Origin of the sequence: Endozoicomonas gorgoniicola, assembly GCF_025562715.2 — a bacterium.
GTDB lineage: Bacteria > Pseudomonadota > Gammaproteobacteria > Pseudomonadales > Endozoicomonadaceae > Endozoicomonas_A > Endozoicomonas_A gorgoniicola.
In genome coordinates, this window is record NZ_JAPFCC010000001.1 from 3,415,389 (window position 1) to 3,473,059 (window position 57,671).

Annotated in this window: 49 protein-coding genes and 3 pseudogenes (2 of these 52 cut by a window edge); 22 read left to right on the forward strand and 30 right to left on the reverse strand. The window is 46.3% G+C overall.

Annotation, left to right across the window (positions count from 1 at the left end; genetic code table 11):
• From NX722_RS15740 to NX722_RS15750, 3 genes are all read right to left on the reverse strand, one after another.
• Positions 1–548: the start of an ISL3 family transposase gene (locus NX722_RS15740; RefSeq protein WP_262563783.1), read on the reverse strand. 655 nt of this gene lie to the left of the window's left edge; only the first 548 of its 1,203 coding nucleotides appear in the window; its start codon is at positions 546–548; the stop codon falls past the left edge of the window.
• Between the two features lie 407 nt (positions 549–955).
• On the reverse strand, positions 956–1,384 hold the full coding sequence (locus NX722_RS15745) for a helix-turn-helix transcriptional regulator (RefSeq protein WP_262563784.1): 429 nt from the start codon (positions 1,382–1,384) through the stop codon (positions 956–958).
• Complete coding sequence (locus tag NX722_RS15750; protein WP_262563785.1) at positions 1,381–2,643, reverse strand: type II toxin-antitoxin system HipA family toxin; 1,263 nt, start codon at positions 2,641–2,643, stop codon at positions 1,381–1,383. Before NX722_RS15750 ends, NX722_RS15745 begins: the two co-directional genes overlap by 4 nt.
• 204 nt (positions 2,644–2,847) lie before the next feature.
• Between NX722_RS15750 and NX722_RS15755 the strand changes: the two are divergent.
• Positions 2,848–3,573 (forward strand): annotated as a pseudogene (locus tag NX722_RS15755) (IS256 family transposase); the annotation flags it as partial.
• Positions 3,574–3,750: 177 nt separating this feature from the next.
• Here NX722_RS15755 and NX722_RS15760 read toward each other — a convergent pair.
• From NX722_RS15760 to NX722_RS15780, 5 genes and pseudogenes are all read right to left on the reverse strand, one after another.
• The gene (locus NX722_RS15760) at positions 3,751–4,812 is read right to left on the reverse strand and encodes a forkhead box protein (RefSeq protein ID WP_262563786.1); all 1,062 of its coding nucleotides are present in this window, start codon (positions 4,810–4,812) and stop codon (positions 3,751–3,753) included.
• 266 nt (positions 4,813–5,078) lie between these two features.
• Complete coding sequence (locus NX722_RS15765; RefSeq protein WP_262563787.1) at positions 5,079–7,199, reverse strand: SET domain-containing protein-lysine N-methyltransferase; 2,121 nt, start codon at positions 7,197–7,199, stop codon at positions 5,079–5,081.
• Positions 7,200–7,216: 17 nt separating this feature from the next.
• Positions 7,217–8,212, reverse strand: a complete 996-nt coding sequence (locus NX722_RS15770) for a hypothetical protein (RefSeq protein ID WP_262563788.1) — start codon at positions 8,210–8,212, stop codon at positions 7,217–7,219.
• Positions 8,213–8,441: 229 nt separating this feature from the next.
• Positions 8,442–8,519: pseudogene (locus NX722_RS15775) on the reverse strand (SEC-C metal-binding domain-containing protein); the annotation flags it as partial.
• A gap of 132 nt (positions 8,520–8,651) precedes the next feature.
• Positions 8,652–9,461: pseudogene (locus NX722_RS15780) on the reverse strand (DUF1186 domain-containing protein); the annotation flags it as partial.
• 470 nt (positions 9,462–9,931) lie between these two features.
• Here NX722_RS15780 and NX722_RS15785 point away from each other — a divergent pair.
• A complete protein-coding gene (locus tag NX722_RS15785; RefSeq protein ID WP_262563789.1) occupies positions 9,932–10,960 on the forward strand; it encodes an IS630 family transposase in 1,029 nt (342 codons plus the stop codon).
• A gap of 61 nt (positions 10,961–11,021) precedes the next feature.
• Here NX722_RS15785 and NX722_RS15790 read toward each other — a convergent pair whose 3' ends face one another.
• The 4 genes from NX722_RS15790 to NX722_RS15805 all read right to left on the reverse strand — a co-directional run bounded on the left by NX722_RS15790 (position 11,022) and on the right by NX722_RS15805 (position 14,711).
• Positions 11,022–11,735 carry an ankyrin repeat domain-containing protein gene (locus tag NX722_RS15790; RefSeq protein ID WP_262563790.1) on the reverse strand — a complete coding sequence of 238 codons (714 nt, stop codon included), beginning with the start codon at positions 11,733–11,735 and terminating at the stop codon, positions 11,022–11,024.
• A 136-nt stretch (positions 11,736–11,871) separates the two neighbouring features.
• A protein-coding gene (locus tag NX722_RS15795; RefSeq protein WP_262563791.1) for an ISNCY family transposase occupies positions 11,872–13,292 on the reverse strand; the annotation gives its coding sequence in 2 pieces (ribosomal slippage) (positions 11,872–12,848 and positions 12,848–13,292; 1,422 coding nt in all).
• Positions 13,293–13,385: 93 nt separating this feature from the next.
• Positions 13,386–13,634 carry an ankyrin repeat domain-containing protein gene (locus tag NX722_RS15800; RefSeq protein WP_262563792.1) on the reverse strand — a complete coding sequence of 83 codons (249 nt, stop codon included), beginning with the start codon at positions 13,632–13,634 and terminating at the stop codon, positions 13,386–13,388.
• Between the two features lie 402 nt (positions 13,635–14,036).
• Positions 14,037–14,711, reverse strand: a complete 675-nt coding sequence (locus NX722_RS15805; RefSeq protein ID WP_262563793.1) for a hypothetical protein — start codon at positions 14,709–14,711, stop codon at positions 14,037–14,039.
• A 170-nt stretch (positions 14,712–14,881) separates the two neighbouring features.
• On the opposite strand from NX722_RS15805, the gene NX722_RS15810 reads away from it, so the two are divergent.
• On the forward strand, positions 14,882–15,130 hold the full coding sequence (locus tag NX722_RS15810; RefSeq protein ID WP_262563794.1) for a hypothetical protein: 249 nt from the start codon (positions 14,882–14,884) through the stop codon (positions 15,128–15,130).
• Positions 15,131–15,300: 170 nt separating this feature from the next.
• Here NX722_RS15810 and NX722_RS15815 read toward each other — a convergent pair whose 3' ends face one another.
• From NX722_RS15815 to NX722_RS28910, 5 genes are all read right to left on the reverse strand, one after another.
• Complete coding sequence (locus tag NX722_RS15815) at positions 15,301–15,870, reverse strand: FMN-dependent NADH-azoreductase (RefSeq protein ID WP_262563795.1); 570 nt, start codon at positions 15,868–15,870, stop codon at positions 15,301–15,303.
• 147 nt (positions 15,871–16,017) lie between these two features.
• Positions 16,018–17,253 (reverse strand): ISL3 family transposase, encoded by a 1,236-nt coding sequence (locus tag NX722_RS15820; RefSeq protein ID WP_262563604.1) that lies wholly within the window; start codon positions 17,251–17,253, stop codon positions 16,018–16,020.
• Positions 17,254–17,496: 243 nt separating this feature from the next.
• Positions 17,497–18,168 (reverse strand): LysE family translocator, encoded by a 672-nt coding sequence (locus tag NX722_RS15825; RefSeq protein WP_262563796.1) that lies wholly within the window; start codon positions 18,166–18,168, stop codon positions 17,497–17,499.
• Positions 18,169–18,209: 41 nt separating this feature from the next.
• Positions 18,210–19,544 (reverse strand): glycerate kinase, encoded by a 1,335-nt coding sequence (locus tag NX722_RS15830; protein WP_456077464.1) that lies wholly within the window; start codon positions 19,542–19,544, stop codon positions 18,210–18,212.
• Positions 19,545–19,567: 23 nt separating this feature from the next.
• Entirely contained in the window at positions 19,568–19,813 is a 246-nt protein-coding gene (locus NX722_RS28910; protein ID WP_407648001.1) for an HIBADH family dehydrogenase, read from the reverse strand.
• A 101-nt stretch (positions 19,814–19,914) separates the two neighbouring features.
• Here NX722_RS28910 and NX722_RS15840 point away from each other — a divergent pair, with 101 nt between their 5' ends.
• Together NX722_RS15840 and icd are read left to right on the forward strand one after the other, a co-directional pair.
• Complete coding sequence (locus tag NX722_RS15840; protein WP_262563797.1) at positions 19,915–21,477, forward strand: hypothetical protein; 1,563 nt, start codon at positions 19,915–19,917, stop codon at positions 21,475–21,477.
• 211 nt (positions 21,478–21,688) lie between these two features.
• On the forward strand, positions 21,689–22,966 hold the full coding sequence (gene icd / locus NX722_RS15845; protein WP_262563798.1) for an NADP-dependent isocitrate dehydrogenase: 1,278 nt from the start codon (positions 21,689–21,691) through the stop codon (positions 22,964–22,966).
• On the opposite strand, the gene NX722_RS15850 is transcribed toward icd, so the two are convergent.
• A complete protein-coding gene (locus NX722_RS15850; protein ID WP_262563799.1) occupies positions 22,941–25,190 on the reverse strand; it encodes a malate synthase G in 2,250 nt (749 codons plus the stop codon). The genes icd and NX722_RS15850 overlap by 26 nt on opposite strands.
• Positions 25,191–25,455: 265 nt before the next feature.
• On the opposite strand from NX722_RS15850, the gene NX722_RS15855 reads away from it, so the two are divergent.
• Entirely contained in the window at positions 25,456–26,079 is a 624-nt protein-coding gene (locus NX722_RS15855; RefSeq protein WP_262563800.1) for a hypothetical protein, read from the forward strand.
• 25 nt (positions 26,080–26,104) lie between these two features.
• On the opposite strand, the gene NX722_RS15860 is transcribed toward NX722_RS15855, so the two are convergent.
• Positions 26,105–27,052, reverse strand: coding sequence for a LysR family transcriptional regulator (locus NX722_RS15860; protein ID WP_262563801.1), 948 nt, complete (start codon positions 27,050–27,052; stop codon positions 26,105–26,107).
• Positions 27,053–27,213: 161 nt separating this feature from the next.
• Here NX722_RS15860 and NX722_RS15865 point away from each other — a divergent pair, with 161 nt between their 5' ends.
• Entirely contained in the window at positions 27,214–28,797 is a 1,584-nt protein-coding gene (locus tag NX722_RS15865) for an isocitrate lyase (protein ID WP_262563802.1), read from the forward strand.
• A gap of 63 nt (positions 28,798–28,860) precedes the next feature.
• Here NX722_RS15865 and NX722_RS15870 read toward each other — a convergent pair whose 3' ends face one another.
• Positions 28,861–29,451 (reverse strand): hypothetical protein, encoded by a 591-nt coding sequence (locus NX722_RS15870; RefSeq protein WP_262563803.1) that lies wholly within the window; start codon positions 29,449–29,451, stop codon positions 28,861–28,863.
• A 140-nt stretch (positions 29,452–29,591) separates the two neighbouring features.
• Between NX722_RS15870 and NX722_RS15875 the strand changes: the two genes are divergently transcribed.
• The 3 genes from NX722_RS15875 (at position 29,592) to NX722_RS15885 (ending at position 32,992) form a co-directional block, all read left to right on the forward strand.
• Positions 29,592–30,080, forward strand: a complete 489-nt coding sequence (locus NX722_RS15875; protein ID WP_262563804.1) for a hypothetical protein — start codon at positions 29,592–29,594, stop codon at positions 30,078–30,080.
• 46 nt (positions 30,081–30,126) lie between these two features.
• Positions 30,127–31,890 (forward strand): bifunctional isocitrate dehydrogenase kinase/phosphatase, encoded by a 1,764-nt coding sequence (gene aceK, locus NX722_RS15880; protein ID WP_265442359.1) that lies wholly within the window; start codon positions 30,127–30,129, stop codon positions 31,888–31,890.
• Between the two features lie 121 nt (positions 31,891–32,011).
• Positions 32,012–32,992: a hypothetical protein gene (locus NX722_RS15885; RefSeq protein ID WP_262563806.1), complete on the forward strand. Its 981-nt coding sequence runs from the start codon at positions 32,012–32,014 to the stop codon at positions 32,990–32,992.
• Positions 32,993–32,999: 7 nt separating this feature from the next.
• On the opposite strand, the gene NX722_RS15890 is transcribed toward NX722_RS15885, so the two are convergent.
• The gene (locus tag NX722_RS15890) at positions 33,000–34,451 is read right to left on the reverse strand and encodes an APC family permease (RefSeq protein WP_262563807.1); all 1,452 of its coding nucleotides are present in this window, start codon (positions 34,449–34,451) and stop codon (positions 33,000–33,002) included.
• Positions 34,452–34,647: 196 nt separating this feature from the next.
• Here NX722_RS15890 and NX722_RS15895 point away from each other — a divergent pair, with 196 nt between their 5' ends.
• Positions 34,648–35,313: a YopT-type cysteine protease domain-containing protein gene (locus tag NX722_RS15895; protein ID WP_262563808.1), complete on the forward strand. Its 666-nt coding sequence runs from the start codon at positions 34,648–34,650 to the stop codon at positions 35,311–35,313.
• A 104-nt stretch (positions 35,314–35,417) separates the two neighbouring features.
• Here the strand turns inward: NX722_RS15895 and NX722_RS15900 are convergent, their stop codons facing one another.
• Positions 35,418–35,984, reverse strand: a complete 567-nt coding sequence (locus NX722_RS15900; RefSeq protein WP_262563809.1) for a hypothetical protein — start codon at positions 35,982–35,984, stop codon at positions 35,418–35,420.
• Between the two features lie 164 nt (positions 35,985–36,148).
• Here NX722_RS15900 and NX722_RS15905 point away from each other — a divergent pair, with 164 nt between their 5' ends.
• Positions 36,149–36,397, forward strand: a complete 249-nt coding sequence (locus tag NX722_RS15905) for a hypothetical protein (RefSeq protein WP_262563810.1) — start codon at positions 36,149–36,151, stop codon at positions 36,395–36,397.
• A 228-nt stretch (positions 36,398–36,625) separates the two neighbouring features.
• Here NX722_RS15905 and NX722_RS15910 read toward each other — a convergent pair whose 3' ends face one another.
• Positions 36,626–37,522: a hypothetical protein gene (locus NX722_RS15910; protein WP_262563811.1), complete on the reverse strand. Its 897-nt coding sequence runs from the start codon at positions 37,520–37,522 to the stop codon at positions 36,626–36,628.
• A 240-nt stretch (positions 37,523–37,762) separates the two neighbouring features.
• Positions 37,763–38,338, reverse strand: coding sequence for a hypothetical protein (locus NX722_RS15915; protein ID WP_262563812.1), 576 nt, complete (start codon positions 38,336–38,338; stop codon positions 37,763–37,765).
• Positions 38,339–38,392: 54 nt separating this feature from the next.
• On the opposite strand from NX722_RS15915, the gene NX722_RS15920 reads away from it, so the two are divergent.
• The 3 genes from NX722_RS15920 to NX722_RS15930 all read left to right on the forward strand — a co-directional run bounded on the left by NX722_RS15920 (position 38,393) and on the right by NX722_RS15930 (position 42,881).
• Positions 38,393–40,096: an IS66 family transposase gene (locus NX722_RS15920; RefSeq protein WP_262563696.1), complete on the forward strand. Its 1,704-nt coding sequence runs from the start codon at positions 38,393–38,395 to the stop codon at positions 40,094–40,096.
• Between the two features lie 481 nt (positions 40,097–40,577).
• The gene (locus NX722_RS15925) at positions 40,578–41,597 is read left to right on the forward strand and encodes a hypothetical protein (RefSeq protein WP_262563813.1); all 1,020 of its coding nucleotides are present in this window, start codon (positions 40,578–40,580) and stop codon (positions 41,595–41,597) included.
• Between the two features lie 258 nt (positions 41,598–41,855).
• Entirely contained in the window at positions 41,856–42,881 is a 1,026-nt protein-coding gene (locus NX722_RS15930) for a threonine aldolase family protein (RefSeq protein ID WP_262563814.1), read from the forward strand.
• On the opposite strand, the gene NX722_RS15935 is transcribed toward NX722_RS15930, so the two are convergent.
• Entirely contained in the window at positions 42,874–44,142 is a 1,269-nt protein-coding gene (locus NX722_RS15935; protein WP_262563815.1) for an MFS transporter, read from the reverse strand. The two genes, NX722_RS15930 and NX722_RS15935, sit on opposite strands and share 8 nt — an antisense overlap.
• Positions 44,143–44,467: 325 nt before the next feature.
• Between NX722_RS15935 and NX722_RS15940 the strand changes: the two genes are divergently transcribed.
• A complete protein-coding gene (locus NX722_RS15940; RefSeq protein ID WP_262563816.1) occupies positions 44,468–45,460 on the forward strand; it encodes a protein kinase family protein in 993 nt (330 codons plus the stop codon).
• A gap of 109 nt (positions 45,461–45,569) precedes the next feature.
• Here NX722_RS15940 and NX722_RS15945 read toward each other — a convergent pair whose 3' ends face one another.
• Together NX722_RS15945 and NX722_RS15950 are read right to left on the reverse strand one after the other, a co-directional pair.
• Entirely contained in the window at positions 45,570–46,868 is a 1,299-nt protein-coding gene (locus NX722_RS15945) for an MFS transporter (protein ID WP_262563817.1), read from the reverse strand.
• A 136-nt stretch (positions 46,869–47,004) separates the two neighbouring features.
• Positions 47,005–47,397, reverse strand: a complete 393-nt coding sequence (locus NX722_RS15950) for a YybH family protein (protein ID WP_262563818.1) — start codon at positions 47,395–47,397, stop codon at positions 47,005–47,007.
• Positions 47,398–47,607: 210 nt separating this feature from the next.
• Between NX722_RS15950 and NX722_RS15955 the strand changes: the two genes are divergently transcribed.
• The 3 genes from NX722_RS15955 (at position 47,608) to NX722_RS15965 (ending at position 50,269) form a co-directional block, all read left to right on the forward strand.
• Positions 47,608–48,993 (forward strand): DUF6829 domain-containing protein, encoded by a 1,386-nt coding sequence (locus NX722_RS15955; RefSeq protein WP_262563819.1) that lies wholly within the window; start codon positions 47,608–47,610, stop codon positions 48,991–48,993.
• A gap of 61 nt (positions 48,994–49,054) precedes the next feature.
• On the forward strand, positions 49,055–49,729 hold the full coding sequence (locus tag NX722_RS15960; protein WP_262563820.1) for a metallophosphoesterase: 675 nt from the start codon (positions 49,055–49,057) through the stop codon (positions 49,727–49,729).
• Positions 49,730–49,765: 36 nt separating this feature from the next.
• The gene (locus NX722_RS15965; RefSeq protein ID WP_262563821.1) at positions 49,766–50,269 is read left to right on the forward strand and encodes an 8-oxo-dGTP diphosphatase; all 504 of its coding nucleotides are present in this window, start codon (positions 49,766–49,768) and stop codon (positions 50,267–50,269) included.
• Between the two features lie 42 nt (positions 50,270–50,311).
• On the opposite strand, the gene NX722_RS15970 is transcribed toward NX722_RS15965, so the two are convergent.
• The gene (locus tag NX722_RS15970) at positions 50,312–51,244 is read right to left on the reverse strand and encodes a hypothetical protein (RefSeq protein ID WP_265442360.1); all 933 of its coding nucleotides are present in this window, start codon (positions 51,242–51,244) and stop codon (positions 50,312–50,314) included.
• A gap of 410 nt (positions 51,245–51,654) precedes the next feature.
• On the opposite strand from NX722_RS15970, the gene NX722_RS15975 reads away from it, so the two are divergent.
• Positions 51,655–52,116 carry an Hsp20 family protein gene (locus NX722_RS15975; protein ID WP_262563824.1) on the forward strand — a complete coding sequence of 154 codons (462 nt, stop codon included), beginning with the start codon at positions 51,655–51,657 and terminating at the stop codon, positions 52,114–52,116.
• A 105-nt stretch (positions 52,117–52,221) separates the two neighbouring features.
• Here the strand turns inward: NX722_RS15975 and ltrA are convergent, their stop codons facing one another.
• Positions 52,222–53,487, reverse strand: a complete 1,266-nt coding sequence (gene ltrA, locus NX722_RS15980; RefSeq protein WP_262563619.1) for a group II intron reverse transcriptase/maturase — start codon at positions 53,485–53,487, stop codon at positions 52,222–52,224.
• A gap of 791 nt (positions 53,488–54,278) precedes the next feature.
• Positions 54,279–55,244: a hypothetical protein gene (locus tag NX722_RS15985; protein ID WP_262563825.1), complete on the reverse strand. Its 966-nt coding sequence runs from the start codon at positions 55,242–55,244 to the stop codon at positions 54,279–54,281.
• A gap of 116 nt (positions 55,245–55,360) precedes the next feature.
• Between NX722_RS15985 and NX722_RS15990 the strand changes: the two genes are divergently transcribed.
• Positions 55,361–56,869, forward strand: a complete 1,509-nt coding sequence (locus tag NX722_RS15990) for a carboxypeptidase M32 (RefSeq protein ID WP_262563826.1) — start codon at positions 55,361–55,363, stop codon at positions 56,867–56,869.
• Positions 56,870–57,110: 241 nt separating this feature from the next.
• Positions 57,111–57,671: the 5' portion of a hypothetical protein gene (locus NX722_RS15995; protein ID WP_262563827.1), read on the forward strand. Its footprint extends 525 nt past the window's final position; 561 of the gene's 1,086 nt are visible here — the first part of the coding sequence; its start codon is at positions 57,111–57,113; its stop codon lies off the right edge, out of view.

Genomic DNA, 57,671 nt, shown 5'->3' on the forward strand with positions numbered 1-57,671 from the left:
AGGGTTTCTCCTGAGTCGGCGTTAAGAACAACGGTAAGATACTGATGGCCTTTGCCAATGGATTTTTCGTCAATGAGCAGAGCGCGAATACCGTCACGCTTTGGAGCTGAAAGCATTCTCAGCAGCATCTCTTTATCCCAACGACGGGCAGTACCACCGGATATAGCAATGAATTCAGGCACCTTGTCGCAGGGCATATAGCGACATAAATGGCTGACGTGTCGTTTAAGGCGATCGGTTGCCTGAGCCTTGGGAGTTAAACCAGGAATAGTAACGGTTTCAATATTGTTGCAGTGTGAGCAGCGGCCCTGAAAAGCTGTGAAGAGAAGATTTACCTGTAGAACTCCCAGTGGTAAATCCTGGACACACCGATCTTTTGTCTTCATTTGTCCCATAGGGGTTTCACATTGACTGCATTTCTCGTGCTGAATTCGGCCATCCCTGCGGAGATAGACAAAAGCTTGTTTGACTTCCCAATCAATATCAATCTGCTCGATTACCCAGCCGGGAAATGCGAACATAGGACGTAGTGAGGGTGTTGTACACATGTCTGATCCTTCAGAAATTTTGATCTGTTCAAATCAATCTTTCCTGAAAGGCTATTTCTGTTGCAACCCCTCATTTTCCATCAGCCAACCTGTAAAAGCCCCATAAAGATGCACGGCGCTCAAGATGATTGGCAGCACCCACGTACTGTAGCGATGACGTTCATGGACGTAGTTCCAACACTGCTAAAAGCAGTAGAAGAAATGAAGTAATAAATTAATCAGTGCCGTCCACTAGCGGCGGCACGCCTAAGTTGAAGTGGTTATAATTCTCCGGGCACAAATACTCAGATTGATGCAACGACCCTGCCTGCCATGCAGGTGGTTCTGTGCAGATATTGTGACAAATTGCCATCATCAGAAATTTTTCAACATTACATAACAAGGGCTGGCCGATAACAGAGACAGTTTCAGACATTCAGGATTTCATCGTGAGCCTTGTTGATCAGTTTTTCTATCTGGTTCTGTGACACAGGGATAATACCTGCCCTAAGCCCAAAAGGTTTGAATACGTCATTCAGGATCTGTTGTGATGGACTACCCTTGCCACGTTCTATGTCGGAGATGGTTTTACGACTTACACCTACCAGTTCTGCAAAACGATCCTGGTTTAAGCCCAGAAGCTGTTTCCTTAATTGCTGCAATAACTGACCATCGGAAATGTCTCCCTTTAACATCTGTACCATGAGATTGAGTATCACTTCTTCTCTACTGTTGGGTGTAGAATCCGGTGTGGGCTGTGGTACAGAAGTATTGCTGTCAGTTTGTTGCTGCTGTGACTTTTGAGCTCGCAGTCTGGCAAGACGGTCTCTGGCATTACTGGTCATTCCTGTACTCATATCAGATCCCACTTCTTTAATTTTTCATTGAGAAATCCAAATCCGATAGCCGGCAGGTTAACAATGGACTCTGGCACTCCCTGATCCGACAATCTGGATTTCAAATCAACCATCTGTGCTGCCAGTATGGACAGTTCTTCGATCACAGAATCGGCTGAAACCCTGAAACCAAACTGTCTTAATGTGTCTTCAGCTTCCAGTGCGATTTTAATCCAGTCGAAATTCGCACCGACTTCAAGCCCGCTAGCTGCCCCCCAGGTCGTTGTGCGTATCACTCCTTCCGGGTCGGCTTTCATCGGGGCAAAATCATAAATGGGTGATAACTCCGCTGGTTGTCCCGGACGCTTCAGAAAAGCGGTATTTCGACCATGATTATCAGAGTTGCCAAAAACTACATTGAGAAAATCCCGCTTGATCCACTCGTTTACAAAAGCCTGCGGATCAAATTTGCTGCTGCGCTGATTAAGTAACATGACCAGTTCTGTGATAACTCGTAAATGATTCAGATTTGAACCGGGCGGCATGCCTAATGCGGAAAACACTGACTCCACACCGTAGTGAACAAGTTTTCCTTGCTGGATGCCTACATCAAAACGTGGCAACCACAAAGACACCTTCTCACCGTCGTCAAATAACTTCATTTTGGTCGTGTCGATGGTGCTAACGCCTAGCGCATTCAGTATGTGGTAATAGTGATATTCAGCCCTGAGAATATCCTTATCAGTAGCGCTGCCACGGTTTCGGGCAAATTTAACCAGGTAGTGATCGTCGGTATTGCTTGCATCATCCTGATAGGCATCAATCCACACCCTATCGTCTGATGTATAACGAACAAGAAATTTCGGTGCTTCACCACCAGCCCCCGTTGCCCCACCGCCGACAGCGCCCATTTGATTAGCATATTGCAAAAAATCTGAGCTTCTTGAAACGGCATCATCTAGCGGAAACAGAATAGTGTCGATTTTCTCTCCATTATCGATGAAAGGTAAAGCTTCTTTGATGCGCATGTTGCCAATCGGGGCTATTGTCCCAGTAGCAAGTAATGGATAGTCCTGTTCAATGGAAGGAAGGTTTTCAATGCCCAGGCTCTTGATCCAGAATCGTCTTCCCGCTCCCGCTGGCATAAGGTCATCAATGACAGCGAACCAGGGTTGTTGTGTGTGTGATTCATACAACTGAACCGGATACCTCAGTGAAAAAGCAGCCTCATGCCTATTTTTATCAAAGTATTCAAAGGCGTAATCAAACAGATAATCCATCTCGCAAACACCTGGGCGACCTTTGTTGGGTTCAGGGAAGTTGAGGGTTACTGAATCTTTCCACGTATGATCAACAAATGTTTGAACGGTAAGTTGTTTGGTTGCCATACCTTCTCTTCACTCAGATTAAAATTTTTATATGAGTAATATAGTACTCAAAATGAAGATTATCCAGTAGATATGAGTAATATATGTGACATAAGTGGGAATAAATTCAACTCAATGCTGGTTCCTCCCTACTTAAAGCGAACCAGCAGCCTTGATGAGCTGTTACCCTGGCTCTATTTGAAAGGGATCTCCACAGGGGATTTTCAGGAAGCCTTATAGAGTCTTCTGGGTAGTCAGGCTGAGAACCTGTCACCAGGCGTCATCAGTCGTTTAAAGACCCGCTGGATTGAAGAGCACAAACAGTGGAACCAGCGAAAGCTGGAAAACAAGCACTACGTGTATGTCTGGGCTGACGGTGTGCACTTCAACATACGTGGCGACGAGGGTCGCCACTGCATTCTGATGTTGATTGGCGTCACCGACCATGGCAAGAAAGAGCTGATAGCCATTGAAGATGGTTACCGGGAGTCCACCCAAAGCTGGGAAGAACTTCTTTCCAGAGTTGAACAGCAAGGGCTGGCTAAGGCTCCAGCGCTGGCCGTAGGTGACGGTGCGTTGGGATTCTGGAAAGCTGTAAGCAAAGTCTGGCCAGCCCCCCGGCACCAGCGTTGTTGGGTTCACAAGACAGCGAACGTGCTGAACAAGCTGCCAAAATCCGTGCAGTCCAAGGTAAAGAGTGACTTGCATGATATTTGGCAGGCAGAAACCCGTGAGCAGGCTTATACGGCCTTCGACAACACGGTCAAGCGCTTTGGTGCCAAGTACCCGAAAGCCATGGAGTGCCTGAGTAAAGATAAAGAGCAGATGCTGGCCTTTTATGACTCCTGAATTTAAGGAATCTGCGGTGAAACTGGCTGTAGAGTCTGATAAACCAGCAACAACAAGGTCATGTTGGAAAAAATGTCTAATAGGTTGGGAAACAAAGCTGCAGAATGCGAAGTTCAGAGCTGTAAATGCCTGTCTCAATAAAATCTGTTTCCTAACTTATTTAGACTTATTTTAAACAAGATCCGGTTGATATAAATCTTCATCATCCAGGGTTACAAGGGTGAATTCAGGGACAGGCAATCCATTTTCTCTAAGAATCTCATTAACTTCTTCGAGTTTAAATACTCTTAACTCTGACTCGTCTGCCTTATAACCTGGTTCAGCTACACCCGAAGTCGCTGGTGATTGCTTATCTTCTTCTGGCAGTGCTTTTATAGCAATGCTTTTTTGAGCCGATGTAATCGTTGACGATGAAGGGTTTTCCCTCTTATCAGGCCTTCCCTTATTTTGGGCTTCTGAAAGGTCAGAAGTGGCTGATTTTAACCATTTTGTTTTATCCTGCTTAACTGTCAAGCGTCTATCACCTATTGACATGTAGCGTGCAACTTCACGCTCTTTTACAAACCATAGTGGTCGCTTGACTTCATAATTTGGTGGTGAAGGTTTTTCAACCCTTTTCCCAAATAGATAATTACGAGTACGCAAGCTCATTCGTATATTGGCGTTCCATATTTTATTACCACCAACTTGCTTTGAGCGTGAATTGTAATAAGGAATATTCTCCTCAAACCATTTATAAATATCCCTTACAGGAAGCTCTTTTTCCTGACTATCACTAATAGCCATTATTATTAGTTGAGAAGTACGTATGTTTGGTTTTTCTTCGGTGCTCTTTATATCTATAGAAGTCTTTTCATTCGATCTTCGTACTTCAATATAATGCCTGGATTCTTCACCTTCTTCACCTTCTTCAGTTTTAAAGAAAGACACGTTCATTGAATCTTCTGTTTGCCTGCTGGATGAAGGTCTATTTGACTGCTCCTCGCTTTCTGGAATATTGATAGTAAATGTTTTTATACATTTTTGTTTTTGTGATGAGGTGGCATCAGAAGCAAGGTGCAGAGTGTCAGGTTGCGGCATAACAGTCGTTGTGCGTCCATAGGTGCTTGCCTGCGAAGGTGCAGGTGCAGGTGCAGGTGCAGGTGCAGGTGCAGGTGCAGGATGCTCAGGATTAATGTTGCCATACCCTGCATGTGTAAAGCTCCGTCCTGGAGAAACATCATTAGGGTTCATTATGTAATACTCCTGATAGTTAAACTCATTTTTTTATTTTCCGAAAATCACTGTTTTCCCTGAGCACGAAAGTGATATTTTTAACTTAGTTATTTAAATGGATATAGAAAGTTATCAAAAAGTTCAAGCACTGTCAGGAATACTGAGAATTAGGTTAGCAATAGTAACTAAATCACCACACCGGGCACTGAGTGTAACCTGACTGAGGCAGAAGATAGCACCATTAAAACGATGATGAAAATGGACATCCTTCGTTGCAAGTACGCTTAAGTGACCCTTTTGATATCAGGAAACATTTTCTCAAAACACTCCCAGAATGCAGACCCGTAATTGAGCCGAAACTCCTCTCCGGGCTCAATGTCACGGGTAGCAACCAGTAAAGCCATAACGGAATGTTTCCTGATGAATTCAGTATTGTAGGGCGCTACATCATTGACAAAGCTACCGCCACCAATACCCTCTCTTGGGGTTTGCTCCCCCACTAAAGTAAAGTTCTCTGTCACCCCGAGGCTGTATGTGAAAATTGATGGGTCTTCATTTAGCAATGCTTCGTATTCATTTAAATCCACTTTCCTCCCCTCAAACCAGGTAATGACCTCTCCCTTTTGAAACTTACGATCGGCAATCAGTCCTTTGCCCTGTGGGAGAAGAAGACTGTCATCCACTTTTATTCCGTGGCCTATGCTTACGCCCTTGTAAGTTTCAAGCGGAGGGGGAGAAGCACTCCTTAAAATGTGTTTGCAGATTCCGCTTGATGAACTGTCATCTTCAGGAGCCAGTTCGGATTGAGCAGGGTTTACGGTGTCAGAATGTTTCTGATCAGAAAAAGGCAGTAGAGTACGATAAGTTTTGTGGAGCCTCTCTGCCCTTTGACGTAGATGCGATTTCAATTGTTTTTCATCAAACTGTTTGAGTGCTTCAGATAAGTAAGCCCTGTTACTCCTGATGGCTGCCTGAAGCGTATGATTCTCATTAACTCCAGAAGCTAAAGCAAACAAATCATCAGGATGAATCTGTGTGCCTTTGTATTCTTTGTGCTTAATCTTTCTGTACATTTTATATAAGCATTGAGCATCTAGCTGCGTATAAACTTCCTGACAGTTGATGCCAAATCTGTGAATATAAGCCAACGTAAGCATGTTAGCGTCGTAGCAATTTTTATCGTATTCAACACCGTCTATTGGTCTGTATTTAATCCCTTTAATTTTTTCTCCATTTACCTTAAGACCTCCCTTTACCGACGTTATTATTCTGGAGAAATTAAAATCGTACTTTCGGCACAAATCAAAAAGCTCTTCATTATATTTTTCATCTTCAGCCTCAGATAAAGCATTTATAGAATAAAAATCACTTTTTAAACTTAATGTTTTATCAATTTTCTCAATAACCGAGATACCTTTTTGCTTTTTGAAATACTCAATTATTTCAACCTGCCCCCATACAGTATCTTTCTTTCTCATATTGCCATGAGTCCCTGTCACTCTCCGCAAGCAGGGTGGTAAAGATATATTATGTTCATTTAGCTTTTTGGCAAGAACATTTCTTTTAGTAATAGTGCTTTTCTCTCTAAAATCTAACTCTTGTCCATAACTTACATTCATTTCGAGGCACATGAATTTATAAAAAACCAATTCATAAAACTCGGTATCAGGATTCAGAATTTTGAGTATGGGTATATAACTGAACTTTACATCTTCAAGCTTTAATGGGGAAAATAGCAAATGAAAAATATTCTTATGGGCAAGAGTCCACTCGCTTTGACTATGTCGAAAGATACCATTTGCAGGTATCTCAACACTTTTTCTACTAGGCAAATTATTCCAGTTAGTTATTTTAACTTTTAACTCTGAACCGTATCTTCCAACTGTTTGAAAGTACTCTTCTGACTCAGAATCCAGCAACCTTATTGATTCCAGGCTTAACTCTTTAATTTCGATAATGCCCCAAACATACAAAGCATAACGAGCAAGGTGTTCATTCCAGGTATCATGTGAACATTTCATTTCTGGCCAATCTGATTGCTGCCATTTGAAATTATTATTCAGATATTTTACCAGACTATCCAGAGGACGTATGGTGTAACCATTATGATCTATATATGTTTTTAAATTCTTATATTCCTTTTTAATTTCTTCAATCTCTGTTGCTTTATAGGTGAACTCTCTACAAACATTCAAACTGGCAGAAGCGTTTTGAGAACCACCTGATGGCGTCGGGAGTGTAAGCTTTCTTTTTTTTAAGGAAGGAGCTTCGGATTCTTTGTGGTTTGCCTTGAAATTTGGTAGTGATTTTTTTCCCCTTTGGGAAGAACGCCTCTTTCCACTTGAACGCGGCTGTGGCTCCGGTTGAATTGTCTGATGGCATGCGACGGCTCTCCCTATATTCATTACTCACTTCCTTTTGTTCACGGCTCTATTTCGCTTGACTCACCACCTGAATCATCCGAAAGATAAAGGTCTCCATCTAGTAGTTCCATCGATGCTTCAATTTCCCTGCTTAGACTACGTCCAAATAATCTATTGCCATATTGCGTACTCGTACCTTCATTCTCAATATCAGGATCTACGTCAACGCTATCAGTCTTTGCTTTTTTATCAGCAGGCTCACTGCCAGAAGGCATATTACTTTTTCTTTTATTTGTCTTTCCCTCAGAATCAGGTTCTTCAATGAGTAACATACCCGGTGAGTGCTTATCTATTTCTTTATCAAACGCTTCCCAATCAAAATAAATATTACCACCAGCTGTATCATAATGCTTTGTTTCTAATGCGGTCATGATTGATATTTCAACCCATAAACCTAACAAAAATGCAAACTCATTATCTTTCTTCATTTCTGAACGAATACTGTCTAACCACTCATAACCTAAGCGTGGTGTTTTCTTATTCTCACACAGGTAAGAATAAAAACCTTCTTTTTTTAAAAACTCTTCTTGCCATTTTTTTCGATTAATCAAATCATCAAACTTTACAACTGCCGCCCATAGTTTATCAATATTATTATTTGTGAATTTTTTTATTTTTATGGTATAAGTTTCGCTAATTTCTTTTAGCTGTGCTTTTGCTTCGTCTGCTTCCATCCACTCAAGATAAGTCCCAAGATTAAATTTATGATCATCAAGATTTATAATAATTCTTTCTGGAAGCCTTAAGCCTGCATGGATATGTTCTCTGGGAAAAGCAAAATCGTCTTCCGTCCCTTTTTTCAAAATGTTGTACACGGAAGTTCCCTTTATACTGGCGAATTTTTTAAACCTGCTGTTTTCCACACCACTTGAAGAAGGCTCGGCACTATTACCTTCTTCAATAGTGCCTTCTTCAATAGTGCCTTCTTCGATAGTGCCTACGCAAACAGGTATCTCTACTCCCGGAGTACCCTTTGCTGGAAAACCTGTGTTCATATTTATACTCCATTAATAGAACCCGTGATGATCCATACCCTGTGTTTTTGATTTTAGAATCATTGCCGGCTATGTTATAAGCCGTCAATGGAACAGTCATCCTAACCCCACTGAATGGCTTATTGTTTAATTCATCTTTCACGTAGACTGCTTTTGTTTTAATAAGTTCCCTATCTCCTAACTGAAAGAGGACTCCCTGCGAACCAGCAGGGAGAGGATGTCAAGACGTTTACCCGCAACACTTCTTAAATTTTTTACCACTGCCGCATGGGCAAGGGTCATTACGCCCGACCTTCGGAGCTTCCCGAACAAAGGTTCCCTCTGTCAGAAATTCCTGCCCGGCTGGCGCCTGCAGACCCTGAGGCTCAGGAAAGAGTGTGGCCAGATCAAAATCGTCGTCATCGTCATCGTCGTACTTTGCCTCTGGTTGAAAACTGTGCCAGTTCTCAAGGCTACCGATGGTGTCGGTGATCAGGTCTTTATGAAAAGACCTTTCGTGCCTATCCGGTTCACCAGCCTGCAGGTCATCTTCAACATCCTTTAGTTTCTTGAATTGCTTCATTTCCGGCCAGCGCTGATAGGCCGTTCTGATCTCGGGCAGCAGATCGGCGAAACCGTGCATTTCGCAAATATTTTCGAGAACAATGGGAAGGTAGCCATCATCATCACCGTACTGAAGCTCACCAGCGAGCATTGCACGACAGTAATCTTTTAATGAATCCGTCGGAAACTGATTCTGGAATGCCAGTGTACCCAGGGAATAGAAAGCCGCAGCCCGAACAAATTCATCGACACCGGGGTTTTCTGCCAGCGCCTGAACAGGTGCCATATCACCGTCGCAGACCGAGGCAATAATACGGGGTAAAGCCTCTGTGACCAGATCCCCCAGAAAACCGTCGTTAGTTTCATCCAGCTGTGTCAGCAGATGGATTAACGGGCGATAAGCGCGGGTCTCCCGGAACTGGCCGAGCAGGTACATGGCAAACAGCAGCAGGTCGGTCTGGTCGTTATCCACAGCTTTCTGCACATCCGCTGCTACGGTTTCAAGGTACTCCAGCAGCAGCGGTGCAGCGGTCTCCTGCTGGTCGATCAGCGTTTGCAGTGCTTCACGGGGGAAAACGCCAGGCTGATAGACAGACAGTGTTTCAATAGCTTGTTGTACGTTACTCATAAAAAACAACTTTCCTGTAGATAAAACGGTTGGGTTAGCCACGAGGCGGTGCTTGCACCCTCGGGGGTAACCCAACATAGGATGGTTAACTCAGAGTTCGCCTGCGAAGGCTTTTTGGCTGAGGGAGTTGAACATAGCTTGCAGTTCTGCCTCTGACTTCTGGAAGCATTATGCTGGGAATTGTGCTTTTTACAAATTTTAGAAAAGCGTAATTAACAGCATTTTGTAGTCTGGTCTGGATATATCACCAGTTATCACCTATCGCCTATCGCCTGAGTGTGAATGACTTTGAGAAAGGTTTTGAAATCATGGGCTCCGGCCAGTCTGGCAAAGTGATTCTTGACTGGAGCTGACACGGTTCTCTGGCCTGGTTTCTATTATCAGGCTGTGTTGGCATAGAACGGCTGTAAGTAGTTATAAATTAGCTATCGAATATTTTTGACCGTCCGGTTACTAAAAATAGTTATTCCAATTCTACCGGCAGCGCTCAGTGTAGTGATTATACTCCAGCTATCACCAACAACACCTGCGTTACTGCTTCAACGAAAATGAAAACCGTTTTACCTATCACAGATGGGGCCATTAGAGAAACCCTGCAGATCGCCAGGAGTCATGGCCCAACACCCTATGTCAGAGAAAGAGCACACGCTGTACTGCTCAGCTCTCGTGGCTTTCCTATGGCTCAAATTGCCGATATCTTTGAGGTTCAGTACCAGACGGTATCACGCTGGCTTGATGACTGGGAGGATTATGGTATTCGAGGGCTATACAAAACACACGACGGAGGGAAGAAACCTATTTACAATTCTGAAGAAGAACTGCGCATTAAAGAACTGGTGGCTAAGGAACCCCGCCGTATATCATATGTCCAATCCAAAATCGAAGAGGAAACAGGCAAATCCGCATCAAAGACGACAATAGGTAGAATAATAAAAAAGCTGGGGATGGTTTACAAAAGACTCCGTAAATCATGCAAGCATAAAAGAGATGAGGAGCAGTTTCAGCGTAGTAAGGCAGCATTGAAAGATGCTCAAGAAGCTGAAGATAAAGGTTTAATTAATTTGTTCTATTTTGACGAGTCAGGGTTTAGTCAGGAGCCTTGCGTACCTTATGGCTGGCAGGAGAAAGGCAAACAGCTCCGTATACCTTCAGTAAAAAGTAAAAGAATCAATGTTCTGGGGTTTATGAACCGTTCCTGTGAACTGTTTTATTACCCTGTAATTGGATCAGTTGATAGCAAGACAGTCATTGATATTTTCGACTATTTTGCCTATCAGATGACAGCTCCAGAGTACGGAGGAGATGATCGTTACACTGTGGTCATTATTGATAATGCCAGCATTCACACCAGTAAAGCGTTCCGAGCAAGAATTGATGACTGGATTCTTGAGAAAAAAATGATTGTTTTATTTCTCCCCACATACTCTCCCGAGCTCAACCTGATTGAGATTCTATGGGATAAGGCTAAATATGAATGGATCGATATATTATCAATTGTGAATTTCAGAGGCTTTGAGAAAGAGGTAAAGCGAGTTTTTGATGGGGTCGGTCAGGAATATATGATTTCGTATGCATGACTACTTAAAAAAGGTGAAAAGTTGTGGGGCGCGACTTTTCACCGATAATGATTCGGGAGGGTCAGTTATTTGCACTGGCCAATCTGTAAAAGGGAAAAGCTGTCCGATCTTTGAGAACTTCCTTTACAGGGAGCGGCAGGGGATAATCATCAATCGGTATTTTACGGGATTCCGTCAAAGCGAAAACTTGACGATAAGCAAATGCCTGGAGGCTAAAAGGAGTAGTAGCAAGGGCTTCAGGGGTTGTATCGTATTTTTCCATAAGCTTCGTAAGCTTGCATTTATTCTCTACGTTTATGTTTGCGCCTTTTCTGATAAGTACGAAAGCCATCTCAATATCACCCTTGTCTACTGCTGTCATTAATGGACTATGATCGTATCCGTTATTATCATAATTAACATTGGCTCCGTGTTTCATCAGGAGTTTTGCCAAAGGAAGATCACCCTTGTTTACTGCTGCCCATAATGGACTATGATCGTATCCATTATTATCATAATTAACATTGGCTCCGTGTTCTATCAGGAGCTCTGCCATAAGAAGATCACCCTTGTCTACTGCTGTCCTTAATGGACTATAATCGTATCCGTTATTATCATAATTAACATTGGCTCCGTGTTTTATCAGGAGTTTTGCCATAAGAAGATCACCCTTGTCTACTGCTGTCCTTAATGGACTATGATCGTGTCCGTTATTATCATAATTAGTGCCTGTCAGAAAACCTATGAAAATTGAGTCACTGACATTCATCAAACAGTAGAACTGCTCCGCAAGCATTATCAGAGTCTCGCTTATAGGGCACTTCTTGATCAAAGTGCTTGCAAAATAGCCAAAACTGCCATTTTACGAACGTGCAGAACCCTCATGCACCCATGATCAAATTTCGGACGGCAAAAGACTGCTGTCAGTAGGGCTAAAAATCCCGTTCTTGTAAAATCCTGCCCAAGCGCTTCAGGTTGCCACCCACAACCGCAAGGGCAACATAGCGCTTGAAGGCATCAATGCCCTTGTCCGGACATTTATCGAGGCCATTGGCTTCCAGAGCATTAATGTCAGACTCTACGGCGGAATGCTTTCTTTTTGCCCGGGTAAACTCAAGGTGGTGCTCTCGTTTTTTGTCTTCTGCGGAAAGCCTGCCTTTCTTCGGCAGAATGGTTCGTTCCAGAAAGCCATCAAGTTCCTCAAGGTTGGCGGGGCTCCAGAACCCTTTGTCATAACTGACCTGGCTCAGCATGGGAAAGCGTTGTTTTGCTCCTTTTGCGATAGGCACTGCAACCTGATCGTCTGTCTGCTTTTGCATCACATGGTGATTCAGCGTGAAGCCAAACTGGTCTTGCAGTACGCATACCCGCAACCCCAACTCTACAGGAACTCCGGCTTTACCCTTGCTGATCCATTCTGTGTGGGGTTCAAAAATCGAGAACACCTTGTCGCTGTGAGGAATCTGCTGATGCTCGATCACCCGACGATAAATCAGATTAATCTGGTGACGACTGTGGGCAATGTAGTATTTGAGATTCTCCAGCGCAGACTCATCGGGGGCGCTTTTTTCTACCAGGGCAGCTGTGCTTTCTGCCTTGCGGATAATGTCGAGACTGTACTTAATGTATTCAAGGTGTGCCGTTTCAATATCGTGCTGACGTGACCGCTGTTTAAACTCGCAGGCAGCAACGGAATGTTTCAGATTCCGCACCTTGTGATAGCGCTTTCGATGCTGTTTTTTCAGGTATTCCCGCTGACGCCACGCTGGTAACTGGTACTGGCCAGCCAGGGTGGACGCAAACTCAATAGCCTTACGACAGGCATCGTTTAACAGGCTGATGTCTGTGGGAAAATGAACATCGGTCTTGACTACAAACGAATCGGCACGGCCATATAGCGGCTCATCTTTTTTTTAACCAGTTGATGGCCTGCTGCCACGACAATCTGGTTTACCTGGTCCAGTATTTCGGGCGTGAACAGGCTGATATTATCCTGCAATGTCTGGATATGATAAGAGTGCGTGCAGTAAGGACCGTGCCCAAGCATTTTCCGTAGCGTGCCGTGTTCATTGGCCAGCTCCTGAAGACGGTCATAATCACAGTTAGTGACCAGCCGCAGGGTGCCAAACACCAGTATGTTCCAGAGATCCATACCGGGACGACCATTATTACTGCTGGCAGGAATCATACTTTCAAGAACTTGAAAGACCTGCTCTCTCAGATCAGGTGTAACCCATATGTGCTGCAAGCCCCGCAAAAGCCGGGGAATATCATCTCTGGACTTGGGGTTGAATGTGATGGCGGAGATATCAACCTCGCCCAACTGCATTTGTGGATTAATGGTTTGACGCATAAACTCGAAAACAGCCTGTCTGGGAAAATCTTCGAGTATTATATTTGGCCTCAGGCTGTGTTTTTCAAGGGCTTGAGGGTTTTCGGACAGGCACTAATTAACATTGGCTCCGTGTTCTATCAGGAGCTCTGCCATAAGAAGATCACCCTTGTCTACTGCTGTCCTTAATGGACTATGATCGTATCCGTTATTATCATAATTAACATTGGCTCCGTGTTTTATCAGGCGTTCTGCCTTCTTAGTATTGCCCTCCTTTATTGCTGTCATTAATTCGGAATCAATAGAGTCATTCTTTAACCCCGGGAAGATTGTCGCAAAATTCGATCCGTTGACTGGTAACATGTAAATCACCTCTGTTAGTTGATGAGCAATGAATTTAGTTATACCTTTTTCGACAACTATGTGCCTAAAAAGTTTCAAACTTAGGAATAGTTCCGAAATAACTTCCTGATTTCACTTGGAGTTTCAGATCAGAGATAATAGTCTCAGCAGTACGAAGTGCAGGAAATTCCCTTGAGCCATTATTCTCCAGCAGTCGCCATTCAGATGAATAGAGCATCGCTTATTTCCCCATGTGACGCGCGTCTACAACCACAGGTCTTGCAGTGACAGTCAGGATTATCGACAAAGCGGCCAGTGCAGCTAACGTTAACAAATTGGCTATTTGACAAAAGTGCTTAATTATCCCGGCAGTGACGTTGCGCTGGCTGGTGGCATAGGTCTTCACAGAACCGGTTGAGGAGGTCAATGATCGGGTGTCGTACACTTGCTCAATATGAATGCACTCCATTCTTCTATGCTTTTTATGCCTGCTTCTTCGGGGTGCCTGATACTGCGATCCTCTTTGATGAGTGTGATATGTCGCTTCATATCCTGAACTTCTTTGTATCCTAAGGGTCTGAGGTGAGCGGCTTTTTCTTGCAGGGTATTGCGTTGCTGAAGGTTGCTGTAAAGATTAAGCAGTTCATTAAGGGATTTATAGCTTATGTCCTGAAACTCAATGATCGATTTTGCCAGAATTTCTCTCTCGGGAGTGGGCTCTGGCATCCCGCCTCCAAAGCATGATGGCAACCTGCTTCTGAAGGAAGTGTCTAAAGGGGGAATAGGAGTAAAGGGGTTTCTGCTTACGTGGCAACATCTTCCAAACTGAATCTCAAACATATTCCCTCTTTCTCTTGTATTGCTCGGAAGCTGGGGAGCCAGAAGGTCATGGTTTTCCAAATCCGGGGAGTAGTTCAGAAGTTGATGCCCTTCATTCGTGTATAAATAGAAACGGCCAACCAGGTATTCCCGGCGGTGAAACTGAGTAATGCGACCATGATATTGGGCATTCTTGAAATAGACGGTCGGTTGGTGGTCGATCAAACCGGTATAGCCGATTATGTTTCGTGCAAGATAAAAGTCATCGCAGTAGCCCATTCGTTCTCCTCCTTTCAAAGTACGTTAGTATCACCTTATTCCGGGCAGGCGTTGAGCTGTACTGTTTATTGCAAGCTTGATGAAGCCGTATGCAGGGTGGCAGGACTTGAATTTTATACCAGACTGATAGGCTGGGTTTTAATAATTCCTGCATTTATCGGTATTTGGAAATGGCTAATTACAAATTCACTCTTCGCTTCAATATTGAAAATTGTCAGAGAAGTACTGATGACTTTCTGGAAGAGCTTGCAGAGGCAGGCTGTACCGACGCTTTTATTGGCATCGGGCAGACAGGCCGACTGGCTATGGCATTCAGCAGAGAGTCGAAAAGTGCAGTCCATGCAATGTGCAGCACCATGGCTGATGTTAAGAGCGTTATTCCTGAAGCAATCTTGATTGAAGCGGGTTCGAGCTTATAAGACAAACAGGTAGTGCTGAGCAGCTTATATAGCCAATTACAAGAGATCATGCGGACAGAGAGTAAGAAGCCCAGTGTTTTCCTATGCCTTGCCCCCGCAGAAAGCTATGCCAGCTTTACCTGCGGGGTCTGGGAGACCTCTGTGTATCAACGCCTTATACTTGCCATAAGTTAATGACAAATTGCATCAATCTGCGCATGAACATCTGCTAACCCTTCTGCCCCCTCCGGGGTATCAAGGTTTGCCGCGTGGATAAAGGTAATGTCTTTCATGCCAAGCATCCCAAGCGTCTGACTGAGCTGCATTTCAATATGCTCAACGCTGCCACCACCACGAGCCAGAACAATGTAGACTTTCTTATTGTCCAGATATCCGACCGGCCCCTGTTCAGTATAATTAAACGTCACACCCACGCGGGCGATGTAATCAATCCATGCTTTCAGCGTGGTTGGGATCGAAAAATTATACACCGGCGCACCAATGATAATAATTTCACTGTCTTTCACTTCGCCAATCAGCTCATCCGACAGTTCACAGGCTTTTTTGCCGGCCTGAGAGTCATCCCCGCCAAAACCGGAAAACGCTGAGTGATCAAAGTGGGGAACAGGTTGCTTCACCAGGTCCCGATGCTTTACGCCGTGCCGTTCTGTGCTTAATTTCTCAAGCAATACCTGTGTCAGCTGTCGTGAATTAGAATGTTCGAAGCGTACACTGCTGTTAATTACAAGAATATTACTCATTCTTTCCGGTCATCTTCTGGGTACAAACCAAAGGCCAGGTATTACCTGATCCCGAATTTCAGATGTATCTTATTACTTCAACCCAACTTTAAGTCAACACGTAGTCCTGTTATTTTTTGGTTCTTCCCTGTTTTAAGTGGGTAGTTTTCAACGATGTACGCCAGTGGGGTACAAGTCCAAGCCTCCAAGATGAAAGTAGATCGCTGTCTTATATCTTTCACGGTTTCGAAAGCCACAAGCCCGATTCTTCAAACTCTGAATCTTGCTGTTCACTCCCTCTGCTCGACCGTTATTAGCCTCAAGGACAATAGCGTTGATGATACCCCACAAGTGCTCTTTGACCGTTCTGGCAACTTCTTTTATGGGCTCAAGCCGACATCTCTGCGCCCAGCATAGCCACCTCTTCCAGGCCTTGATTGCCCAAGCTCTGGACTTGTAATTCCATAAGCTCATTGCCATTTGCCGGATGGCCCAGGCGCGAGCTGTTTTAAGTGTCGAGTTTCTCAGTGGTTCGAAGTTATCCCACTGCTCTTCAGACATGTTTTCAGGGTTAGTCAGCCAGTCGTAGCGAGTCCCCTTAAGCAGCTCTACACCTTGGTTTACAAGGGCTTTGTTCTCTTCTATCCGAACCTTGTTGACAGCTTTACCCAGAGACTGAGCAACGTGAAACTTATCAAATGCAATCTTCTGATCTGCGTCTGGAACATTCTCACTGACTGACTTGATGTAAGCCTTGGACATGTCCATCGTCACGCATTCGATCCCCTCTTTATGGTCATAGGGCAGTGTGTCAAAGTACTCGTTGAGACTGTCACTTTTACGGTCATCAGAAACGTGAATAACAACGCCTTGGTCGTGGTCAGTGACCACTGTGACGTATTCATGATGCTTTTGAAATGAGGTTTCATCAACAGCGATTCGTTTTGGTGGCTTAGCATCACGACGAGCCAGTCCTCTCTTCACTGCACGCTGCTGAATACCGTCTATGGCATTCCAACCAAGCTTCATTTGTCGTGCAACTGCCTTCGTAGTTGCCTCCTTTAGCCAGTCAATAACAAGGGCTTCAAACAGAGCTGTATATCGAGAGTCAGATTCAGCCCAGGGCACATTGATGGCTAACACCTTATGCTCAGGGCACTGGGTCCGTGGAACCCTGGCAACTAGAATAGTCTGAAACTGACAGGTATCCAGATGACGCCACTTCTGAGTGATGTGGTCGTAGCCAGAGCAGGGCTTATCGCAAACACTGCATTTGCAGGCCTTTTTACCATTGTGTTCAATGAATACCCGAACCTGTTGATCCTGTAATGACAATTCAACTTCAGAAACGAACCAAGGAGACTCAATACCCAGTATTTGAGAATAGAGTTGCTTATCACGCATCGGTGCATCCTTGCATTGAGTGCTTCAGAATATAATAAATCACCCACTCAAATTGAGGAAGAGCCTATTTTTTCGCGCAGGTCTGCACGATTTTTACACTACGGTGAATAAAAAATACAGCCATCTTGCGCTCAGTACTACCCACACAAGCATATCTATCTAATAACAGCCGTTTTCGTTTTTTCGAAAACTACCTGACCGTTGCCCTGGTTTACTGGCTTGTGGTCGTTATCTGCACCTGTATCACTTTTGCATCATTGCCATTAAAGCGCCCGCCCCCATCAGCAGACCGCCACCGGTGCGGTTGAACCATTTCCGGACTGAAGGCGACTGGAGTTTGTTGTGTATATAACCGGAGGACAAACCATAAATCAGGACGGTTGAGCTTGATACCGCAATAAAGCTGACCGACAGAATCATCATCTGCATCAGAATCGGATGACTGTCATCAATAAACAACGGTAACAACATCACAAAAAACACAATACTTTTCGGGTTCAGGGCTGTCACGATAAATGAATCCCTGAAGACCTGACGGGCATCCATCAGGCCGGACTGGAGCCTGAGTGACTCTAATGGCGCACGCCAGTAGTTTATACCCAGATAGACCAGGTAAACCGCCCCAAGCCACTTCAATGCTCCAAAGACAACAGCCGAGGCTGACATCAGTGCGCCCAGTCCAATAAATGACAGCAACATAGTCAGAAGACTGCCTGCTCCTGTCCCCATAATCAGTGGCAGTAACGATTTAGTGCCATGATTCAGCGCCTGCGCCATCACCATAAGAATCGTTGGGCCAGGAATCAAACAGACCATAAAAGTGGTCCCGACATAAGAAAGCCAGGTCTCAAAGTTCACCGGATACTCTCCCCACACCAATGCCAGCTTCTGAATAGCGTGGATGGTGTCATCCAATACGGCTAATCAACACAAGCCTTCACTTTAGCTCACAAACCTCAGCGGGACACGGGTGTGAGCTGTAACAGTCGGGCGATATTCTCAGCTGTACGTTCAAGGTTCTCCCGCCCCGTCTCAAGGGCATCAGGCAAAGAAACAGCCCCATGAACCACTGGAAATACGGCATCAATGCCATGTTCATAAACCGCTTCAAAGCCCTTGGCGACACTGCCAGCCAGTGCAATCACAGGTATACCTTCCGCTTTAGCGACCCGGGCGACCCCGACCGGGGTTTTACCATGCACTGTCTGACCATCCATGCGTCCTTCTCCGGTAATCAACAGGTCAGCGCCCCCGACCTGAGCTTTCAGCCTGACGGTTTCGAGAACTATATTAATGCCCGGTTTCAGGTCTGCTTCCATAAAGGTCAGCAGGGCGGCTCCCATGCCACCGGCAGCGCCGGCTCCGGCAACGTGTTCAATATCTACATCCAGACATTGTTGAATCACTGCCGCATAATTTGTCAGAGCCTTGTCCAGTTGCACCACCATAGCCGGCGTCGCCCCCTTCTGGGGGCCAAATACCGCCGTGGCACCATTCGCTCCCGTTAACGGGTTATTCACATCACAGGCTGCCGTGACACGCACGTTTGCCAGTCGTGAATCCATAGCGCTGCAATCAATACTGGCAAGGTCAGTCAGCGCCGCACCACCAGCAGGCAACTCTTCCCCTTTGTCATTCAGGAAGCGAACCCCCAGCGCTGCCATCATACCGGCACCACCATCGTTGGTTGCACTGCCGCCAATGGCAACAATAATCCGGCTGACCCCAAGGTTCAAAGCTTCACGAACCAGCTCACCAGTGCCGTAAGTTGTCGTCAGCAAAGGATTGCGAAGATGAGGTAAAATCCGTTCAAGCCCGGAAGCTTCAGCCATTTCAATCACTGCGGTTTTGCCATCACCCAGAACACCAAAACGGGCTTCTACCGGCTCCCCCAACGGCCCGGTTACCGTTCGTGAATAAAACCGCCCGGCCGTTCCGTCCACCAGCGACTGCAGTGTTCCTTCACCACCATCCGCAACGGGTACCTTAATGAACTCAGCCGAAGGTAATACACGACGCATTCCTGTTTCTATAGCAGTGGCGACATCTATCGCACTCAGGCACTCTTTAAAGGAATCGGGGGCAATGACTATTTTCATAATTATCCTTTTCCCTGTGACCGGTTTATGACGTTTTACCAAAGGCTTGAAAACCCTTGGTAAACGGCCATAGCTGAATGCCCCCCGGGCTTCACCACCCGGTGCTGAACAGGTGTTAAATAACTCCTGTGCTGTACCAGTATTGGGTAAATTCAACTGCAATGCTCTGCCACCGGTCAATGCCAGGTTCAAATTTATCTGATGCAGTGCAATTATTAAGCCGGGGCCAAAAGTCTTAAGCCGGGGTCAAAAGTGCCTTTCACTATGCGTTCACCGTGGACCTCAAGAATCCTGGAAGGCACAAAGCCACCCATTAAGGCTTCACCAATTTTTACAGGGTCGGCACCCGCCTTTGAGGCAAACTTATAATATTTGGTGATAATTTGCCCCACTATCCCGGACTGACTTTTTTGTGTTTGTCCAGACCTCTGGTCGTCGAAACAAAAACTTGCTTTAGTCATTAACTAACCTGCTCCGGAAAGCAATAAAACCAATATTTATAGCAATCAGAAAATAATAAGCTACTGTCTACTGTACCAATATGATTAATGAATAACGTGCCGTGAACACAAGAAAACACGATCTAACCTTAAAAAGAATATTTCGGTTTGTCTGCTGTCTGTTTTTTGCGACAACAACCGAGCTAAATGCTGACACACTTTTAATGGGGCGCTCAGCTTATTTTCCAAATAACCCATCGTCTCTTTCTTTTGAACCGCAAACCTATGACAAAATGCATTCCATGGCGGTTCTTCCAAATAAATTTGATCGCACCCTTTTTGAGGAAACAACTTTAAAGGAAATAGTTACAGCCTCAAAAACAACACTACCGTACAAAGATGAGATTGTTGAACTAGCCAAAAAAATTATTGTCATTGCGATCTTTGGTAGAAAGGAGTTAATTGAAACAGGGGAGTCGTTAAGTGAACCTATAGAAAACGAAGCTTATGCAATTATACAAGACGCTGATCCGGAATTTTCAAGTTATTCCTACTCGGGCTCTACTGATTTTATGCTCGTTGCATTACCTATAGAAGATGGTAAAAGTCAGACTGGTGAGACTGCTCAAACTAGTCAGACTGGTGAGACTGCTCAAACTAGTCAGACTGGTGAGACTGCTCAGACTAGTCAGAGTGGTGAGACTGCTCAGAATAAAAAGAAACCCAAGCTACGAATAGCTATACCAAACACCAGTGACGCAAGGCATCGCCGCCTGACCAGTCAACTGAGCCGGGAGTCAAAGTTTGTCCGGTTGTGGCTGCGTAGAGAATTGCCCTTTGAAAATAACCTGCCTAAGAAACTTCTGCTTCGTGAGCAGTTTAAATTTAATAGAATTGATAATAGTGGACATCGTTTAACCGTCATTGCAGAGACACCTGAACACGTTAAATATGTTATTAAAGTGACTGACACAAGCAATGAAGATTATAAAATTTTTTATGGCATTGATCCGGCATTGATTACATTTAAACAGGCTATTCTTGATGCTTTGGCTTCCAAACAATTTGAGGAGGCCTTTAAGAAAAATTTTCCTCAATATGAGGATCAGGTTATTTTCCCTTCAACACGCACAGCAATAGTATCTGTAAGAGATTTTCTCGAAAACCTGCCAGATGCGTTAAAAACAAATGTCAACCCTATGATTTCTCTATTTGAAAAAAGCCTCTACAACAACTATGATTCTGAAATTTTTATGTTTGTAATTATACAAGAATTCATTCCATCTTTAAGAGAGCTTAACGAGGATGATTTTAAAAGGCATGAAAATCTAATTAAAGAACTAGCTAAACTGATAAAAGATATTAAAGAAGAAACAGGTCAAAATTTACTTATCAACTCTGATGGTAAGATAGTTTTAATTGATGTTGAACTGGATCAGATTGACTGGTATGCCCGGGAGCAAATGGGCGAACTTAAGCAAGATAGAGACGCTATGATCGAAGCGCTGAGAACTTTTGACGATTTGCGCTATACAGAACTGGATAAAAAAAGCTATACAGAACTACAGAAATCGCTGAGTCAGGGTCAGCTTGACTCTTCAGACAGCGGTATTTTTTCATATAAAAGCCCTGACGAGGTACTTGAAGAAATCTACAGCAGTGATGATGATGTTTTTGAACCATAAAAGGTTCGGCATCCATGCATCCAGCAGCAACAGCACCTATGGGAATGGCTGACAAAAACACTCTCAGGAAACCCGTTAAGTCAGAGTCAGGATAAAACCTTCGGTTTCAAGTGAATTTTTGTTTGCCAATAATTTAAAGTCGTTTACCAATGAGTTAAACCCATGCACAATCAGGGCAATGATAATAACTATACTGCCCTGATTACACGACATGCATTACCAGCACATCACCACACCGGCAAACGCTGAACGAATCACCATTCATCCCGACCAGTCCCTTTATGTTCCGGACAATCCCATTATCACTTTTATCCAGGGCGACGGCGTTGGTGCAGATATAACACCGGTCACCCTGAACGTCGTGGATGCTGCGGTTAAATATGCCTATGGCGAAAGCCGGAAGATTGGCTGGATGGAAGTCTTCAACGGTGAGAAAGCAGCTGAACTCTACGACGGAGACTGGTTTCCGCAGGAAACCCTGCACGCCATCCGGGAACATGTCGTTGCCTTAAAAGGCCCTTTGACCACACCGCTCGGGGGTGGTTTCCGCTCCCTGAATATCGCCTTGCGACAGGAGATGGATCTGTTTGTCAATATGCGTCCGGTGCAATGGGTACCCGGCGTACCTTCCCCCATTACTCATCCTGAAAAAACGAACATGGTCGTATTCAGGGAAAATTCTGAAGATATTTACACCGGCATCGAATGGAAAGCCGGTTCATTGCAGTCAGAGCAGCTTATGGCGTTTCTGCAACAGGAAATGGGGGTTTCCCGAATACGGTTTACCGAACAATGTGCGCTCGGCATCAAGCCCATCTCGGAACAGGGGTGTAAACGGCTGATTCGCCACGCCATCCAGTATGCCCTGGATCACCAGCGCCGGTCTGTCACCCTGGTGCATAAAGGCAACATCATGAAGTTTACGGAGGGCGCTTTCAGGCAGTGGGGCTTTCAACTGGCTAAAGACGAATTTGGCGCTAAACCACACAACCATGGTCGTGAGCTGGTTATAGACAACAATGGACATACACTGATCATCAAAGATGCGATTGCTGACAGCATGTTGCAGTACATTCTACTGCAACCTGAACAGTTTGATGTTATTGCGACCATGAACCAGAACGGCGATTTCATTGCTGATGCCCTTTCGGCCCAGGTCGGTGGCAGTGCTATTGTACCAGGCGCAAATCTGAACAACGAGCTGGCTATTTTCGAACCGACTCACGGTACCGCCCAGACCATTGCCGGTAAGGATAAAATGAACCCCTGCTCAATGCTGCTCTGTGCAGAGCTGATGCTGGAACATATAGGCTGGAAAGAAGCAGCAGGTTTAATCCGGAAGGGTATAGAAGAAACCATTCAGGGCAAAGTCGTGACTTACGACTTTGCCCGAATGATTGCCGGAGCCAGGGAAGTGAGTTGTTCTGAATTTGGAGAAGCCGTTATTCAGAACATGAACACTTCTAAATCTCAGCTACCGCTTCTTTAGCGCTGCGACACAGACTGACAATGCTGCTCAGGTCACGATCGTGTTTCAGTCGATAGCGGTATTTGTGCAACAGTGGTTCTGTATAACCGGACGGCTGAACCAGTCCTTTAAGCACCAGACTCAAAGCCGCCCTGAACGCCGTACTGTTGTTAAGATCGGCGCACATGGGGGTATAACCTTCTGTGTCTGCATTTTGCCGGTCAACAATTGCCGCCATTCGGTTAAACACTTCCCGCACCTGATGTTCACTGCAAATACCAAAATGCAGCCAGTTAGCCATATGCTGGGCTGAAATCCTCAGAGTTGCCCGGTCTTCCATCAGGTTAACGTTATTGATATCAGGCACCTTGGAACAACCAACGCCCTGATCAATCCAGCGCACGACATAACCGAGAATCCCCTGCGCATTATTTTCCAGCTCTCTGTGAATGGTGTCAGAATGCAACGGTTCAGAAGCTTCCATAACCGGCACCTGCAATAAATCACTGAACGACGTATGACGTCCTTCAAGGGATTGCTGAACGTCTGTCACCTTAACCCTGTGGTAGTGAATTGCATGAAGCGTTGCAGCCGTCGGCGAAGGCACCCAGGCACAGTTGGCACCCGCCTGCGGATGAGCTACCTTGGTTTCCAGCATATCAGCCATGGCATCAGGCATCGCCCACATACCCTTACCAATCTGGGCATGACCAGACAGACCACTCTGCAGGCCAATATCCACATTCCAGTCTTCATAAGACCTGATCCACTGCTGGTGCTTCATTTCGGTTTTAGGCACCATGGGGCCGGCTTCCATATTCACATGCATTTCACTGCCGGTGCGGTCCAGAAAACCGGTATTAATGAAAATAACTCGTTCACTGGCGGCGGCAATGCATGCTTTCAGGTTCAGCGTCGTCCGGTGTTCTTCATCCATAATGCCCATTTTCAGAGTGTTTTTAACCAGACCCGTCAGTTGCTCGGTGCGGGCAAATAACTGACTGCAGAATGCGACTTCTTCCGGTCCCTGCATCTTGGGCTTAACGATATAAACACTGCCGGTGCGACTGTTACGAATCGGGTCGGATGCTTTTTTATTCAGGTCATAACGGGCAATCACCGCAGTGACCAGCGTATCCAGAATGCCTTCCGGTATTTCACAACAGTACTCGTCCAGAACCGCCGGGGTGGTCATCAGGTGACCGACATTGCGAATCAACAGGGTACTGCGACCAAGCAGTCGGAATGACTCACCCGACAGGGAACGATACTCACGGTCCTTCTCCAGAGTACGAAGCAGAGTTCGACCACCTTTCTGAAATTCTGCAGATAAATTGCCTTTATAGAGACCCAGCATATTTCTATAAACTTCAGCCTTGTCTTCTGCATCCACCGCTGCAACAGAATCCTCGAAATCCTGAATAGCGGTAATGGCTGACTCCAGCACAACATCTTTTACATAAGCTTTGTCGGTACGACCAACAGGGTGTTCCGGGTCAATCTGGATCTCAATATGTAACCCGTTATTCTTCAGCAAAATGGCTGACGGACTGTCTGCTGCACCCTGAAACCCCTTAAAGGCGTCAGGGTTTGCCAGTGTCGTCATGGCTCCGGACGACAGCTCTATGGCAAATCCATTATCCATCACGCGATAACAGCTGGCATCGTGATGGCTACCCTGTTGCAACGGGAACAACTCATCCAGCAGGTTTCTGGCATAGCGAATCACCTGTTCGCCACGTTCAGCGTTATAGCCTTTACCCGCTTCGCCGGGAATCACATCGGTACCATAGAGTGCGTCGTATAAACTGCCCCAGCGGGCATTGGCAGCATTCAGGGCAAAGCGCGCGTTTTTAACCGGCACGACCAGCTGTGGACCTGCAATGTTCGCCAGTTCAGGATCTACCCCGGAGGTCGTCACCTTTACCTGATCCGGCGCTTCGACAATATAGCCTGTGTCACGTAAAAACTGTTCAAAAGCACCGGCGTCGAAGGCAATCCCCTGCTCACGCCGGTCTTTATGCCACTGGTCAATCTGGCCTTTATAGTCCAGACGCTTTTTCAGCAGCGCCCTGTTCGTTTTACCAAACTCCTGCACCAGCGTTGTAAGAGACTCGTAAAAAGTTTCAACCGACACGCCACTGCCAGGCAGTAGCTCCTTTTCAATAAAATGAATCAGGGGCGTGTCAACAAACAGTCTGCACCTGGACTTGTATCCCTGGTCTGAATGGATCTGGGGCGCCATACGATCTCCAACGGTCAACAGTGTTTCTAAATAGTTACAAACTCAGACTAAATCTACCGGAACTATAATTAAAATGATAAATCTTTATTTTAAGTATAAGTTTCGTGAATGCTTATACATCCCTGTTTACTCTCCGCTCTACCAAAGACGTTAAACAGTCGACGTGCAGTATACTATTTTTACCATTCACTTTTTAGCGATTATGAGCCAGTACCCAAGCCTGTCGGTAGTAACCCGTTGTTGGGTTGAATAAGAGTAACAAGCCATGAAAACCAAGATTTTTTCGACAGACAATGACCTGTCAGCATGTGTTATCTGGCCGACAGTAAGAACTGGCAATTCTGTTCACGTAGAGGCCGAATGGTACGAGGCTGATGCCGGTATATGCATGGGTATGGTGCTGGTCTGGATGAAAAAAAGTATCGCCACAAAGGGGGAGGGAATTCATAACTTTGATCAGCCTGATTTGCTGCATTTGATGGCAATTGTACACGGAGCATACAGAAAAACCGTTATTCCTTTGAAAGAGCTAAAGCATGAAATTGATATTATTACCCGTATGTTCATTATCCAGAGCCTGACCCCGGAAAACCCCAAAAGCGGAACAGGATATTTCGATCCGGCAGCCATTGTTGACTGGGTACTGGAAGAACCCGGCCACTGTCTGTTTTCTTTTGGAGCCCCATTAGGCTCTCTGAAAGGCCGTCATGTATTAGGCATGCGATATGAAAATCATATAATGGAAATGCTTGACCCTAATGAAGGTTTGTTTCAGTACTCTGATGTAGCAAGTTTCAAAAAGCACATGGAGGAAATATGCTATCAGGAGAATGCAGATTGCCTGGGAGGAGAGTGGGCGGCTCTTAAAGAGAAAACCGCCACTGAATGATGCACAACACAGAGTACCGCCTGCATTACCGATCCAGAACCGTTTCCGAAAACTCCAGAAGTGATCGCCTCAGCCATTGATGCGCCCTGGAATGCTGGCGTAAAGGGCTCCAGATCATCTTGATTTCAAAAGGTACGATCTGAAAGGGAACCCTGCATACAGCCAGCTCTTCACTGTCTTGATAGATTCTTGCCAGTCGTCGTGGAATGGTTGCGATCAGCTGAGGTTCCTGCAGTAACAACCCCATCATCATATAGTGTCGTGTAAACACCCGGATAGACCGTGTTTTATCCAGCTGCCAGAGTGCTTCATCCACCCACCCAAGACGCTGCGCCCCTGATTTATTGCTCGCTACAGATTCGGCTCCCCAGCCCATCCGGTTTACCCAGATATGTTCAGCTGCCAGATAGTTGTCAAGGTCGGGCTGGCTGACATAAGGGTGATCCCTGTGCAACAGGCAACAGAAATTATCCCGCCACACTGTCGCCTGATGAAACGACTTTGGCAGGGTAGTGAACCGGTTGATAGCAAGGTCGATGGTACCTTTTTCCATATCGTGCAGACCTACATCGCCAGGGGTCAGCAGGTCAAAATTGATATGGGGGGCATCGCTCAGCACGTGCCGGATAAACGGCGTGATCAGGGTTGCTTCCATGTAGTCCGATGCCATGATCCTGAACGTTGCTTCACTGTGACTGATAGAAAAGTCCCGGTCAGGCTGGGTGATCTGCTCTGCCAGACTGAGTAGCTCAACAATATCCGGTTTCAGTTTTACCGCCTTGTCGGTTGGCGTCATACCATCGGCGGTGCGCACCAGAATCGGGTCATCAAACAGTTCCCGCAGGCGTTTCAGGGCATTGCTCATGGCAGGCTGAGTAATGGCAAGCTTGTCAGCAGCTTTGGAAACACTCCGCTCTTCCAGTAGCACATTAAGGTATACCAGTAAATTCAGGTCTGTTTTTCTTATATTCACTGAATCAATACCGTAAATAAAAATTATAAATTTTTTCTATTTAATCGCCATTGCTATTGTTTTTGCAAGCCAGATGATCACAATAGCATCGGGCAAAGGAATTTTTCATCACTTCAGATGATGAAACAGTGTCCACAACATAAAAAGAGCAGAGGATAACCATGTCTAATTATCAGAATGCCATTACCCAATTACAGGAACGCTTAAGCCAATCCCAGTCTCTGAACCCTGAACATATTGTTCGCATGCGAGTACAGAACCGCTTTCAGACCGGGCTGGATATTGCGCGACACACTGCCAGTATTATGCGCAGGGATATCGCAGCCTACGATGAAAACCCGGAACAATACACTCAGTCACTGGGATGCTGGCACGGTTTTGTAGGACAGCAAAAACTGATTTCGATTAAAAAGCATTTCTCAACGGTTAAAGGCCGTTACCTGTACCTTTCCGGCTGGATGATCGCGGCTCTGCGCTCTGAATTCGGGCCTTTGCCTGACCAGTCCATGCATGAAAAAACATCGGTTCCAGCCCTGATCGAAGAACTCTACACTTTCCTGCGCCAGGCAGATGCCTGGGAACTGAACCACCTGTATCGTCAGCTGGATGAGGCCAGACAGTCAGGCAACAAGGAAAAAGCAGAAGAAACGCTTGGCCTGATCGACAACTACGAGTCACATGTCGTACCCATTATTGCCGACATTGACGCGGGCTTTGGCAATGAAGAAGCCACCTATCTGCTGGCTAAAAAAATGATTGAGGCCGGTGCCTGCTGTATTCAGATTGAAAACCAGGTTTCTGACGCCAAACAGTGTGGCCATCAGGACGGCAAGGTCACTGTTCCCCATGAAGACTTTCTGGCAAAAATCAATGCTGTTCGTTATGCCTTTATGGAGCTGGGTGTAGAAGACGGTGTTATTGTTGCACGTACAGACTCTCTGGGAGCTGGACTGACCCAGAAGATTCCGGTTTCCCGGCAACCGGGTGACCTGGCTTCTCAATACAACCGTTTCCTTGAAACCGAACCTGTTACTCTGCAAACCGCAGATGATAATGACCTGCTGATGAAGGTCGATGGTCAACTGACTCGCCCTGTGCGTCTGCCCAACGGCTTGTTCCGTTTCAAAGCCGGAACCGGTGAAGACCGGGTGGTTCTGGATTGCATCACTTCGCTGCAACACGGAGCCGACCTGCTCTGGATTGAAACAGAGAAACCTCATATTGGTCAGATTGCCGGAATGGTTGAGCGGATTCGTTCAGTCGTGCCAGATGCAAAGCTGGTTTACAACAACTCGCCTTCCTTTAACTGGACGCTAAACTTCCGCCAGCAGGTATTTGACCAGTGGCAGGAAGAAGGCAAAGCTGTAGAAAACTACGATCGCAACCAGTTGATGAGTACAGAGTACGACAACACCGCGCTGGCACAGGAAGCCGATCTGCGTATACGGAACTTCCAGCGCGATGCTGCCCGACAGGCTGGAATTTTCCATCATCTGATAACCCTGCCGACCTACCATACAGCGGCATTGTCAACAGATGATCTGGCGAAAAACTACTTTGGTGAAGACGGTATGCTTGCTTACGTGCGTGACGTTCAGCGCCGTGAAATCCGTGGTAGCATTGCTACCGTCAGGCATCAGGATATGGCGGGTTCCAATATTGGCGACGACCATAAAGAGTACTTTTCCGGTGAGGCTGCCCTGAAAGCCAGTGGTAAAGACAACACCATGAATCAGTTTGGTTAATACACTGCGGCTGCCTTTTATAAGGCAGCCATTGCAGAGCGCAAAAGAATGTAATCCCCCTTCCTATCTACCACTGAAAGAAGAAAAAGCGTCTTTTTTCAGCTTATACGGGCCGTGAGGATAAGTGGGTTCAGTCATATAGCCATCTTTTAAAGCATAATGCCCGTTTTCGAAATATATACCTGGCTGTGCCGGCTTGCGTATAAAATACTTAACTGCTTTATAAAACTGTTTGATGGTTTTACTTTTTGAGGTTGAAGGTGGCAAGGGTAAAAGAATGTACCTGAGTAAAGGAGTGATAGCCTGCGTATTAATTTCATGGCGCAACCCAAAGTGACTGTGCGTAGCAAAGGGGTCATTACGCCGGTGCATTGCTAAACAGTGGTTTCTTTCCTGATGTGTAAGCGTGAAGCGAACAAAAGCCTCCTGTAGTGCCTCAGGCAGATCGGAGAGACCGTAATCTTCGGGGTGCATATACGTTGTAAGAATAAAAAAACGCGACTCAAAGACCCGGGTCAAAATAAGGCATGCACTACTGAATTCTGGCATTACATAAGTAATATTGTACTCGCTGGCAGTACAGTTTAAGACGGAGTCCGCCACAGGATAACGGAATGACAGTGGAATCCGTCTGTACTGGCGTAAATAAGGCATAAACCATGTCTCCTCTGAACTCAGGTACTTACGTATCAATCAGGAAGCAATGCTCTATTGGGTGTTTATCTACCAATCTTGCCATACTATCAAATACTCTTATTCTGTCTTTTCTGCAACAGACCTGACCGGTGAGGAAAATGGCTAAACAGTTTACTGTCGTGTTTTTTGCTTTATCTATATTGGTTGCCGAAAGCCTTCTGGCAGCTCCCATTGTTCCCGTTAAGCCCACTTTCTCACCAGAGGGGTGCTATACCCGAAGTGATGTCATTGAAGATCTGGTCAATGGTGACTCTGACAGTAAAGTCAGCTTCATCACGATTACAAAAGAGAAGGATGGATACTACCTGAAAGGGTTTCTCTGGGGGACAAACTGGCATGTCTGCGATATATCCGGAGAAGGTGGACAACCGTTGCCCGCCAGACTGGAAAACGGTGCCATCGTTTATACCGAGGCATCTCCGAAAGAAGACATTAACTGTCGCCTGGAAATACAGTTTAAAAACGACGGCATTCAACTGCGGGACAGCAACTATCAGTGCAAGAAGTGGGTCTTTGCATGTGGTGTTCACACTTCTATTGATGGCACAACTTTGACGAGGGTTCAGGATGAAGCATTATGCAAGTGATACGAATTGTGCAAGTGATACTGATTGTGCAAGTGATACTAAATGCGTGCCTCCCTTAACCACCGAACAACAGGTATCCCATAAACTGGCCAGAGCCATTCTTGCCGGTTTTGAGTCCATGTTTGCCGAGTTCCTGAATATTACCCTGGGGGCTCAGTCCCGGTTTGAGCGGGCTGCCTGGCAGGAAGTACAGGATGCCATGCGCCAGCGCCTGCAGGTGTATGAAAACAAGGTCGAGCTGGTGTGTGAAGCGGTCAAAGTGATCGCCTACCGGGAGCTGGATCATTCAGACGTCTGGCACCGCGCTAAAAACGACTACGCCAAACGGGTTGCCGACCACGAAAATGCGCTGATTGCCCAGACCTTTTTCAACTCTATTTATGGTTCGCTGCTGGGGCAGCAAAAAATACGCGACGTTCACCGCTTTATTCTGCAGGAAACGTATCGTCCGGAACCTCGTTCAACAGACAGCATTCTTTATCAATTCACAGAAACTGAGGGCATTATCGACAGCCTCAGACGAGTGCTGAATGTCTTTCCACTGCGAATTCCCTTCGAAAACCTGGAGCGAGACCTTAAAGCGGCTCATAGAGTACTGGAAAAAATAAATCCGGAGCTTCTGACCCGGCAGAACGATACGGTTGAGTTTGGTCGTTCCCTGTTTTTCCGAAATAAAGCCGCCTATATTATTGGGCGGTTGATTGATCCCGTATCGGGTGAACACCTGCCCTTTGCCATCACGCTGCTTAACCGGAAAAACCGTGATGGCGACACCTGCCTTTACCTTGACGCTTTTATTATTGGAGAGGAGCAGCTGAGTAAGCTGTTTGGCTTTGCCCGCTCCTATTTTATGGTCGATACCGACCAGCCGGTTCGCTACGTAGACTACCTGTGTCGCCTGCTACCGAACAAAGAACGGTTTGAACTGTTTAATGCAATCGGCTTTATCAAACACGCCAAAACCGAGTTTTACCGTTTCAAGGTAGATTACACAAAACGCATGCCCGCAACGACAAAATACGTCAGTGCGCCAGGTGTTAAAGGGATGGTTATGCTGGTATTTACCACACCCGACTCAGACTACGTTTACAAAGTGATACGGGATCGATTCCGCCCACCCAAAACCAGTAACCGGCAGGAAGTTATGGCTAAATATGACTTCGTTAAACAGGCCGACCGGGTGGGCAGACTGGTCGATACCCATGAATTTAACTATCTTGCCTTTGACCGGCAACGCTTTTCTTGCGAGCTGTTTGAGGAGATGACCAGTGAAGTCGCTGACAGCATTACGTTGTCTGGCAACGCCCTGATCCTCAGGCATGTTTATGTTGAGCGCAAAGTGACGCCACTGAACCTGTATATAAAGGACGCGTCAGAACAGGCACTTGAGCAGGTGATTGATGATTATGGCACAACCATCAAACAACTGGCGGCTGCCAATATATTTCCAGGCGATATGCTGATTAAAAACTTTGGAGTAACCCGCTGGGGCCGGGTTGTCTTTTACGATTACGATGAAATCTGTCCTCTGACCGATTGCCACTTTCGTGCAATACCCAAACCTGACAACGAGATTGATGCCCTGTCTGAACAACCCTGGTTCGATATTGGGGAAGACGATGTTTTTCCCGAACAGTTCCCGGTATTTTTTGCCGGTCACCATGAAGCTAAAAAGTATTTTGATCGTTTGCACCACGATCTATATGGCGTTGATTTCTGGAAAATAACGCAGAAAGTCATTAAATCCGGAACTCTGGTGGATGTCTATCCCTATAAAAAAGAGTGGCGACTGAAACATTTTAATGACTAATATTGCCTGGTTTGCTTTTTATTAACCTCAACCGCTAACCCATTGACCTGGGTTAAATCTGGACAAAACCCTGAAGTGAGACCAGACTCCTGACTGATAATTAATAAAATAAAGTGAGGAAATGGTGCAAATTGCTGTTTATCAGTCAATAAAAGGGCTGTGTATTTTTATTTCGCTGATTTGCTTCGTAGCAACAACAGCATTTGCGGGCTATCCACCGGAATTACCACCACTAAAGGATCGGCTGTTATTGATTGATGGTCTACCCAACGATGGGCAGACGACCTGCATGGCGTATCAAATGAACAGCCAACTGGCCGTAACCAGTGAGCAGTGTGCCAAAAGCATTAATAATACCAGTCAGCAGACTCCGATAAGGCTTCTCAACGAAGCGGGCAACTCAATTCCTTTAACGGAAAAGCCCGTCAAGGCAGCAAGCGGGTTATTTTACCTGAAATTAAAGCCGTCGAGCCTTGCCCCGCAGGTATCAGCCGCGAAAAGCCCCCATTCAAACCCACCTCTCACCTTACAATCAGAAGCAGATGTCTGGTATCCGGTACTATCCGGAGATGGCATCTCTTTTCACTCAGTCAGGACCTTATTGCAACAAGAAGGAACGCAATTTATTGCCCCTCTGCAAAACCCCATTTCCGGCGCGCCTGTCTTCCGGGAAGGGCATCTAATCTGTATCACCACAGAAAAACAACAATGTGCTTCATACGCTCCCCTGAAACATATGGAAAGCAGCTGCACAAAAGAAGCTATACCCACTTGCAAAAATGATGATAGATGCCTCGACTATTGCGGGAATTATGGTTGTTCAACCGATTATTATGAAGAAAACTCCGGTTTAATTTCCGTAGCATCTTGCAAACGATACATCTGGTGTAATTCTTATGAAGATGGAGGGTTCGAATGCGTTGGTAAGACCGCTTTTTGCAGACGATTAGGTTGTGATGAAGCCTGTTATTACAGCCTGGAACAAAGTTCTTTCAAATGTCAGGAAGACAATTTCTGGACTGACTTATTCTATAAATCTGGAGTTGTTGGCGGAATCGCCGGACTGTCGCTTTTTATATGGGCCAGGCACCAAAAGCAATGAATAGAAATTAACGGTTGTGTCTTTTGCTAACTATTGTGTCAACAACACTATTCTGAGCTGCACGCCACTGGGGGCGTTGCAGTTTAAACAGGAAAAATGGTAGTACAGTGAATGCAGCAAACACAGTAGCAACGACTAAAACGTAATTCAGGCGCCCACTTTCAGGCACCACAGCCGGTGGGATAAAACCGAAGACAATAGCAACCACGCCTGCCACCGACCCAATAATAGCCAGCCCCCAGATTCCAGTGTTACCCAGTGGAACCTTGTATTGGCGCGACACTTCGGACCGGGTGTAGCGAAGCCGTACTGCGGCCGCGAACATTAACAGATACATAACAACATACAACATGGTCGGAATAATATTCATCAGCCAGAACACGGTTTGTACATTGTCGTGAAACAGATACAGGGTGGATATCGCTGAGAACAATAATCCCTGAAACAGCAGAATTCTGTGATGAGCGGCGTATTTATTTTCCTGCTGCCAGAAGACCGGCAATATACCGTCTCTGCCTGCCACCAGAAGCCCCCGGGTGGGTGCAGGAATCCAGTTATTCACTTCACCAAATATTCCCAGAGCAATAATCAGTCCGGCGAAAGCCAGCCCTCCGTGAATCCCGGCTTGATTCAAAATCACATTAATGGCCTGCATAATACCGGCATCCAGTTTTATGCTGTGTTGTGGTATCACCATAGCGATGGCCAGTGCTGCCAGCGTAACCAGTATCACGGCCAGACAGGCGGAGGCGAGAATAGCAAACGGGTAATCTCTTTGCGGGTTTCTGGCAGACGCAGCATTGGAGGCAGAGGCTTCTATTCCGGCAAAGGTAAGAAATGCCCCCGCAATAAAAGTCAATTTATTGATATCTGTAAAATCAGGGACAAAACTCTCCAGAGAGAATTCAATGGGCATCGGGTTGCCTTTTGCCAGATAAAAGCAGGCCAGTGTGAATATGGCCAGAATTGGCAAAACCCTGCCAAGAATGGTGCAGACACTGGCGACAGTACCCGATGTTTTCATGCCAAACAGATTGGTGATGGTTAATAACCAGAAAGCCACGTTGACTGCCAGAAAGATAAATTGTCCATTGTCAGCTAACCGGGCATCAAACCCGTACGCTGCTGCCAGAACAGCCACCGTAAGAATGGATGGAAACCAGATAACATTCTCAATCCACTGCGACCAGACAGCAACGAAACCAAGCTGTTCACCAAATGCCTCCCTGACCCAGATATACACGCCACCATCCTCCGGCCAGCCAGTTGCAAGCTCAGCCGAAATCAACGCTGAAGGCACAAGAAAGACCAGTGCGACGAATAAGTAGATAAAGATCAGGCCGAACCCGTACTCAGCCATAGACGGCGCACCGTGAATACTGGTTATGGTACCTGTCGTTATCATTATGAGGGTAAAGGCGGTTAGCGTTCGCTTGGGCTGGACCGGAGACTTAGGCATTGGAGAACGCTCATTTCATCGGTAATCAACGGTAAAATAGTAGTTCAAACAAGCCAGTAAGAACTGAACAGGCTTCTGCTGCTCACACTATGTCGACGGTCAGCAGAGCTGAGCAGTTTGGATCTTTTTTATTGTGGATCAATAATTACATCGTCTATTTTGAAGGGACTAAACCGATTTGTACAGGTGGCTCCAGATGACGATGTACGATCTGGTCAGGCAATTTAAGGGCGTTACCGTTTGGGAGTTCAGCCAGGCTAAGGAAGATATATACCTGAGAATAGGGAAGAATGGTATATGCGACGCTCTGAGTGCCTGCTGGATAAACTATCATGCCCATAACGACAGTCTTGCCAACCATCTGAGGCAATCGGGTCTTGATAATCGAGAAGTTCTGACACTAAATCACATGATTTTTTTGCATGACAGTTTAAAAAACAGAGTCGCCGCTTCTGCCGTGACGACATGGCTTGGAATGCATGGCATGATATCCTTGACGTCAGATGTGAATGCCTCTGACTACCCGGATGTTGAATACCATATTGTTACCACTCTTGCAAAGAGTTATGGCTGTTACGCCTTTGTTGCTTTTGGTGTGAAAGATTTCGTCATCAACAGGGCTCGTACCCATGCTGTCGCCGTCTGGCTGGGAGGTTCTGATTATATCAAGGGAGATGCCTGTTTCTTTGAACCCAATTACGGAGAATTCTGGTTCGCAAGCAAACAGGACTTTTTCAGTTTTTTTCCGATGTATTTCCAGCAACGGCGTGAAAGGCACGGTACCAGAGAATTCCTGCCTGAAGATAAGAAGGCCGAATGCTGGTTAGTTTCGACTTTTGCTCTGTCCAACAGGGCATTATAGTGTGCTATTTCATACGATGATGTGGTTTTAACCTGCACCCTTTAACTTCCAGCAAAAGCAACAGCATGCCTGCTGACCAGAACGACTCCTGATGACATCGGTTTTTATTTCGCCTTCAGAGTGTAGATACCTTCTTTTGTTACACTCCAGTCGCACTGTGCGCCATGAAATTCAGCCTTGTCAGTGACGGGTTTTGCCGGGCCTGAAGCAGCAATATAGAAAACACAGGTTTTGGCAGGAGGTTGCGAATCTGATGGTGCAAATCGTTTTATTTCATTGTTTGTCAGATAGGGGTGTGACTCTTTTATCCGTGAATGATCATCCGGCTGCCAGGTCATGGTAATGGTGATTGTTCCCCAGAAGTCCCCCTCCCTGGAATTTTGATGCCCAAAAGTAATGGGACTGGCTTTATTAACCCATTGTGGCTTCTGTAACTGTGTGTACGAGCCGGAAGCATCAGGACTTTGATAATCAAACCAGCTAACCTTTTCACACTGATTATTGGGTAAAACCATTGTTCCGGTTTCACTGCTGTAATGGGCATAAGACTCCCACGCTCCTGATTCACTCTCGCTGAATAAATCGATCTTAATGTGAGTTGGGCAGACTGGAGCTGACACAGCCTCACCCGCCAGCAGAGCCGACAAAAAGACAGGAACAATATACTTCATGGAATTAAGCCTTTTCTTAGTAAAAATGCGCACTGAGTATAGAAAAGGTATGAGAAAACGTCTTGATTTTGTTGAACGTTAGCCTTGCTGACACCCCTGTTATGCAAACCCTGTTATTTATTACCTAAGATCATTCCCACGAAGGTGATATCAGGGATAGAACCATGTTTTTACACATGCAGCACAAAAAACAGTTTAAGCGCGTCAGGGGGGTGTGCCAGATATTGATGACGCTGGTCAGCTTTTTTGGTTTCAACGAGGCTGTGCTGGCGGAAAGGTATCGGGCTTCACTTTATATCAAGAACGATAACACTCGTATGATCGTTGTGAAGAATCCTATGACTGAACCATTAAGCATGAGCTATGCAGGTCTGGAACGGAGTTCGATGATTCACACTATGCAGGACGAATAATACGAAAGTCGTAGTTAATCAATCAAAGAGCAATGCGGAACATTCAAATTCACAGCGGATGTAACAAACAGCCAGGGCGAAGTAAAAACAATCGTATCGGAGCGCCCTGTACAGCAGGAGAAGACAATGAAAAAGGAATTCTTTTATGTGTTCTTTATTCATAAAACGCCAATCTCAGGGGCTACGCCGAAGGCGCAACCCACCGGATATTTTTGTCAGGTGGCTTTGTCAGGAAAATGGTACAAAAGTTATTCTGGCCATATCGTCACTCATCATGAAAAATAAAACGCAGCCTTCTAATTGTTTTTCAGTTATTTGCATTGAATAATGCTTAATTTTATCAGATAGGATATTAGCAATATCACCCTCATGATTAATCAAATTAGTTTCTAATTCATGATGTAAAAATATCATATTTGATACTATAAAGTCCGCATCATGCTTAGATAGCTCTCGCGGTTTTGTTTTTTCAGTTTCAAAACCTTCTGCTAGCAGTACTACCAGATAATTTCTTACCTGACCTGATGCAGATTTTTCATGAAATTGATTTAGTGTTGGATCAGCAAGAGATGATACTCCTGAGAAATTAATAATTTTTTCAGCAATTTCCTGTCTATTGATAAGAGCCTTTTCTTTCGGTAAACCATGAATTAAGTGACACAAATAGTCCTTATCAATCAGACTGGTCGGAGTAACTGGAATCAATACTGATAAATTTACATTTACTTCAGATGACTCAGCTAATTCAGCATTTGCTCCGGGAGGAGGAAATTTCGAGTCTTTAGCTGCTCGTAATACTGAGGATACCCCCCTACAGCTGGCATAGAACAAAGTTACTGGAATAGCTGTAATTGCAACGCCTGCAGCTGCAGTTGCCATGCTTACGCCAAGCAGAGCGCCGCCTGCTACAATGCCAGCACCTGCTATCACAGGAAATGCTCTGACTCTTGCACCCCAGCCATAGTATGTTTTTGTCAGACCATTTTTTACAATCGTCATTTTTGAGCTTGATCCAGAACTTGAATATTTAAATTCAGCTGAATAAGAGTGACTGGAAGAGAGTGAAGACAAGATAAGTATTATTGCATAAAATATCCTTATCTTAGAAAGCTTAATTATATTCATTGACTCAACCTCGACATAAAAACTCCTGATTCAAGGTAGAGTCTATTTTCTTTGCTGTCACCTGGCAGAAAACTATGGCAGATACTCATGCCCGATCCATTTAATTTCAGCCTGCCTCCTTTCGACCTGCTCAATGAGAATCAGCAGGGCATGATCAAAGTGCCTTGATCACTTTCTCAATCCCTCCAGGCTCTTCCTTTAGAAAAAAGGCGGTGACTGCGGCAGCATCTCTCGACGGTGTCATGCTGTCGATGAAAGACGGCTCCAGTTATTGGTGGGTTGACCTTCTGAATCTGTCATTTTAACAAATTGCATTTTTCTCAAAATCAGTCTGTTAACCCACATAGATGCAGGTTCAGTATTGTTATCATCAATATATATTTCCTTTCCTTCATGTTCCCACTGGGTCGATTTGATTACAGTCATCAAACGATACAAGTGCATTTTGCAGTATATATTGAACCATGGATCGCACACCCAGAAGTCATTATCTTCGTGCTGCCAAAATTCATCCACTGCCAGATCATTCAAGCTGGCTGTATCTGCCAGTACCAAAAATTGATGTAAGTTTTGCGACGCAAGCCATATATTTGGAATGTGAGTCTCAACTCCATGATTAATCGCTACTATGGAATACTCAAAACAGTTACCGACCCTGTCCATTGAGTTAAATGAGTGTAAAGCATGCAGCAATCGTTTAATATCGTAATTCTGCCTCAAATAACGTACTAATTCACCGGATCTTTCAGCATGATAAATACGCCTTTGTTTTCTCAATGTGGAGGCTGTGCGTAACTGCTCAAAATTGACTGGCAAATCAACCTCTACAGGTCAAAGAAAGTTATCCTGATCTTTCGTATATTTCACCGTATGCACCTGCCTGACTCACTATTCTCCAGTACAGACAATGAACAGTTGCGTTCATTCGTCAAAAACCTTCTCGACACGGTCGAGAAGCAATCTGTGCAAATTGAAAGGCAGCGCGTTCAGATCGAACAGCTGGTCGAAGAGAACGAACAGCTTCGAGCAGAAATTCGCCACCTGAAGAAGCACAAGGGCAAGCCTAAAATCAGGCCTAATGTCTCGGACAAGGGCGATGATCAGGAAGACAGCTCTTCTGCGGAAGACACTGATCAGGCTGCCGGGAAAAGTGACACTGATCGTCCGCCGAAAAGTAAACGACCACGATCACAAGAAGCCGGTGAAACCGCTGCACCACCAATGACTGTTGACCGAGAGGAAATCTGTTCAATCGCTGCTCCCGGTGAGAACTGGCGCTTCAAGTGCTATATCGACTTTTTCCATACTGAGCTGGACTTGCGTTTTGTCACTACTCGCTACAGGCGTGAGTATTACACAACTCCGGAAGGCGGGGTGTCAGCCCCGCTACCTGATCATGTGAAAGACCGTTTTGGCGACAACCTGAAAGCCCATCTGCTGGATTTTTATCATTCATGCAGTACGACACAGCCACTACTGCTATCTTGGCTGCACGACCATGGATGCTCAATATCAGAAGGTTCCCTGAGCAACATCCTGACGAAAGGCCATGATATTTTCCACCAGGAAAAAGAAGAATTGCTGGAAGCAGGGCTGACTTGCTCTGATTATCTCCAGGCCGACGACACAGGTGCTCGCCACCAAGGAAAAAACGGCTACTGCCTGTTTATCGGCAACCCTTATTTTTCCTACTTCCATAGCAGCGACAGTAAGAGCAGGATTAATTTCCTGGGCTGTCTGCAAGGGCAGCAGCGGCTTTATCTTCTCAACGACGTTGCCATTGACTACATGGAGAATCAGGTTGATGTGTCGAAGAAGTGGATCACTGCGCTATCCGAATGCGGCGAGAAGCGTTTCTCAACAGAAGAAGAGTGGGAGAGCTTCCTTAACAGCATTGGTTGTGCTGCCCCGCAACAAAGGCGCTGGGCGACAGAGGGTGTTTTAAAGGCCGCATTGATGCTCAATCATCGCCTTGAGAACCTGATTATCCATAGCGATGGAGCCCGGCAGTTTGATACAGCCTTTCAGCATTCGCTGTGTTGGTACCATGCGGGAAGAAACATGGACAAGCTGATACCGGCCAATGACCTGGAACGAGCCGCCCGTGACACCGTGCAGGATCAGTACTGGTGCCTCTACGACGACATTGAGGCCTACCAGAAAAAACCAACGGACAAGGAGAAACAGAAGCTCTACCAGGAGTTTGATCGTTGGGTAACACAGCGGGTTGACTACCCTGCCTTGCAGGCTGAGTTGGGCAAACTGATGGTTGTCAGGGAAGAGCTGTTATTGGTTCTTGAGTATCCGTGGCTGCCACTGCACAACAACCTGAGCGAGAGGCAGATCAGAGAGTATGTGAAACGGCGAAAGGTTAGCGGTGGTACCCGGAGTAAACTTGGGAGGAAATGCCGCGACACCTTTGCCAGTTTGAAAAAGACCTGTAAACAACACGGGGTGTCCTTTGCCAACTATCTCAGGGACAGGCTGACTGGAACCAATCTGATTCCGCAGCTGGGGCATCTCATCCTGAAGGCATCAGGCTATCAGGAAACGGTTCTTGCCAATGGAATATGAGCAGTTACGGCTGTGCCATAAGATAAGGAAAATGTTTTGTTAGCTGATTTCAAAGATTCTTTAAAAAAAGTCCGGCTATAAATTAACAATTGATGTGCATTATCCTTCTCATACATAATCTGCTACCCCACACTCATAGTCAGACTGTAAGGGCAATGGCACTGACTCAAGGTTGGAGCCCTGAAGTACCAAAGCTTGCCCGGGGAAAGAACGACTATAAAAATCGTAAACATTTTACCCCTGAGCAAGCTTAGTTCATCGTAAGGCATCCTGATCGTACACAGACTTCAGCTGACAAATCCACCTGGCGCTTTAGTTCATTCCATGATGATAGAGAGAATAGGGTAAAAACATAGCCAGCATCACTATTTATCGGAAAATAATTCTAGTGCTTTTAAATGGATAAAGTTAGAGCTTGCGTTATATTTGAACCAGCTATAATAGAGCCTTTCATAAATGAAAAGAAAATGGATAGTTGATCATGAAGTCGTATTTTTTGCGCATCCTTGCAGCGATACCATTGTTCACGGTGAGTCTTTTGGTTCAATCAAAACCATTATCAGCTACCCTTTTTGGTAACAGTGATCTTGGGCCTGATATAGGTCATAACTTCGTGGTTACCAAAGAAAGAGGCTTGAAGAGAAGTGGAACAACACCTACCGGAACCTGTGATACAAGATTTATAATTGCTGTTTCGGCAGGAACGTCTTTTACCAGAATTCGTATAGGATATATGCCAGAGGGTAGCAGGAAGCCAGAAATTATTTACAGGGGGAAACTGCCCAATAAAAATAATTATGTTGATAACAAACCCCTCGCTCTTATTAAAAAGCTAATCAGCGTTGGTTTAAGCGAGCTTATAAAAAAACAGATATACGGACAAAACCTCTGTTATGACCTCGGACTGGCTATGCAGATCGAAAACATATTGACTGATGATGCCAGAGACCTTTTATTCAGTCTGGCCAAAGATACAAAATCCAGAGATATTGATCATTTTTCCTACCTTGAGGCTGCATGGCTGGGCACCTTTGATACCTATGAGACCAAAGGTCAGGGAATCTTAATTTCGGCAGGAGGGCTTGATGATCTTGAAATACTCGGGCTTACGACTAATCGTGAAATTAACTTTGCCAGTTCAACTGGAACCTATCTTAAAGAACGTCTCTATGAAAAAGGGTATTTAGGGTGGTTTAATCGTTCTGGCTCATTGGTGTCTGAAAAAGATACCTTATCCCCTGATGAACAAGCCCAAAATATATCTGATTTTATTGACTTAATGGTAAATGCCCGCCCATACCTGCAAGGTTTGCCCATTGTCCTGTATGATGCAAAAGAGTTTTCAGGTAATCCAAACCATTCAGAAGATTCTGAGCCTGAATATTACAGAGAAGTATTCGACTACCTGAAGATCATTAAAGTGGTCAAAGAAAAAAGTGATGCAGCTCTGGACGGTGTTTTGATAAAAATGGCTCGTAAGAGGAACCCAGCGCTTTTATAGAAAGTCACTGGTATGTGAACTATGGGGTGATGCCTCCAGGCGTAGACCTGTCCACTACATTCTGAGTGCATCACCCTCACCCGCTCAATCAGTCTGGCAGCCAGAATCCTGCCTGTGCTAACCTCTCCTTCCTTTTAAGTATGAAAATGCAGCTCTCAGAGACTCTGTACTCATTTTCATGTTTTGGAGTGAGCTGCACTCTTATTTATTAAGAGCCGCTCATGACTGTTTGGCAACATTACACAATTGACTATTTTCATGGAAAGACACTTTTGCAGTGACAACGCTTCCGGTGTTTGTCCGGAAGTCATGAATGCTCTGATTCAGGTCAACCAGGGTCATACCGCCTCTTACGGTAACGATGCCCTGTCCCGGGATACTGAAACGCTGATCAGAAAAGAGCTGGGCAGGGAATGCACTGTTTATTTCGTTTACAACGGCACGGCTGCTAATACCCTGGCCTGCAAAGCAGCCCTGAAAAGCTTTGAAAGCATTATCTGCCCCGACACCGCCCATATTGTTACCCATGAAGTCGGCGCACCAATCAATGCCACAGGCAGCAAAATGCTGACGGTTCCGGCCACTGAAGGAAAAATCACTGCTGAACAGGTTCGCAGGGCGTATGCTGATGAAACGTATTGGGGGCCTCATGCCACCCGGCCCAGACTGGTCAGCATTACCCAGTCCACTGAGTGGGGAACCATTTACAGCCTTGAGGAGCTGGCGGATATTAAACAGGCCTGCAACGAACTGAACCTGCTGCTCCATGTCGATGGCTGTCGTCTGTACAATGCTGCGGTCGCACTTGGCTGCTCTCTGGCAGAACTGTGTGAGTACGTCGATATTCTGTCTCTGGGAGGCACCAAAAACGGTCTGATGTTTGGTGAAGCACTGGTATTTTTTGACCAGAGTGCTGCCGATGGCTTTTTGCACCTGCGAAAACAGGGTCTGCAACTGCACTCTAAAATGCGTTTTATCTCGGCACAGTTCCAGGCACTGTTTACGAACCGGCTATGGTATAAAAATGCCTATCATGCCAACGAAATGGCAAAACGACTGGCAGAGGGTTTGAGTCAGATCAACAGTATTGACCTGCTCCACCCGGTACAAACCAATCAGGTATTTGTGACTATGCCCGAAGCCATGGCAAAAGCACTGATCCGCATTGTTCCCTTTTACCCAAACGGGCCTGCTCCTGATGTTTACCGGTTTGTTACGTCCTTCGATACCTGCCCTGAAGAAATCGAAACACTGTTAGAGGCTGCCAGAAAAGAGGTCAGCTAGCGTTGTGCAAGGCTGGCAGCCTCCATGCTGCCAGCAGCCCCAGACCGCCGCTTGTCATCAGGTACCAGGCTGGTGCCTGAAGGCTGTTACTCCAGCCAATCAGTGCCATGGCAATCACCGGCGTTAAGCCTCCGAACAGAGCAAAACCGGCGTTGTAACAGAAGGCGATGCCTGAATAACGTACATTAACCGGAAACAAAATCGACAGGGTTACCAGCCCACCGGCCAGGGAACCCGCCATCAGTCCACTAAACAACATGACAAGATACACATCTGCACCGGATTCATACCAGTAAAACACCGGCACTGAAGACAGTACAATAAAGCTATACGCTGCAAGCAGAAGACGACGGACAGGCAACAGGTCAGCCAGGTGTCCGGCAACAATGGTCACTAACGAGGTGAAAAAAATACCTATGCCACCAGCCAGCGCAACATCACTGTCAGGATAATTCAGAATTTTTGTCAGATAGCCCGGTGTAAACAAAAACAGCAACGTTATACAGCTTGCTCCCGGAGCAGTCAGAAGAACACCAGTCAATAACTCACGTCGATGCCGTTGCAGCAGTTGTACCAGGGGGACAGCCGAACGCGTCTTGTGTTTAACGAGCTGTAAAAACAGACCAGACTCCTGAAAATGCTTGCGCACAATGTAACTGCAAATACCCAGCGTTCCTCCCAGCCAGAAAGGTACTCGCCAGCCCCACTCCTGCATGCTGTCTTCAGGCAGCCACCAGAGCATAAAGGCATTCACCAGCGAACCAAACAGGATTCCGTTCGTTAGTGCTGAAAACAGCAGGCTGATCACCAATCCACGACGATGATCAACCGTTTCACTCAGGTAGGTCATGGCACCGGGAATTTCTCCCCCGATAGAGAACCCCTGCAATATGCGCAGAAACACCAGCATCAGCGGCGCCCAGATGCCAACCTGAGAATACGTTGGAAGACACCCCATCAGAAAGGTTGACAGTGCCATAACCAGAACCGTTGCGACAAAGACAGGTTTACGTCCAAAGCGGTCACCCAGATGCCCAAACACAATCCCGCCTAATGGCCGGACAAGATACCCTATGGAAAAGGTCGCAAACGTTGTCAGCAGAGAAGTGTAAGTGTCGTGTCCGGGGAAAAACTGATCGGCAATGTACGGTGCCATCAAGGCATAGATGATGAAATCATAAAGCTCCAGAAAACCACCCATTGAGGTTATAAATATTAATCCCAGCTGATCCCGGGATAAATTTACTGTGCTGTTGCTCATCACCATGAAATACCTTCTCAACATCGGTTACCGCAGCCCGAACGTTATAGCCAGCCCGTTAACATCACCCCTAAACTGATGTACTGTACATAACCCCGGAATTTTTCAGTCATCGGGAATGACCAGTCTAGAAGCCAGATTGTCTGAGCGCAGGTTATTACGCAGTATTACTCCCACGTTATGACGACTAAACTTGTAGCCAAACAGCAGTTCGCCATACCCTCTGAACACCGCCCTTATTCGTTAGATGGCGATATGGCATTTAACTTGAACTAAATTCCAAAAACTTAGTGCAAACATTATAAAATCAATCCAGGTCATTGATATGAAAATAATGAATGCAAGATTTAAAATGGTCTTATTGATGAAGTTTTTTCTGTCTTCATATTTGCATGCATATGACTTTATACCATGTAATTCAGAGCAATTACATGGATGTGTCTCTGAAATTTTAAGCTCTATTAATATTAGACATTATGAATATTGTAATCTTGAACAGGTTTATTTTGGAAAAGAATCTGTTACTCAAGATGAATTCTATGTATTGACATGCCCATATGATAAATTATTTTTTAAACAGTCCAAAAATACTTTTCAAAATAATAATGTGATTATTAATTATTTATTGCAAAACTGCTTATCTAATCTCTGTTCTAGTTTAGTTAAACCAATTGCTGAAGTTCATGCTTTAAATAAAACATCGCCTGCTCATTATTTAGTTTATCCCCACATAAATGGTGATACATTAAGCACTTTAAAAGAGCAGATGTTTCAAGGTGAGTTAAATAAAGGTCGATTAAATATTTTATATAGAACTATCGGATTGACACTTGGTACTATGCATAAGTCAGGAGTCAGCGAAGAAGTTGATGATTTTATTTCGTTAAAATCTCATTTAGTGCATGGTGATTTACATAGCTCAAACATAATCATTAAATCTAATAACAATATCCACTTTGTAGATATAGATGGTTTATCTGAATCACTAAAAGAACCTCAGTATTTGACTAAAGATATTCATTCAGTGACATTACAGGTTTTACCGACACACATATTGTTACTCGATGATCCATCGTTAGCTGCCTGGGTTGTTGCTATTCCGGAATTTGTTAATAGCTTTACAGAAGGCTATTGCAGTTCGATGAGTGCAATTGAATACAATCACTGTGATTCGCAAATAAGAAATTACATAATCATGCTTTTGAAAAAAACCTATCGGTCATTTCTTGCCAAAGATAACTTAGCATCAGATGATGAATTAGAGCCTGTGTATATAAATTCATATGTATTGGAGAATAGATTGAGACAGTTGCTTTAGCCATCTAACAAAGCGATTATCTTCAACACTTTCTTCACTCAGAATACGGGCGGTAATGATACCGTGTTCACAGACACCTTCGGCCTCTTTCCGGTACGTATCTGAAAAACTACTGACCCTGACCTTTCCCCCTGTCTGTTACCATGGAGTAATCAGGCCAGGTGACAAAAACAATCAGCAGCGAGAAGAGTGAAATAATCATCAGGTATATTGCCGGGCCGGTCGTTACACCAAACCACTTGACCAGCAGCGTGCTTGAAACCGGCGCAAGACCACCAAACAGAGTTATTCCCAGGTTATAGGTGATTGCCACCCCGGTATAGCGCACTTCCGTGGGAAACAGCCTTACCAGCATTGGCGGCAGCACCCCGGTCACAAATGCCGCAAGAATAGCTGACACCATCATGATCTTGCTGAGTTCAGCGCCTTCAGAACTGATGTACTGATAGTAAGGCAGGCTGGTACCGGCTATCAGCACAATACTGAACAACAGCAGCAGTTTATGGGAGTAACGATCATTCGCCAGCCCCATCAGCAGACAGATCGGGGCTGACATAATATACGCCAGCGATGCCTGCCAGGCGACTTCATCACTGGCGAAGCCGTGTAATGTCACCAGATAGCCGGGCATATAGACTCCCAGAACAGTGACGGCTGCGCCACATACGGCGATAATGCAGAACCCGCAGACAAAACCACGCAGATGGTTACGCACCAGTTCCAGAAACGGGACAGTCTGATGCTGTCGCACCTGATTCAGTGCCGTAAACAGTCCGGACTCATCAAACCGTCGTCGCATATAGAAACTAAGCCCTCCCAACAGGCCACCTATCCAGAAAGGTACCCGCCAGCCCCACTCCGTCATAACATCCAGCGGCAGAAACAGTGTCAGCAACCCATGCACAAAGGTCGCCAGAGAAAGCCCCAGCATTAACGACATAAACAGAATACCGATAACCAGCCCGCTGCGTCCGGGAGTGGTTTCACTCATGTAAGTCATCGCACCGGGCAGTTCACCTCCCAGAGAAAAACCCTGAAACAGTCGCAGTAAAACCAGCAGGACAGGGGCAAAAATGCCAATGCTGTTATACGTTGGTATGCACCCAATCAAAACGGTGGTCAGTGCCATAATGGATATGGTTAATGTGAACGTTTTTTTACGTCCACGGCGATCACCAAGATGCCCGAAGAAAATACCACCAAGAGGTCGTGACAGGTAACCAACAGCAAAGGTTGCAAAGGTTCCCAGCAGAGAAGTCATCGGATCACTGGAAGGAAAAAAACACTCCGCAATATAACTCGCCATCATGGCATAAACCATGAAGTCATAGAGTTCCAGCATCCCTCCCAGGGAGATAGCAAATGCCAGTCGGTACTGTTCTTCTGGAACATTTGTACAGTGACGCATATTTTGCAGGGTCACTACACCGTCTCCCACCTGTTAGTTGAATAACACAGACTAGTACATCGTTGCAGTGAGGATGGAGTGTCGGCTGGAATAAAAAGCAGACTGGAATAAAAAGAAGCTGATGTTTTGACCGGTATTACTGAGGCGAAGCATGCAAATGAACGATTTTCCATTCATTACCAAGCTTCCTGAGAATATGAGTCGCTCTCAGCGACTGCAGTTCCGTGGCTGATCCCTCCGGCTTCATTCTGGTTTCAAACTGCCAGGTACTGCAACAGCCAATCACATCGCCAGACTCCCAGAACGATTCCAGCCGATATTGAACAGATTCGATTTCAAACTGGTCAAACAGGGATTCATACCAGACCCTGAGACCGCTGTGAGTGGTACAGCTGACATTTTCACTGCTCCAGAACAGCAGCTCGGCGTCCGGGGCGTAGTGCGCCAGCATGCCATCAATGTAGCGTTGCTGATAATTATCAGCCTGCTGGTTAAACAACGTGGTAATCGCTTCCGGTTGATTCTCCATCGCTCTAACCCCTGCCTTTAATTAATGTCTCTGGTTGACTCTTTATCAGATCACGCCCCCCAAGTATAGGTTTGATCAGACTTATCCAATCGATTGCTATGCTTAAGCGGCGTATTGAGGCTGCAATCTCTGCCTTAACCATAAGGAGCCACCATAAGTAGCTACCATAGGAGCAACCATGAAAAGGAGCAACCATGAAAAGGAGCAACCATGAAAACGCTGGCCCGAATACTCTTTCCCATGATGATGCTGGCTGCTGAAAGTAGTCTGGCCAACGCCAACATCACAACACTCAGGAACTATATCAAAGCCACTTATGGGCAGGAACTGATAATTTCTGACGCTCAGATAAACCAGTTGAGCTGGGTGATGGATAACCCGCTGGCCACTCCGGAAATGGATTTCTACAAAGTCAAAGGGATTCACAGAGAAGTTCCAAGAGCCCTGTCACGGCTTTATAACCTGCAACGGCTGCGATCAGGCACCAAAGAGGACTTTGAGAAATTCATTGCTCCGCAAAAGGATGAAAAGGCTGAAATACTCTCGGCTGAAATACTCTCGGCTGAAATACTCTCGGCTGAAAGTTTCAGGCAGCTGTCAGCCGATATTCGTGCATTGAAGGACTACCGTTATGAGGTGCTGGCAGCAGCTGCCATCATCTCGGCTGTTACCCTGTCGCCGGAAGCCATTCATAAAGCCCGACTTATCCCGAATCTAAAGCTTCCAACAGACAGCGTAAAATTCCTGGCAGCCACTGCGCCGGAAGCCGGTAAAATTTACCCTCTGGCGCAAGCATTGAACAACCGATTCAAAACCGGCAATCATCTGTTTGAAGTTGCTTTTATGCCCGACAGCCACCTGCGTCACATGATGTATAACGAGGGTTCACTGTCAATGTATGAGCATATCGACCAGGGGCTGAGCAACGGCTCAGTTTCCGGAGACGACCTCAGGTTCTGGTACTATCACTGGGTGATCAATATCACCGGATTCCGTGGACATATTGCCCCTAAAGGCTCACTGTACCTGACTCAGGATACCTACAACGCCATGACAGCCGTAAAGTCAGTGCTGGATCAGCTCGGCACCCGTAAAAAAGACTTCAACCCAATGCGGGCTTATCTGGCAAAACGTTCTGACTGGCTGCAACTGGAGAAACTCACGCAGAATACCAACGAACAGCTCGCTCTAGCTTCCATTGCTGCCTCTCTGCGACTGTTTTCAGCTGAACAGGGAAAACAGCTCTATCAGGCTTTCAGGCAACTCACCCCGGCCGACCAGAAACGCTGGCTGGCTTACAGTCAGTATCAGTTCACTAATACCCGGACACCAGCCCCCACTTATGCTCCGGCCCTGTTTGCCAACGCTGTTGCAGAAACCGGGCTGACTGACACTGTCATAAAAGTCCTGCCTCGGTTTCTTGACGTTATCGACAAAGAACAGCAGATGCGCAAAAACGGTAAATTAAACCTTCAGGTTCCTGTGTCATTCCACAAACTCAGTCAGCATCAGCAGGTTAATCGACTCCTTCACCAGTCGCAGAAAGGTTCAGTCACTATTGACCCGGTCACAGGTATTGCGTCGATAGCAAAGTAACCGATAACAAGATCGTCAGTAAACAGTCCCCAACCACAGGGAAAGTACCGGAGGGTTCAGTATGTTTCATCAGTCTTTTTCAGCCAACCATCAGGGTAGAGACTTTGCCATTGGCGATCTCCACGGCATGTACGACCTGCTGTTCGAAGCGTTGGATAAAGTGGATTTCGACTTTGCCAAAGACCGGTGCTTCAGCGTAGGCGACCTGATTGACCGGGGAGCCAGGTCTGAACAATGTCTCGGCTTGATCAACGAGCCCTGGTTTCATCCGGTCTGCGGCAATCATGAAGATACATTGCGAATGGTGGCACGCTGCCTGGCTTCATCCGCTATCACTGCCGACTGGATTCTGAACGGCGGGCGCTGGCACCTGATGGTTCCTACCGAAAAACTGCATTACTATGCCGACCTCGTCGATACCCTGCCCGAACTCATTTCTGTTACCACACCTTCTGGCAAACTCATTGCCCTGTGCCATGCTGAATACCCCCTGCCTTACTGGGCGCCGGACGACATTGAAAAAGACAGTGAGCTGAGAAACTACATGATGTGGTCACGCGAGAAAGTCCGAAGCGGGGATACATCAACGGTTTCCGGGGTCGATGCCATTATCTGTGGCCATACGATTGTAGAGTCTCCACAGCAGCTGGGTAACTCTTTCTACATAGACACAGGTGCTTTTCAGTCGAATATTCTAACCCTGGTCAACCTGGAAAACCTTCAGGTTGTGACATAATAGTGATGACTTTCCCCGACGACAGTTATGAACCTGATGACAGAAACATTTTTTGCCCCCAAATCCCTGACAGATATCGACTGGACTGCCTGGCAGGCCAAAGACCCTGCCACCCTGACGTTCGTGATCAAGAATAAAAAAATCCTGCTGATACGAAAAAAACGCGGACTGGGTGCCGGAAAAATAAACGGCCCGGGCGGACGCCAGGAGCCAGGAGAAACCAGGCTGGAATGCGCAGTCAGGGAAGTTCAGGAAGAACTGTGCATCACCCCATTGAATATGCAATATCGGGGAGAGTGCCGGTTTCAGTTTGTGGACGGTTACTCAATTCATGTTCACCTGTTCACTGCCACAGACTACGAAGGCACACCCACTGAAACCGATGAAGCTATTCCACTCTGGTTTAATCTGGATGCCATTCCCTACGAAGAAATGTGGGAAGACGACAAGGTCTGGCTGCCCCTTATGCTGCAAGGGAAAGCCTGCTCCGGTCGTTACCTGTTCGACAACGATACGATGCTGGATTATCAGCTCGAGTGACATACTCGCTGTCGTATAGGTTGCCGACTCTTACCCTTATTCCTACCAATCCGCTGTTTTAAAATTATCCGGCGTGAGGCTCATAGGCAACAGTTGTTCAACACTGCCTGCTTCTGGCAGGGTGGTTATGCCCGCTCCTGCGTCCTGCTGTGTTCCATTCCTGTTCTCCTCCTGTTCTACTCCCCCTACGTGGCTCAGCGTAAAAGGCTCTACGTTAGCGTCAGCTGCGTCGCTTTCTGTTACCGAGAGTTCAATAAGCGTGATTCGGCTCCGATCGGGACTGATTGCTATTTCAGCTTCAGCTGGCACAGTTATTTCATCTACCACTCCTGGTAATTCGTCGTTCGCTGGTAATTCGATGTTAATATCATTCGAGAACCGATAAATAGTCACATTACCGCGCAGTCGAATCGTGGCAGCAGCAGTCGCACCAGCAGCCGCTCCGGAAATAGTGCTATCCGACAGGATCGTGGGGTTATGGAGGAACGGACAGATAAAAAGATTCTCAATCGGAATCAGACTTGAAGGAAGCATTATGCGCTCTATCTGAATTGCGTGCGATCCACGTATCTGGTCGAACAGGACTGGATCCAGTGGGACATAATTATTTGGTAATCGATCAGAAATATAGGTCACCCTCTTATCATCCTTCCTGCCAGTAGAGAGGCCGGGTCTGGAATCATCGTTAGGTTCTTTAACGTCCCATAAACCGACGCTTAAATCACTAAGGACAGTAGTTTTTTTGTTGCCGGTTCTGGGTGACTCTTCACTTTGTGGCGTCATAAAATACACGTTTGAGAACAGCTTTCCCTTTTCATAAAAAGTACTTTTGGATTGAACCAGGTTCCATTCCCTACCTTTAGAGGAATATGTGTAACGGTCGATTGTATCCATTGCATGCACGTACATCGCAGAAAAGCAGGTAAAAAAACAGGCCAGCAATGGCAGTGCCACTGGTTTCAGAATGTTCATCATCAAATACCTAAACCATCACTAAGGTGATAAAGAGAGCGTCGCTTCCATACAGCGGTGCTAAATTAAAACGCTCGCAAAAACCCACCTTTTTGCCCTTCATGATGTAATGGCAGAGATGCCCTTAAGCAGGCCTCTGCCGCCAGTGCTGTAAAGAGCAAAAAGAAGAGATTTCGCAAGTTGGCGCGACTCAGCATAGACGGTGTTGAAATATCCAGCAGTTTTAATTCAACCCAATAGCCCCAAAGGTTACAGGGGCATAAAAAATTTTCAAACAAAGGGTTGAAAGCGAAAACCATCGTCCTTATTAATAATATCGACGATGGCTCATACGAGCATTGTCGCAAAACCAACGACCTGTTCCTGGGGAAAGGTCACTGTTAATAACATATTGCTCGATTGAGGATATGACAATGCGTACTATCGATTTAGACTTCAGCCCACTGTACCGTTCCGTGATTGGTTTCGACCGTGTTGCCCATTTGCTGGAAGGCATGACAAACAATAGCCAGAGTACCAAACAGGGCGGCTACCCTCCTTACAATATTGAACTGCTGGCAGAGAACCAGTATCGAATCACTATGGCGGTTGCCGGTTTCACAGAAGACGAACTGGATATTGAAAGCCGTGAAAATGTTCTGGTGGTTCAGGGCAAAAAACAAGCCGACGACACTGAACGTCAGTATCTGCACCAGGGCATTGCAGAGCGCAACTTTGAAAGAAAATTCCAGCTGGCTGACTATGTAAAAGTTACCGGCGCCCAGATGGACAACGGCCTGCTCCACATTGAGCTGGAACGTGAGATTCCCGAAGCCATGAAACCCCGCAAAATTTCCATCAGCGGGCAGCGTATGCTGGAAGCTGAGACTGAATAATTAATTATTCGGTTCCTGTCATTAGGTAAGGCGGGGCTATTGCCCCGTCCTTCCCACAGAACCGTGCGTACGGACCTCGTACACGGCTCCTGCACTCTCTATCCCTTAACAATAAGGGGCAAGAACGCCCGTTTTAACGCCTTCCAAATTGAACAACTTTATCTCATTGAACCAGTTGTTCGGCATGGCTAAATGCGACAGGGGACTGCACGCATTTCTCCATGAACGCATTTTGATGTACTTAAATGGTGGCTTGTAACCCAGTTGCTTCAGCCGACGATGCAGCTTCGCTGGTTTCTTCCACTGTTTCAGTTGTAAACATCTCAGCCTGCGCCTCATCCATCCTGTCAGCCGTTTTAATTCACGACTACAGTTCGCTATCCTGAAGTAATTAGCAAATCCTCGTATCACAGGGTTCAGTTCTCGGATTACTCCTTCAAGGTTCGTTCCCCGATTCCTTTTCGTGATTCGCTTTACCTTTGCTTTCAGTGCGTTGAGCTTCTTTTCCTGTATGCGCGTATAGCTGCTCAGGATTTCAACTCCCAGAAATTTCACACCCTCGCCGCTATGGGCTATGTGTGTTTTATTCTGGTTGACCGTCAGTTTCAGGTCTTGCTCCAGTACTTTGGTCGCCACTTTCAGAGCGTTTTCTGCCGCTGCTTTGGAGCCACACAGAATCAGGATATCGTCCGCATAGCGGACAATCCTGTGCTTGCGTCGCATCATTTCCTGATCAAACGCATCAAGATAGACGTTTGAGATTAAGGGACTGATCACTCCGCCCTGTGGACTGCCTGTTTCCGTGGCTTCCAGTTGATAGCCAACCATCACCCCGCTTTTCAGGAACATTCTGATCAGGTTCAGGATGCTTCCATCTGCCACTTTGTGCCTGAACGCCTTGAGAATTAACTCGTGGTCGAGTCGGTCAAAGCATTTGGACAAGTCCATGTCCACCACCCAGCGTCTGTCGTACTTTCGTATGAACAGGGTCGCCTTGGTAATGGCTTGATGGCAGCTTCGATTCGGTCTGTACCCATAGCTGGACGGGTGGAAGTCCGGATCAAAGATCGGGGTCAGGATATTTAGAAGTGCTTGTTGGACGATTCGGTCTTTTACTGCGGGGATTCCCAGCAGACGCTTTCCACCGTCTTCTTTGTCGATTTCTACACGCTTTACCGGTAGCGGTTTGTAGCGCTTTTCCCGCAATTCAAGCAGTAACTGTTCAAGATTCCCACGCAGATTCGAGGCGTAGTCGCTCAGGCTCTGCCCATCTATTCCGGCCGCACCTTTCGCTTTCCATACCTTTTTGAATCCGTTGTAAAGCGCTTCCATCGTCAGCAAGCGCCCATACAGGCTATAATATACTCTCATCAGTTACTGTCTCACGACAGACAGATTGCGCCATCCTTCTACTGTGGCCGGATTCTTCATGGACATTCACAGGCGTTCTGGCTCAAGGCAATCTACCTGCTACCTGTCCTTTACTCCCGAGCGCGGCTCTTTCTTTTAGCAGGATTGTTCCCAACCTCACCAGCCAAAGATGTCCTGCCTCGTCAGGCAGCTTGTGCGCTCACAGTATCATTCCTGCGGTCTGACTGTTCTTTAAGAATGCTTCACCCCTTCGCAACATCTGCCGCTTTTGACGACACATGCCCTACAGTCACTCTGGCTGTAGTCATTCCGGTTTTGCCCTCCGAACGGTTACCCGCCTTCACAGGCCGGAATTTCATCACTACTACAGGATCATCTGCCACCTCACACCACTGTTACCCTTGAGTTTCCTCTTGCGATAACAGCCCCTGAGATTCAGAGATTGATGCCAGGCTTCCCCAGTTACTAAACGGTTCCCTGTCAGAAATGCCACCCTCAAGCACAGAGTTGGGACTGACTGAGTATCGGGCTTTGCGCTATTTCGCACGCTTGCCGCTCCCAACCTGCCGAATCAGGTTCGCTTGCGCTGTGTACCTCTGACTTCCTATGGCTTCCTTCAGACCCAACCGTTGGCCAGTTACGCCCTTGCCATTCAGATTGCCTTCCCCTCAGTCGGGGCGGCTCAGGCTTCTTTCAGCCTGACGGGTTTGCCCGCTTCGCTGGGCAAACAAAAAAGAGCCCTTTTAAGGGCTCTTTTTTATTGTGAATGCAATTTGGATATCACCACCCGGTTACTCACTGATGACTGTAGAGCGTTCATGAATACGCTTTTGCAATAACACAATACGGTCAAGATCTTTGCTGGCATCCAGAGCCATTGCAAGCTCTTTAGCCTTTTCTGCATCTTCTTCCGCTTTCTGCCACTCTTTCATGGCCAGCAGCACTTTCGCTCGCTGTTGATAAAACAGCATCCGGGTTCGGGGTGGTCCCAACTGGAACTGAATACCATTCAGTCGGGTTAATGCCTGATTATAATGCCCCTGCAGATAACTGACCCTCGCCAGCCTGATCACCGTTCTGACCACATCATACTGATTACCCGTTTCCCTGAACAACGTTTCAGCATTCATCAGCGCCTCTCTGGCACGCTCCAGACTGCGCTCTTTTCCGTCAGTCAGTGCCGCTGCAAGGTTGTATAACACCTTACCACGCAGGAACGGGGCCGGTTTTTTCTGTCTGTCAATAATGGTCAGAGCCTCTTCGGCAAGACTGACGGCACGACCATCATTTTTGACTCTGGCAACCGCTGACTGCAGATAAAGGCTTTCGACGATGGATCGCCAGTCTTTTTTCGGATCTGACAGAGTCTCTGCAGCTTTGGCAAAACTCAGACAAAGAGTGTATTCGCCCAGATAGAAATAGCTGGAGGCAAGACTGAGCAACAACGCCCGTTCCTGGCTGAACTGTTTGCCTTTCCTGACTTCCTCCAGCGCGCGTTCACCCCAGTGGATATGCGACCTCCAGCACCCCTGTCGCTTAAGTACCGAACCCGAGCCCAGAACCCATTCAGGCAGAGACAGGCGGTCTGCAGCTGATGGCTGTAAAGACTGACAATACGAAGGTTCTTCAGCATGGTTTAATGCCTTCTGACTGACTTCTTTAGATTCACCGGAATGCACTTCAGCAGCACACGCCTCACCGGCACACACTGACGACGACAGAATAAAGCCCGCCAGCAGACACTGTATTTTTTTCATGGAGCCAGTATAGAAAAAGTTGTCATATTCACAATGAGTCAATGATGTTTATACATTGGTTTCCACAGACGTGAGCAACCGATACACTGAGATTAAATCCAACCGGGGCAAGCCTGATGAGTGATCAAAGCAACATCGCCTACGATAAACTGGTCGAACGTTTTACCAAGCTACACCGGCTAAACCATCTGAGCGCCATCGCCAGATGGGATCAGGCTGCCATGATGCCTTCCGGCAGTAACCGGGCTCGCTCGGAAGCCCTGGCTGAACTATCAACACTCACCCACGAACTACTGACCGCCAGTGAAGTGGGAGACTGGCTACAGGCTGCCAGTGAAAAACCTCTGGACAGTTTCAAAAAAGCATCCCTCAGAGAGATGGTACGGCAATGGCAGAACGCTTCTGTCATGCCCGCCGATCTGGTAAAAGCCAAGTTACTGGTGACTTCAAACTGTGAACACGCCTGGCGCTCCCAAAGACCAGACAATGACTGGCAGGGCTTCAGTAAAAACCTTGAAGAAGTGCTTCGCCTGACCAGAGAAGAGGCCAGCATTCGGGCAGAAGCCTCAGGGCTTAATCCTTATGATGCCCTGTTGGAGCTTTATGAACCCGGTATGACCTGCAAACAACTGGACGGACTGTTTGGGGACGTAAAAAACTGGCTCCCGGATTATGTCCGGCAGGCGACCGAACAACAGAAATCCAGTCACTATCAGATGCCTGAAGGGCCATTTGCAACCGACAACCTGAAAGCTCTGGGCCTTGAAGTAATGACATTGCTGGGCTTTGACTTCGACCGGGGCAGGCTGGATGTCAGCATTCATCCTTTCTGTGGTGGTGTGGCTGAAGATGTTCGTATCACGACCCGCTACCGGGATGATGACTTTATTGAGTCGCTGATGGGCGTTATCCATGAAACCGGCCACGCCCGTTATGAACAGAATCGCCCGGAAGACCGATTGAACTTGCCGGTCAGTAATCCTCGTTCAATGGGCATCCATGAAGGGCAGAGCCTGTTCTTTGAAATGCAGCTTGGTCGCAGTCGCGAGTTCCTGTCCCTGATTCGTCCTCTGTTGTTGAAGCACCTCACCAATGGAAAAGAACTGCCTGCCTATCAGCTGGATAATCTGCAAACCCTTTACCGGCAGGTTAAGCCTGGCTTTATTCGGGTTGAAGCGGATGAAGTCACGTACCCGGCACATATCATCCTGCGTTATGACATTGAAAAGGCGCTGATCAATGGTGATATGACGGTGGCTGATCTGCCTGACACATGGAATGAGAAAATGCAGAAATACCTCAATCTGTCTACGCAAGGTAATTATAAAGATGGGTGTATGCAGGATATCCACTGGCCTTGCGGTGCGTTTGGCTATTTCCCCAGTTACACGTTAGGTGCCATGTACGCAGCGCAGCTGTTTGCTGCTATCCAGACCAGCATTCCCGATGTTCACTCCAGAATCAGCAGTGGTGACTTGTCCCCTGTCTTCGACTGGTTGAAAGACAATATCTGGAGCCAGGGCAGTCGCTATACCACATCAGAACTGATGGTCAGAGCGACAGGGGAAGACCTGAATGCCAGCTTTTTTAAAGAACACTTGAAAAAACGTTACTTAAAAGGCTGAAGTAATATGTCTACGCAATGTATTTGTCCATTAGTCGCCTATACTGCCAGCTCATTTTTTGCTGTTGCTCAACAGCCTGAAGGTAGTCAGGAAAAAACTAATGGACCGTTGTTTTTATTTTTTTCTCTGGTTGTTTATTTCAGTGGGGAAAACTTACTCACAAACACAATCAGACACCCTTTATCCTTCCCACTCAAACAATATAACACTGCCTGAAAACATTCTTGACCGGTTACCAGCAATGACACTGCCTCTGTCAATAGCTGGTAACCAATTCGTCTTGTATGGCATTTGTCGGATAGCAGGGCATATTCGCTGGATAAAGAATCTGCAAAACAATGATTATTGTCTGCCGCTGGCCTCAGCCATGACCATCACAGAAGTGGTAGCAGCGGGTGATTTTCAGCCCTCATGGAATGATCCGCCCTATTGGCAATACATGCGCCCCCTGATTGGTGGACTGGTGATTTATTACAGCTATTCGGTCGGCAACGATCTGGGAATTCCATTTTTATCTATTGTACCAGTGGCCTTTCTGGCCCACCTGGGTGGTGAGGCAATGGCAAGAGCGATTGACAGACTGGCAGCCTCTCTGATTTCGGGGCAAACAAACAGCCCGGATAATAAAACGATGGCCAGTAGCCTTGCACAGTCATCCCAGCTTTCTTTAACAACAAGCATTATTCTGGGAGGGCTTATTTGTGAGGTGGCTGACAAAACAGGATTTGGTATTAGTAATCCTTTGATTGTTTTTGTTCCGGGCTTTGCAGCAATGGAATCCTTTATGTTCAAGATGGCTCCC

Excerpts from the sequence above, each read along its gene's own strand:
- NX722_RS15790 (WP_262563790.1), bottom strand. The coding sequence starts at position 11,735 with ATGCTTGCGGAGCAGTTCTACTGTTTGATGAATGTCAGTGACTCAATT.
- NX722_RS15935 (WP_262563815.1), bottom strand. The coding sequence starts at position 44,142 with ATGAGCAACAGCACAGTAAATTTATCCCGGGATCAGCTGGGATTAATA.
- NX722_RS15815 (WP_262563795.1), bottom strand. The coding sequence starts at position 15,870 with ATGAGTAATATTCTTGTAATTAACAGCAGTGTACGCTTCGAACATTCT.
- NX722_RS15760 (WP_262563786.1), bottom strand. The coding sequence starts at position 4,812 with ATGAACCCTAATGATGTTTCTCCAGGACGGAGCTTTACACATGCAGGG.
- NX722_RS15805 (WP_262563793.1), bottom strand. The coding sequence starts at position 14,711 with ATGGGCTACTGCGATGACTTTTATCTTGCACGAAACATAATCGGCTAT.
- NX722_RS15905 (WP_262563810.1), top strand. The coding sequence starts at position 36,149 with ATGTTTTTACACATGCAGCACAAAAAACAGTTTAAGCGCGTCAGGGGG.
- ltrA (WP_262563619.1), bottom strand. The coding sequence starts at position 53,487 with ATGAGAGTATATTATAGCCTGTATGGGCGCTTGCTGACGATGGAAGCG.
- NX722_RS15865 (WP_262563802.1), top strand. The coding sequence starts at position 27,214 with ATGTCTAATTATCAGAATGCCATTACCCAATTACAGGAACGCTTAAGC.
- NX722_RS15745 (WP_262563784.1), bottom strand. The coding sequence starts at position 1,384 with ATGAGTACAGGAATGACCAGTAATGCCAGAGACCGTCTTGCCAGACTG.
- NX722_RS15885 (WP_262563806.1), top strand. The coding sequence starts at position 32,012 with ATGGTGCAAATTGCTGTTTATCAGTCAATAAAAGGGCTGTGTATTTTT.
- NX722_RS15970 (WP_265442360.1), bottom strand. The coding sequence starts at position 51,244 with ATGATGAACATTCTGAAACCAGTGGCACTGCCATTGCTGGCCTGTTTT.
- NX722_RS15965 (WP_262563821.1), top strand. The coding sequence starts at position 49,766 with ATGACAGAAACATTTTTTGCCCCCAAATCCCTGACAGATATCGACTGG.
- NX722_RS15985 (WP_262563825.1), bottom strand. The coding sequence starts at position 55,244 with ATGAAAAAAATACAGTGTCTGCTGGCGGGCTTTATTCTGTCGTCGTCA.
- NX722_RS28910 (WP_407648001.1), bottom strand. The coding sequence starts at position 19,813 with ATGACTAAAGCAAGTTTTTGTTTCGACGACCAGAGGTCTGGACAAACA.
- NX722_RS15800 (WP_262563792.1), bottom strand. The coding sequence starts at position 13,634 with ATGTTACCAGTCAACGGATCGAATTTTGCGACAATCTTCCCGGGGTTA.
- NX722_RS15820 (WP_262563604.1), bottom strand. The coding sequence starts at position 17,253 with ATGCGTGATAAGCAACTCTATTCTCAAATACTGGGTATTGAGTCTCCT.
- NX722_RS15950 (WP_262563818.1), bottom strand. The coding sequence starts at position 47,397 with ATGGAGAATCAACCGGAAGCGATTACCACGTTGTTTAACCAGCAGGCT.
- NX722_RS15890 (WP_262563807.1), bottom strand. The coding sequence starts at position 34,451 with ATGCCTAAGTCTCCGGTCCAGCCCAAGCGAACGCTAACCGCCTTTACC.
- NX722_RS15750 (WP_262563785.1), bottom strand. The coding sequence starts at position 2,643 with ATGGATTATCTGTTTGATTACGCCTTTGAATACTTTGATAAAAATAGG.
- NX722_RS15955 (WP_262563819.1), top strand. The coding sequence starts at position 47,608 with ATGAAAACGCTGGCCCGAATACTCTTTCCCATGATGATGCTGGCTGCT.
- NX722_RS15920 (WP_262563696.1), top strand. The coding sequence starts at position 38,393 with ATGCACCTGCCTGACTCACTATTCTCCAGTACAGACAATGAACAGTTG.
- NX722_RS15810 (WP_262563794.1), top strand. The coding sequence starts at position 14,882 with ATGGCTAATTACAAATTCACTCTTCGCTTCAATATTGAAAATTGTCAG.
- NX722_RS15940 (WP_262563816.1), top strand. The coding sequence starts at position 44,468 with ATGAAAATAATGAATGCAAGATTTAAAATGGTCTTATTGATGAAGTTT.
- NX722_RS15930 (WP_262563814.1), top strand. The coding sequence starts at position 41,856 with ATGGAAAGACACTTTTGCAGTGACAACGCTTCCGGTGTTTGTCCGGAA.
- NX722_RS15990 (WP_262563826.1), top strand. The coding sequence starts at position 55,361 with ATGAGTGATCAAAGCAACATCGCCTACGATAAACTGGTCGAACGTTTT.
- NX722_RS15765 (WP_262563787.1), bottom strand. The coding sequence starts at position 7,199 with ATGAATATAGGGAGAGCCGTCGCATGCCATCAGACAATTCAACCGGAG.
- NX722_RS15785 (WP_262563789.1), top strand. The coding sequence starts at position 9,932 with ATGAAAACCGTTTTACCTATCACAGATGGGGCCATTAGAGAAACCCTG.
- NX722_RS15925 (WP_262563813.1), top strand. The coding sequence starts at position 40,578 with ATGAAGTCGTATTTTTTGCGCATCCTTGCAGCGATACCATTGTTCACG.
- NX722_RS15875 (WP_262563804.1), top strand. The coding sequence starts at position 29,592 with ATGGCTAAACAGTTTACTGTCGTGTTTTTTGCTTTATCTATATTGGTT.
- NX722_RS15770 (WP_262563788.1), bottom strand. The coding sequence starts at position 8,212 with ATGAACACAGGTTTTCCAGCAAAGGGTACTCCGGGAGTAGAGATACCT.
- NX722_RS15945 (WP_262563817.1), bottom strand. The coding sequence starts at position 46,868 with ATGCGTCACTGTACAAATGTTCCAGAAGAACAGTACCGACTGGCATTT.
- NX722_RS15850 (WP_262563799.1), bottom strand. The coding sequence starts at position 25,190 with ATGGCGCCCCAGATCCATTCAGACCAGGGATACAAGTCCAGGTGCAGA.
- icd (WP_262563798.1), top strand. The coding sequence starts at position 21,689 with ATGCATTACCAGCACATCACCACACCGGCAAACGCTGAACGAATCACC.
- NX722_RS15910 (WP_262563811.1), bottom strand. The coding sequence starts at position 37,522 with ATGAATATAATTAAGCTTTCTAAGATAAGGATATTTTATGCAATAATA.
- NX722_RS15855 (WP_262563800.1), top strand. The coding sequence starts at position 25,456 with ATGAAAACCAAGATTTTTTCGACAGACAATGACCTGTCAGCATGTGTT.
- NX722_RS15895 (WP_262563808.1), top strand. The coding sequence starts at position 34,648 with ATGACGATGTACGATCTGGTCAGGCAATTTAAGGGCGTTACCGTTTGG.
- NX722_RS15975 (WP_262563824.1), top strand. The coding sequence starts at position 51,655 with ATGCGTACTATCGATTTAGACTTCAGCCCACTGTACCGTTCCGTGATT.
- NX722_RS15960 (WP_262563820.1), top strand. The coding sequence starts at position 49,055 with ATGTTTCATCAGTCTTTTTCAGCCAACCATCAGGGTAGAGACTTTGCC.
- NX722_RS15870 (WP_262563803.1), bottom strand. The coding sequence starts at position 29,451 with ATGCCTTATTTACGCCAGTACAGACGGATTCCACTGTCATTCCGTTAT.
- NX722_RS15900 (WP_262563809.1), bottom strand. The coding sequence starts at position 35,984 with ATGAAGTATATTGTTCCTGTCTTTTTGTCGGCTCTGCTGGCGGGTGAG.